This window comes from Variovorax sp. GW823-FHT04F07 (assembly GCF_058795995.1).
The window spans coordinates 113,652-168,215 of record NZ_JBXAIG010000005.1; the positions used below are offsets into that span (position 1 = coordinate 113,652).

A 54,564-nucleotide genomic window follows, 5' to 3' on the forward strand; every position below is an offset into this window, starting at 1 on the left:
GTCGAGGTCGACTCGACCGTCTCCAGGCACACCTTGACGAACATCTTCCACTGCAGCGTGCGGTACCAGAAGAAGCCCAGCACCATCGCCCACACGCAGGCGGCAATGGCGCCTTCGGTGGCGGTGAACAGGCCCGTCGCCATGCCGCCGATGAGCAGCACCGGCGTCATGATCGGCAGCACCGCCTCGAACTTGAAGACCTTGTCGGCCGCGAAGAGGATCACCAGCGCAATGGCCACCGCCGGTTGGGCCGGCGCGCCGAACTTGTCGACTGCGAACCACAGCAGCGTGGGCCACAGGCACACCACCAGCAGCTCGACCAGCGCCTTCATGAGGCGCGGCCACTGGAACTTCACGTCCGCGCCCCAGCCGTTCTTGTGCGCGTAGTAGGCCACCGTGAGCATCATGAGCAGCGTCATGATGAGCCCCGGCATCAGCCCCGCGATGAACAGCGCGCCCACCGACACGTTGGCCATCATCCCGTAGATCACGAAGGGCAGGCTCGGCGGAATGATCGGCCCCAGCGTGGCCGAGGCCGCGGTCACGCCGACCGCGAACTCGGTCGAGTAGCCGTGTTCCTTCATGGCCTTGATCTCGATCGTGCCCAGGCCCGCCGCGTCCGCGATGGCGGTGCCGCTCATGCCCGAGAAGATCACCGAGCCCAGGATGTTCACGTGCCCCAGGCCGCCCTTGAGCCAGCCCACCAGCGCGAGCGCGAAGTTGTAGATGCGGTTGGTGATGCCGGCGTTGTTCATCAGGTTGCCGGCGAGGATGAAGAAGGGAACGGCGAGCAGCGGAAAGCTGTCGACGCCGCTCACCATGCGGTGAATGACGACGAAGCCCGGCAGGTTGCCGCTCCAGAGGATGTAGACCAGCGAGGCACCGGCCATGGCCACGGCGACCGGGATGCCGGCGCTCATGAAGAGCAGGAAGGCGATCTTCAGCATGTTGTTGTCGTGATGGAGTGGGGTTGCGACCTCAGCGGTCGTCGATCGTGGATTCGGGCCGCTCCAGCACGCAGTAGCCGCGGCGCCAGTGCACCACGCTCACCTGCACCGAGCGCACGCACATGGCGACGAAGCCCAGGAGGCACACGCCGTAGACGATGTTCATCGGCAGGTCGACGATGGTCATGCTCGCGTTGTTGCCGATCTTGAGCATCATCTGCACCGTCATGACCACCGCTGCCGCGAAGAACGCCGTGCGCAGCACGTCGACCAGAAGGCCCAGCGCGCGGCCCATGGCCGGCGGCATGTGGCGGTAGAAGAAGTCGACCTGGATGTGGTTGTTGCGCGCCACGCCGATCGACGCGCCCACGAACACCGTGCCCACCAGCAGGTAGCGCGCGATCTCCTCGGTCCAGGAGGCCGAGTCGTTCAGCACGTAGCGCGTCACGAACTGGTAGAGCACCGTGAGGCCCAGCACCCAGAAGATGCCCAGGGCGGCCCAGGCCTCCACGGTGGTGCCGGACAGGTCGACGGCCTCGTCCTTGGCGTGGAACTCGCCGTCGTCGCCCAGCAGCTTGTCGTCGCTCATCGTGTGGCCTTACTTGATCGCGATGATGCGGTCGTAGTCCTGCTGGCGGTAGCCGTGGTCGGTGGGCTTGGTGTTCTTGAGCACGGCCTCGCGGAACGCGCCCTTGTCGACCGTGATCACGTTGTTGCCCTTCTTCTTGAACTCCTCCACCAGCCGGGTCTCGGAGGCGATGATCTCGCGGCCGGTCTTCTCGGCGGCTTCCTGCATCACGTCGTTGAACATCTTCTTCTCGTCGGCGCTGAGCTTGGCCCACAGCTGGCCCGAGACCACGGTGAGCAGCGAGTCGACGATGTGGCCGGTCAGCGAGATGTTCTTCTGCACTTCATAGAACTTCTTGGCCTCGATGGTGGGCAGCGGGTTCTCCTGCGCATCCACGGTGCCGCTTTGCAGCGCCAGGTAGACCTCGGCGAAGGCGATCGGCGTGGCATTGGCGCCCAGCGACTTGGGGAAGGCCAGGTAGGCGGGCGCGTCGGGCACGCGGATCTTCAGGCCCTTCATGTCTTCGGGCTTGCTCACCGGCTTGGCCGCGCTCGAGGTGACGTGGCGCGCGCCGTAGTAGTTGAGCGCCGTGATGTGGTTGCCGGTCTTGTCGTCGTAGCCCTTGGCGAGCTCCTTGAACACGTCGCTCCTGGCGTACTTCAGCTGGTGCTCCGCGTCGCGGAAGATGAACGGAAAGTAGGTGATCGCCAGCGGCTTGTAGCTGTTGCCCGCGAAGCTCGCGCCGGTCAGCACGATGTCGACCGTGCCCAGCGTCAGGCCCTGGTTGATGTCGGCTTCCTTGCCCAGGCTGGAGGCCGGGAACACCTGGATGTCGTACTTGCCGTTGCTGCGCTTCTTGATCTCCTCGGCCGCCCACACCGAGTACTTGTGGAAGGGCTCCGAGGTCTCGTAGACGTGCGCCCACTTGAGCTTGGTCTGCGCCGAGGCGGTGCCCGATACGCCCAGTGCGCCGGCCGCGAGGGCGCAGGCGGCCAGGGCCTTGAGGGCGGTGCGTTTGCTGTTCTTGCTGCTGCTGATCATGGGGTGTGTCTCCGTTGTAGTGAACTGGCAGGAAGGCTGGCGAGGAATCAGGCGGGCTTGGCGCGGCGCCAGCTCGCGCTGAAACGGTGGTGCGAGTTGTCCATGTGCGTGTGCATCGCGCTGCGCGCGGCGTCGGCGTCGCGCGCGGCAATGGCGTCGCGGATCGCCTCGTGCTCGGTGATGGCGGCGCGCCACGAGGTCACGGTCTCGAAGTAGCCGCCCAGCCGCGTGAAGATCGGGCCGCGGCGTGAATCCCAGAAGCCCTGCACCGTCTCGACCAGCACCACGTTGCCGCTGGCGCCGACGATGGCCAGGTGAAAGGCGCGGTCGCCGTCCAGCGGCATGACGTTGCGGTCGGCCATCTCGCGCATGGTGGCGATGGCGCGCGTCATCGCGTCCACGTCCTTGCGCTTGCCCGAGAGGGCGGCGATGGCGGCGGTCTCGCCCTCGATCACGCGGCGCGCGCGGATCAGCTCCAGCGGCCCCCACTCGGTGGGCGCCACCGGTGCGCTCGCGCGGTGCGAGCGGTCGAGCACGTACACGCCCGAGCCGGTGCGCACCTCGACCCAGCCCTCGACCTCCAGCGCGATGAGCGCCTCGCGCACCGAGGGCCGGCTCACGCCGAGCTGCTTGGCCAGGTCGCGCTCGGCGGGCAGGCGCGCGCCCACGTCGAATTCGCCCTTGGCGATCAGCCCCCGGAGCTGGTCGGCAATCTGGCGATAGAGGCGTTGGGGTTCGACGGTCTGGAGCGGCACGGGAGCAAGGTGTGGGTGCGGGCGAGGCGGTGGATCGGCTTAAGGGTTGTCCTGAATTGGACAAGTGGTAAGGCCAATTCAGAATACGGCGATTCACAGATGTCACCCATCGGGCCTAACCCGAACCCACCCCGCATCCGCAGAACACCCCAGGAGACACCGACCATGAGATTGAAGGGAAAGACCGTGCTCGTCACCGCCGCCGGCCAGGGCATCGGCCGCGCCAGCGTGCTGGCGCTCGCGGCCGAGGGCGCCCATGTGTGGGCCACCGACGTCAACGAGCAGCTGCTGTCGGCCTACGCCGGCGTGGCGAACGTCACGGCCCTGAAGCTCGACGTGCTCGACAAGGCCGCCATCGGCGCGGTCGTGGCGCAGCTGCCCACGCTCGACGTGCTGTTCAACTGCGCGGGCGTGGTGCACAACGGCACCATCGAGCAGGCCGGCGACGATGACCTCGACTTTGCCTTCCGCCTCAACGTGCGCGCCCAGATGTGGACCATCCAGGCCGTGCTGCCCGGCATGCTCGCGGCCGGGCGCGGCAGCATCATCAACATGGCCAGCGTGTGCTCCAGCATGAAGGGCCTGCCCAACCGCTTCGTCTACGGCACCACCAAGGCGGCCGTGCTCGGCCTCACCAAGAGCGTGGCGGCCGACTACGTGGCCCGCGGCATCCGCTGCAATGCCGTGTGCCCGGGCACGGTCGACACGCCCTCGCTGGGCGATCGCATCAACGCCAACGCCGACCCCGAGGCCGCGCGCAAGGCCTTCGTGGCGCGCCAGCCCATGGGCCGCCTCGCGCAGGCCGAGGAGATCGCGCCGGTGGTGGTGTTCCTGGCCAGCGACGAATCCATCTTCGCCACCGGCCAGTACTTCACGGTCGACGGCGGCATCACGATATGAACCGGCTCGATTTCGAAGGCCGCCACGCCGTGGTCACCGGCGGTGCCACGGGGCTGGGCTTGGGCATCGCGCAGCGGCTCGTCGCCTCGGGCGGCAGCGTCACGCTGTGGGACCGCGACGAGGCCGCCGCCGGGCGCGCGGCCGAAGCGCTGGGGGCCAAGGCCTTCGCGTTGAAGGTCGACGTGACGCAGCAGCCCTCGGTCGCGAAAGCCGTGGCGGCCACGCTCGCGCACGCGCCGCGCATCGATGCGCTGGTCAACAGCGCCGGCATCACCGGGCCCAACGTCAAGCTGTGGGACTACCCGGTGGACGACTGGCGCCAGGTGATGGAGGTCAACGTCAACGGCGTGTTCCTGTGTTGCCGCGAGGTGGTGGCGCAGATGCGCAGGCAGGGCACGAAGGGGGAGGGCCGCATCGTCAACATCGCCTCGGTGGCGGGCAAGGACGGCAACCCCAACGCCAGCGCGTACAGTGCGAGCAAGGCCGCCGTCATCGGGATCACCAAGTCGCTCGGCAAGGAGCTGGCCGACACCGGCATCCGCGTGAACTGCGTGACGCCCGCGGCGGTGAAGACCGCCATCTTCGACCAGATGAGCCCCGACCACATCGCCTTCATGCTCTCGAAGATTCCCATGGGCCGCTTCGGCACGGTGGAAGAAGTGGCGGCGATGGTCGGCTGGCTGTGCACCGACGATTGCTCCTTTTCCACCGGCGCCGTGTTCGACCTGTCGGGCGGCCGCTCCACCTACTGATTCACCATTCAATGTACTGAAAGGAACGCATGAAACTCGTCCGCTACGGCAACCCCGGCAAAGAAAAGCCCGGTCTCATCGACAACGAAGGCAAGCTGCGCGACCTGAGCGCCGTCATCAAGGACATCGGTCCCGACCAGCTCGGCGATGTCGCCCTGGCCAAGCTGCGCAAGACCAAGGTCGACAAGCTGCCGCTGGTCAAGGGCAAGCCACGCTTCGGCAGCCCGGTGGCCAACGTCGGCAAGTTCATCGCCATCGGCCTGAACTACGCCGACCACGCGGCCGAATCGGGCCTGCCGGTGCCCAAGGAACCCATCGTCTTCATGAAGGCCACCAGCTGCATCCAGGGCCCGAACGACCCGGTGATGCTGCCCAAGGGCTCGGTCAAGTCCGACTGGGAGGTCGAGCTCGGCGTGGTCATCGGCACGAAGGCGCGCTATGTGTCGCAAAAGAGCGCACTCGATTACGTGGCCGGCTACTGCACCATCAATGACGTGAGCGAGCGTGAATACCAGATCGAGCGCGGCGGCACCTGGGACAAGGGCAAGGGCTGCGACACCTTCGGCCCCATCGGCCCCTGGCTCGTCACGCGCGACGAGATCGAGAATCCGCAGAAGCTCGCGATGTGGCTCGACCTCAACGGCCAGCGCGTGCAGACCGGCAGCACCAAGACCATGATCTTCAGCGTGGCCAAGCTCGTGAGCTACGTGAGCCAATTCATGACGCTGATGCCCGGCGACGTGATCACCACCGGCACGCCGCCCGGCGTCGGCATGGGCATGAAGCCGCCGCTGTTCCTGAAGAAGGGCGACGTGATGACGCTGGGCATCGAAGGCCTGGGCGAACAGCGCCAGGAAGTGGTGCCCTTCAAGCTCTGAGCACGCGCACCAGCTCGTCGTACACCAGCCGCACGCGCGCCGGCACCGGCGCGCGCTGCGGGCGGTAGACGTGGATCGGCCAGGGCTCGGGCGCCTCGGCCGCCAGCACCTCCACCAGCGCACCCGACTGCAGCCACGGCTGCGCCAGCGGCCCGATGAGCTGGCCGAAGCCGATGCCCGCCAGCACCGCGGCGCATTCGGCGTCGATGTTGTCCGTCACGAACGCGGGCGACGACACGGTGAACACCCGCTTCTTGCTGAACGCCCACGGCCAGGGGCGGCCCGAGCTGTGGTCGATCAGCGCCGTCACCGGCAGCCCGGACAGCGCATCGACGGTGCGCGGCGCACCGACCCGCTCGATGAGTGCAGGTGATGCCACCACGCACAGCGACATCTTTCCCACACCCCGGGCCACGAAGCGCGCGTCGCGCATCGGGCCGACGCGCACGCCGAGGTCGATCTGCTGGTCGACCACGTCGGCATGCTGCTCCGACAGCCGCAGGTCGAGCACCAGCCCGGGGTGCTGCGCCAGCAGCGGCGCCAGCGCCTGCGGGATCAGCCGGGCGTACACATGCGGCGCCGTGACCCGCACCGTGCCCGTGTGCTGCGACAGCGCGCGCCGGTCGATGCGATGAAAGAGTTCGTCCACGCCGCCCACGGCCACGCGGGCGCGCTCGGCGAGCTGGCGCCCGAAATCGGTGAGCTGCACGCCGCGCGTGCTGCGGTGAAAGAGCGGCTCGCCCAGTTCTTCTTCGAGTTCGCGCACCGCGCGCGTCACCACCTGCGGCGACACCGACAGGCGCACGGCCGCCTCGCGGAAGTTGGCGGCATCGGCGGCGGTGAAGAACACGCGCAGGGCTTCGAGGCGGTTGGACATGGGGTGTTCCTTTTTGGGGAATTCTGAAGTCGCTAGAGTTTCATTTACTGGAACGCGTGGATTTTCCACACTGCATGCACTTCTTCAACACATCCCAAGGAAATTCCCATGACCTCCATTCAAGACAACATCCAGGGCAAGGTCGCCATCGTCACCGGTGCCAGCAGCGGCCTGGGCGAATCGACGGCGCGCCACCTGGCCGCGCGCGGCGCCAAGGTGGTGCTCGCGGCCCGCCGCACCGACCGGCTCGACCAGGTCGTCGCCGAGATCCGCCAGGCCGGCGGCGACGCCATCGCCGTGGCCACCGACGTGGCCCAGCGCGCCGACCTCGAAAAGCTCGCTGCCGCCACCGTCGAGGCCTTCGGCCGCATCGACGTGCTGGTCAACAACGCGGGCGTGATGCCGCTGTCGCCGCTGGACAAGCTCAAGGTCGACGAGTGGGACCGCACCATCGACGTCAACATCAAGGGCGTGCTCTACGGCATCGCCGCCGTGCTGCCGCGCATGCAGGCGCAGGGCCGCGGCCACATCGTCAACGTCGCGTCGATTGCCGGGCTGAAGGTGTTCACGCCCATCGGCACCGTCTACAGCGCCACCAAGCACGCGGTGCGGGCCATCTCCGAAGGCCTGCGCGTGGAGGTGGGCAACAGCGGCGTGCGCGTGACCATCGTGTCGCCCGGTGCCGTGGACTCGGAGCTGAAGTTCGGCAGCAGCGACGCCGAGAGCGCCGCCGGCGTGAAGGCCTTCTACGACGCCAACCAGATCCCCGCCGACTCGGTGGCGCGCGCCATCGTCTACGCGGTGGAACAGCCGGCCAACGTGGACATCAACGAGGTCGTGCTGCGGCCCGTGTCGCAGGAGTTCTGATCCCGCGGGGCAAGGGTGCGGCCCCCTGGCGGTCGCCCCTTGCTTTGGCTAACCTTCATTAACCTACCGCGGACCAAGGTCATTTGCGGTCAAAAGTGCAAAGCCCCTGCAAAATAGAACGACCGTTCGTTTTATTCGGAGCTTTCACGATGTCTGCCACCGCCGTTCCCGCCAAGCCGGCCCGCGCCGCCCCCAAAGGCCAGCAGACCAAGGCCATCATCGTCGACGCCGCGCTGGCGCTGGCCGCGCAGATCGGGCTCGAGGGCCTGTCGATCGGCGCCGTGGCCGAAATCACCAAGATGAGCAAGTCGGGCGTGTTCGCCCACTTCGGCTCGCGCGAGGAACTGCAGATTTCCGTGGTGCGCGAATACCACGCCCGCTTCGAGCAGGAGGTGTTCTTCCCCGCGCTCCAGGCGCCGCGCGGCCTGCCGCGCCTGCGCGCCATGTTCGCCAACTGGATGAAGCGCACCTCGACCGAAATCGACTCGGGCTGCATCTACATCAGCGGCGCTTCCGAGTTCGACGACCGTCCGGGCCCGGTGCGCGACGCGCTGGTCGAGTCGGTCAGCATCTGGCAGGCCGCCGTGCTGCGCGCCATCGTGCAGTCCAAGACCGAAGGCCACCTGCGCGCCGACGCCGACGAGCGCCAGGTCGGCTTCGAGATCCACGGCCTGATCCTCGCGCTGCACTACGAAGCCCGCTTCCTGCAGGTGCCCGGCTCCATCGGCCGCGCCAACGTCGGCTTCGACAACATCCTTGCGCGCGCCGCCACGCCGGACGCGCCGCCTGCCTCCAATGCCGCCGAGTCCGCGCCCGCTGCGCGCGGCACGCGCCGGCTCAAGACCGTGCGCTGAGCGCCACGGCTGCCCGTTTCGTTTTTCCGTTTTCGTTTTTTCCAATCTATCTAGCTTCGACCAGGAGAGTCCCGGATGCCTACCTACAACCCCCCCGTGCGTGACATGCAGTTCGTGCTGCACGAAGTGCTCAACGTCGCCGAGGAACTCAAGGCACTGCCGGCCCACGCCGAGACCGATGCCGACACCATCAACGCCGTGATCGAAGAGGCCGGCAAGTTCGCCGCCGAAGTCACCTTCCCGCTGAACATCAGCGGCGACGAAGAAGGCTGCGTGCTCGACAAGGCCACGCACGAAGTGAAGACGCCCACCGGCTTCAAGGACGCCTACGCCAAGTACGTCGAAGGCGGCTGGCCCGCGCTGTCGTGCGACCCGGCCTTCGGCGGCCAGGGCCTGCCGTTCGTGGTGAACCAGTGCCTGTTCGAAATGCTCAACAGCGCCAACCAGGCCTGGACCATGTACCCGGGCCTGTCGCACGGCGCCTACGAGGCACTGGCCGCGCACGGCACCGACGACCAGAAGAAGACCTACCTGCCCAAGCTCACCAGCGGCGAGTGGACCGGCACCATGTGCCTGACCGAACCCCATTGCGGCACCGACCTGGGCCTCTTGCGCACCAAGGCCGAGCCGCAGTCGGACGGCACCTACCGCATCACCGGCAGCAAGATCTTCATCTCGGCCGGCGAGCACGACATGACGAGCAACATCATTCACCTGGTGTTGGCCCGCCTGCCGGACGCGCCCAAGGGCAGCAAGGGCATCAGCCTGTTCGTGGTGCCCAAGTTCCACGTCAAGGCCGACGGTTCGCTGGGCGAGCGCAACCCGATCTTCTGCGCCGGCCTGGAGCACAAGATGGGCATCCACGGCAACGCCACCGCGCAGATCGTGATCGAAGGCGCCACCGGCACGCTGGTGGGCGAGCCCAACAAGGGCCTGGCCGCGATGTTCGTGATGATGAACGCCGCCCGCCTGGGCGTGGGCAACCAGTCGCTCGGCCTGACCGAAGTGGCTTATCAGAATGCACTGGCCTACGCCAAGGACCGCATCCAGATGCGCTCGCTGTCGGGCGTGAAGGCCAAGGACAAGGAAGCCGACCCCATCATCGTGCACCCCGACGTGCGCAAGATGCTGCTCACCGCCAAGGCGTATGCCGAAGGCGGCCGCGCGCTGCAGATCTTCTGCACGCTGCTGCTCGACAAGGAACACAACCACCCCGACGAGAAGGTGCGCAAGGACAGCGGCGAGCTGGTCGCGCTGCTCACGCCCATCGTCAAGGCTTTCATCACCGACAACGGCCACATCGCGACGAACTCGTGCATGCAGGTCTTCGGCGGCCACGGCTTCATCAAGGAATGGGGCATGGAACAGTTCGTGCGCGACAACCGCATCAACATGATCTATGAAGGCACCAACACCATCCAGTCGCTGGACCTGCTGGGCCGCAAGATCCTGGGCAACAACGGCGCCTCGCTGAAGAAGTTCGGCAAACTCGTCGCCAAGCTGGTGGAAGAAGAAGGCGTGAACGAGAAGATGGCCGAGTTCATCAACCCGATCGCGATGCTGGGCGACCAGCTCACCAAGTTCACGACCGAAATCGGCTTCAAGGGCTTCCAGAACCCCGACGAAGTGGGCGCTGCCGCCGTCGACTACCTGCGCGTGGCCGGCCACTTCGTGTTCGGCTACCTGTTCGCCCGCATGGCGCAAGTGGCCCTGCGCGAAATCGCCGCTGGCAACAACGATCCGTTCTACGTCGCCAAGCTGCAGACCGCACGCTTCTACTTCGCCAAGCTGTTCCCCGAGACCGTGATGCTGATGCGCACCGCGCGCACCGGCAGCAAGGTGTTGATGGACACCGACGCCGCACTCGCCTAAGCGACACACAGTCTTTCTTCATCGACCCACCGGGAGCCCGCTCATGAAAGCAACGCTTGCAGCCGTCTTGTTCACCGTCACCGCCGTCTCGGCCATGGCCCAGAGCACGCCGGTGGGCCTGTGGCGCAACGTCGACGACAAGACCGGCGAGGCCAAGGCCGAGATCCGCATCGCCGAAGCCAACGGCGCGCTGCTCGGGCGCATCGAGAAGTCGTTGAAGAAAGACACTAAGCCCGACGCCACCTGCGATGAATGCGCCGACGACCGCAAGGGCAAGCCCATCGCGGGCCTGGAGATCATCCGTGGCGGCAAGAAGGCCGAGGGCAAGGACGTCTGGGAAGGCGGGAAGATCCTCGACCCCGAGAACGGCAAGGAATACCGCGCGAGCTTCACGCCCATCGACGGCGGAAAAAAGCTCGAGGTTCGCGGCTACCTCGGCCCCTTCTGGCGCACCCAAACCTGGAACCGTGTGCAGTAACTCCGCGCACAACCTATCCAAGAAATACCAAGCAACATGTCCCGATTTCAAGTGAAGAAGGTCGCCGTGCTCGGCGCCGGCGTGATGGGCGCGCAGATTGCCGCCCACCTCGTCAACGTGCGCGTGCCTGTCGTGCTGTTCGACCTGGCCGCCAAGGAAGGCCCGAAGAACGGCATCGTCACGCGCGCCATCGACAACCTCAAGAAGCTCAAGCCCGCGCCGCTCGGTGACGTGGCCGATGCGGGCCTGATCGAGCAGGCCAACTACGAGGACGACCTCGCCAAGCTCGGCGAGTGCGACCTCATCATCGAGGCGATTGCCGAGCGCATGGACTGGAAGCTCGATCTGTACAAGAAGATCGCGCCGCACGTCGCCAAGCATTCGATCCTGGCCTCGAACACCTCGGGCCTGTCGATCACCAAGCTCAGCGAAGCATTGCCTGAAGCCCTGAAGCCGCGTTTCTGCGGCATTCACTTCTTCAACCCGCCGCGCTACATGTTCCTGGTGGAGCTGATCAACACGCCCACCACGCAGCCGCAGGTGCTCGACGACCTCGAGGCCTTCGTCACCAGCACGCTCGGCAAGGGCGTGGTGCGCGCGCACGACACGCCCAACTTCATCGCCAACCGCGTCGGCATCGCCGGCATGCTGGCCACGCTGAAGGAAGTCGAGAAGTTCGGCCTCACGCCCGACGTGGTGGACGACCTCACCGGCAAGAAGCTGGGCCGCGCGAGCTCGGGCACCTTCCGCACCGCCGACGTGGTGGGCCTGGACACCATGGCCCACGTCGTGAAGACGCTGCAGGACAACCTGAATGCCGAGACCGATCCGTTCTACGCCAACTTCGCGACGCCGCCGGTGCTCGCCAAGCTGCTGGAGCTGGGCAACCTGGGCCAGAAGACCAAGGCCGGCTTCTTCAAGAAGGCCGGCCGCGACATCCTGCGCTTCGACCTGAAGAGCGGCGACTACGTGCCCGCCGGCGCCAAGGCCGACGAGGTGTACGGCCGCATGCTCAAGAAGCCCGCGGGCGAGCGCCTGAAGCTGCTGCGCGAGAGCGAAGGACCGCAGGGCCAGTTCCTCTGGGCGATCCTGCGCGATGGTTTCCACTACGCCGCCGTGCACCTGGCCGACATCGCCGAGAGCGCGCGCGACATCGACTTCGCGATGCGCTGGGGCTTCGGCATGAAGCAGGGCCCGTTCGAGCTCTGGCAGGAAGCCGGCTGGGCGCAGGTCGCCAAGTGGGTGCAGGAAGACATCGACGCGGGCAAGGCACTGAGCACGGCGCCGCTGCCCAAGTGGGTCTTCGAAGGCCCGGTCGCGCAGGCCGGCGGCGTGCACACGCCCGAAGGCTCGTGGAGCGCGTCGCAGAACAAATTCGTGCCGCAGCGCAAGCTGCCCGTGCACGACCGCCAGCTGTTCCCCGAGAGCGTGCTCGGCGCGAACGCGGCCGATGCCAACACCGCCGGCACCACGATCAGCGACGAAGGTGATGTGCGCGTGTGGACGCTCGACGGTGAGGTGCTCATCGCGAGCATCCAGTCGAAGATGCACGCCATCAGCCCCGACGTGGCCGAGGCGCTGGGCGCCGCGGTCGACCTGGCCGAGGCCGAATACAAGGGCCTGGTGATCTGGTCGCCCGACGAGGTGTTCTCGGTCGGCGCCGACCTGCAGGCGATGCTGCCGGCCTTCGTGGTCGCGGGCATCGGCGCGGTCGAAGGCGCGGAAGAAGAGCTGCAGAACGTCATGCTCAAGATCCGCTACGCCAACGTGCCGGTGATCTCGGCCGTGCGAGGCATGGCACTGGGCGGCGGCTGCGAGCTGGCCATCCACTCGGCCAAGCGCGTCGTCGCAATGGAAAGCTACATCGGCCTGGTCGAAGTCGGCGTGGGCCTGATCCCCGGCGCGGGCGGCCTGACCTACATCGCTCGCCGCGCTGCGGAGAACGCATCGGCCTCGACGGGCACCGACCTGCTGCCGTTCCTCACCGAAGGCTTCACCGCCGCGGCGATGGCCAAGGTCGGCACCGGTGCGCTCGATTCGAAGAAGCTGGGCTACCTGCTCGACAGCGACGTGATCGTGCCGAACAAGGACGAGCTGCTGTACGTGGCGCTGCAGCAGGCCAAGGCCATGGCCGACGCCGGCTACCGCCCCCCGCTGCGCCGCACCTTCCGCGTGGCGGGCCGCAGCGGCGCCGCGACGATCAAGGGCCAGCTGGTGAACATGCGCGACGGCGGCTTCATCAGCGCGCACGACTTCCACATTGCCAGCCTGATCGCGAACGTGGTCACCGGCGGCGACGTGGACGCGGGCTCGCTCGTGACCGAGGAATACCTGATGACGCTGGAACGCAAGGCGTTCTGCTCGCTCATCGTGCACCCCAAGACGCAAGAGCGAATCATGGGCATGCTCAGCACCGGCAAGCCCGTGCGCAACTAAGGACAGATTTCATGAGCAAGCAAGTACAAGACGCCTACATCGTCTCCGCCACCCGCACGCCCATCGGCAAGTCGCACCGCGGCTACTTCCGCAACTACCGTCCCGACGACCTGCTCGCGACCACGCTGAAGGCTGCACTCGCGGCAGTTCCCGGCCTCGATCCGAAGGCCATCGAAGACATCATCTGCGGCTGTGCGATTCCCGAATCGCAGCAGGGCCTGAACGTCGCGCGCATCGGCGCGGTGCTGGCCGGCCTGCCGACCAGCATCGGTGGCATCACCGTGAACCGCTTCTGCGCCTCGGGCCTGTCGGCCGTGCAGATGGCGGCGGACCGCATCCGCGTCGGCGAGGCCGACGTGATGATCGCGGCCGGCGTCGAGAGCATGAGCATGGTGCCGATGATGGGCAACTCGCCCTCGCTGTCGCCCTCGATCTTCGAACGCGAAGGCGACGTGGGCATTGCCTACGGCATGGGCCTCACGGCCGAGAAGGTCGCGCAGCAGTGGAAGGTGAGCCGCGAGGCGCAGGACGCGTTCGCGCTGGCCTCGCACCAGAAGGCACTGGCCGCCCAGGCCGCCGGCAAGTTCGCCGACGAGATCACGCCGATCGAAGTGACCGACCGCACGCCGAACCTGGAAACCGGCGAGTCGATCGCCAAGACCCGCACCGTGAGCCTGGACGAAGGCGCGCGCCCCGACACCAGCATCGAGGGCCTGGCCAAGCTGCGCACCGTGTTCGCCGCGCGCGGCACGGTGACGGCCGGCAACAGCTCGCAGACCTCCGACGGCGCAGGCGCGCTGATCCTGGCGAGCGAAAAGGCCATCAAGCAGTACGGCCTCACGCCGCTCGCGCGCTTCGTGAGCTTCGCCAGCAAGGGCGTGCCGCCGCACATCATGGGCATCGGCCCGATCGAGGCGATTCCGGCTGCGCTGCGCTATGCGGGCCTGAAGCACGAAGACATCGACTGGTTCGAACTCAACGAAGCCTTCGCCGCGCAATCGCTCGCGGTGATGAACACGCTGGGGCTCGACCCGTCGAAGGTCAACCCGATGGGCGGCGCCATTGCACTGGGCCACCCGCTGGGCGCGACCGGCGCGATCCGCGCGGCCACCGTGGTGCACGCACTGCGTCGCGAGAAGCTGAAGTACGGCATGGTCACGATGTGCGTCGGGATGGGGCAGGGCGCAGCGGGCATTTTTGAACGCGTCTGATCCGTCCGACCCCGGGACGCCCTAGCAAGGGGCCGCAGAACGAAGGAGACCACGGAATGCAAGCCCTGCAACTGCCGGTCGACGCCGGCGCCCACGTGGCGGTGCGCCGCTACGACCCCGCCGGCGCACCGTGCGCCAGCATCGTCATCGGCGGTGCGATGGGCGTGCGCCAGTCGTTCTACGAGCCCTTCGCGCACTGGCTCGCGGGGCAGGGCCTGCGGGTCTGGACCTTCGACTACCGCGGCAGCGGCGACTCGCTCGGCGATGCGCCGCTGCGTGGTTTCCAGGCCGACCTGTTCGACTGGACGCGCGACTACGAAGCGGTGATCGACGCCGCCAAGGCCGCGCTGCCCGACGAACCGTTGTACCTGCTGGGCCACAGCCTCGGCGCGCAGCTGCCGGGCTTCCTGCAGCGGCCCGGGCAGGTCGACGGCCTCGTGAGCATCGCGGCCGGCAGTGGCTACTGGCGCGAGAACGCGCCGAAGCTGCGGCGCAGCATCCTGTATTTCTGGTTCGTGCTGGTGCCGCTGGCCACGCGCCTGTGGGGCTACTTTCCGGGCCGCAAGCTGAAGAAGGTCGGCGACCTGCCGCGCGGCGTGATCCTGCAATGGCGCCGCTGGTGCCTGAACCCGCGCTACAGCGTGGGCGCCGAGGGTGAGCCCGCGCTGCAAAGCTATGCGCGCGTGCGCTTCCCGGTGCTCGCGCTCTCGATGACCGACGACGAACTCATGACGCATGCCGGCACGCGCAGCCTCGTGAGTTTTTATGCAGGCGCGCCGAGCGCGGTGGAGCGCATCGCGCCGGCCGACGTGCAGGCGCGGCGCATCGGCCACTTCGGCTTCTTCCGCGAGCAGTTCAGCCAGAGCCTGTGGCCGAGCACGCTCGACAAGCTGCACCGACTCGCCGCGCTGACCGCGCCTGCGGCAGTGCAGCACGCCAACGTCCCGCACACGACTGCGTGAGGTCATCCTCCGAAGGCACACTGGCGATCACCATGAGCAGCACGACCCCACACCCCCTCGACAAAGCCCTGGCCCTGCACCACAGCGACATCCGCGTGGGGCACTTCACGGGCACCACGAGTCCCGACTACTGGAACATGGTCGGCCCGTTCGGCGGCACCACCGCGGCGCTGGCGCTGCAGGCGGTGCTCCAGCACCCCGACCTGCTCGGCACGCCCATCGCGCTGACCGTCAACTACGCGGCCGCGCTCGGCGAGGGCGCGTTCGACATCCAGGCCACCGCCGTGCGCACCAACCGCTCGACGCAGCACTGGACGGTGACGATCACGCAGCCCGGCGCCGACGGCACGGCGAACATGACGACCACCGCCACCGTGGTCACGGCCGCGCGCCGCGACACGTGGAGCCAGGCCGACCTCACCATGCCCGAGGCGCCGAAGCCCGAAGCGGTCGATCGCATCCGCATCGGCCCGTCGGGCGTGGCCTGGCTCGAGCAGTACGAGATGCGTCCCTTCAGCGGCGGCATTCCCGCCAAGTGGGATGGCAGCCTGCAGCACAGCGAAACGCGCCTGTGGGTGCGCGACGCGCAGGCGCGCCCGCTCGACTTCGCCTCGCTCGCCGCGTTGAGCGACGTGTTCTACCCGCGCGTGTGGCTGCGCCGCGCCACGCACGTGCCCGCGGGCACGGTGTCGATCACCACCTACTTCCATGTGGGCGCCGCCGAGCTGGCCGAGGTCGGCACGGGCTACCTGCTGGGCTGCGCGGCGGGGCAGCAGTTCTTCAACGGCTTCTTCGACCAGGAGGCGCAGCTGTGGAGCGAGAAGGGCGCGTTGCTCGCCACCTCGAACCAGATCGTCTACTACAAGGAATGACGCGATGACGCTCACCAAGGCCGCTCTCATCGTCGGCGCGGGCGACGCCACTGGCGGCGCCATCGCCCGCCGTTTCGCACGCGAAGGCTACGCCACCTGCGTCACGCGGCGCAGCCTCGACAAGCTGCAGCCGCTGGTGGCGCAGATCGAGGCCGACGGCGGCCGGGCCCACGCCTTCGCCTGCGATGCACGCAAGGAAGAAGAAGTGGTGGCGCTCATCGAGCAGATCGAATCGACCGTCGGGCCGATCGAGGTGATGGTGTTCAACATCGGCGCGAACGTGCCCGAGAGCATCCTCACCGAAACCGCGCGCAAGTACTTCAAGGTGTGGGAGATGGCCTGCTTCTCGGGCTTCCTCAACGGCCGCGAAGTGGCCAAGCGCATGGTGGCGCGCGAGATGCCCGCAGGCGGCCACCGCGGCACGATCATCTTCACGGGCGCGACGGCCTCGCTGCGAGGCGCCGCCAATTTCGGTGCCTTCTCGGGCGCCAAGATGGCCCTGCGCGCGTTGGCGCAGTCGATGGCGCGCGAGCTGGGGCCGCAGGGCATCCACGTCGCGCACGTCGTGGTCGACGGCGCCATCGACACCGAGTTCATCCGCAGCAACTTCCCCGAGCGCTATGCGCTCAAGGACAGCGACGGCATCCTGAACCCGGACCACATCGCCGACAGCTACTGGATGCTGCACGCGCAGCCGCGCGATGCGTGGACGCACGAGCTGGACCTGCGCCCCTGGTCCGAGAAGTTCTGACCGGCGCCGCGCTACGCATCGCATCGCGGCGCACAGCCCCAAGGAGACGACACCCATGACGAAATCCGTCGCGTTCTATTTCGACGTCGGCAGCCCCGCCGCCTACCTGGCCGCCACGCAGCTGCCGCACGTGTGCGCCGACACCGGCGCCGAGCTGGTCTGGAAGCCCATGCTGCTGGGCGGCGTGTTCCAGGCCACGGGCAACCATTCGCCCGCCGAGATCAAGGCCAAGGGCCCGTACCTCACGACCGACCTGCAGCGCTTCGCGAAGCGCTACGGCGTGCCCTTCGTGCACAACCCGCACTTCCCGATCAACACGCTGCTGCTGATGCGCGGCGCCACCGGCGTGCAGATGAAGATGCCCGAACGCTTCGGTGCCTACATCGACGCGGTGTTCCATGCGATGTGGGTCGAGCCGAAGAACCTGAACGATCCCGCGACCGTCGGCGCCGTCTTGCAAAATGCAGGCTTCGACGCCGCGGGCCTGCTCGCGCTGGCCGGCGCGCAGGAAGTGAAAGACCGCCTCAAGGCGGTCACGCAGGAGGCGGTGGAGCGCGGCGTGTTCGGCGCCCCCACCATGTTCGTCGGCGACCAGATGTTCTGGGGCCAGGACCGCCTCGATTTCGTCCGCGAAGCCATCGACGCTTGAGCGCGTCGCCCCCCGTTTTACCTACCCAAGGATCTTTCCATGAGCGACATCCTCGTCCACACCGAAGCCGGCGTGATGACCATCACCTTCAACCGCGTCGACAAGAAGAACTCGATCACCAGCAGCATGTACGCCGCGCTGGCCGACGCGCTCGCCACGGCCGAGAGCGAAGCGGCCGTGCGCTGCGTGCTGATCCAGGGCGACCCGACGATCTTCAGCGCCGGCAACGACATCGGCGACTTCCTCAACGCGCCGCCCGCCAACACCGAATCGCCGGTGTTCCGCTTCCTGCGCGGCATCGCCACCTTCCCCAAGCCCATCGTCGCCGCCGTGTGCGGCCCGGCCGTGGGCATCGGCACCACGATGCTGTTCCACTGCGACCTCGTCTACGCGGGCGACAACGCGGCCTTCTCGATGCCCTTCGTCAACCTGGGCCTGTGCCCCGAGGCCGCGTCGAGCCTGCTGGTGCCGCAGATGCTGGGCTACCACCGCGCCGCCGAAGCCCTGCTGCTGGGCGAGCCCTTCATGGCCGAGGCCGCGCTCGAAGTGGGCCTGGTCAACCGCGTGGTGCCGCCGACCGAAGCCAATGGCATCGCCCAGACGCAGGCGCGCAAGCTCGCGGCCAAGCCGCTGAGCGCGCTGATCGAGACCAAGCGCCTGCTGAAGAAGGCGCAGATGCCCGCCGTGCTCGAGCGCATGGGCGAAGAAGGTGCGAGCTTCGGTCGCATGCTGCGCGAGCCCGCTGCCAAGGAAGCCTTCGGTGCTTTCATGGAGAAGCGCAAGCCCGATTTCTCGAAGGTCTAAGCCTTCCGTGGACTTGCCTGCGGACGGTGCCTGCGTACACTGTTCCTCGTGCCTGCTCCAGACATCAACCTGCCCACAACGCCCGCCACGCGGGCGATGCGTGCTACTGAAAAAGTAGCATTCGGGCTGACGCGCCGGCATGCTTTGGGCTTACTCGCGGGCACGCTCGCGGCGCCCTCGCTGGTGCTGGCACGCGTGCGGCCGTTGCGCATCGGGGTCATCGGCTCATGGTCGGGGCCCTATGCGGGCGGCGGGCGCCAGTTCGACGCCGGCATGGCGGTCTGGCTGGCCGACCACAAGCAGCAGATCGCGGGCCGGCCGGTCGAGCTGCTGCGCCGCGACGTGCCCGGCAGCGCGCCCGAGCAGGCGCGGCGCCAGGCGCAGGACCTCATCGAGAGCGAGCGCGTCGACCTGCTCACGGGGCTGGACTTCAGCTCCAACGCCTACGCCGTCGGCACCGTCGCCACGCAGGCGCGCGTGCCGACCGTGATCATGAACGCTGCCTCCTCGGGCATCCCCGGGCGCTCGCCGTTCATGGTGCGGGTGTCGTTCACCATCGCGCAGGTCACGGCGCCGCTGGCGCGCTGGGCGCTGCAGCAGGGGCTGCGCGACGTGTGCACCGTGGTGGCCGACTACGCCTCGGGCGTGGACGCCGAGAGCGCCTTCGTCTCCGGCATCACCGCGGGCGGCGGGCGCGTGGGCGCGATGCTGCGCGTGCCGCTGAACACACTCGACTACTCGGCCTACATGCTGCGCCTGCGCGAGCTCAAGCCGCAGGCCGTGTTCTTCTTTTTGCCCTCGGGACAGATGCCGGCCATCTTCCTGAAGTTCTGGCGCGACCGCGGCATGGCCGACACCGGCATCCGCCTGCTCGCCACGGGCGACGCCACCGACGACCACTACCTGGACGGCATCGGCGAACTGGCCGAGGGGCTGGTCACCAGCCACCACTATTCCTTCGCCCACGAGTCGCCGGCCAACCGGCGCTTCGCGGGCGCCTTCGAGGCCGAGTACGGCAGCCATCTGCGCCCGGGCTACTTCGCCGTGGCGGCGCACGACGGGCTCGCGGCCATCGACGCCGCGCTGAGCGCGCCGGGCGCGCGCGGCGGCAAGGCGGGCGCCGAGCGGCTGGTGGATGCGTTCCGCGGCCTGCGGCTGGACAGCCCGCGCGGGCCGGTCGAGATCGACGCCCACACGCGCGACGTGGTGCAGTCGGTCTACATCCGCCGCGTGGAGCGGCGCGACGCGCGCTGGATCAACCGCGAGTTCGAGTGCTTCGAGCGCGTGCGCGACGCCGGCATGGGCGTCGCCTGAAGGCGGCTCAGGCCGCCGGCTGTTCGATGGGGCGGGGGCGGCCGTTGTCGTCGATGGCCACGTAGGTGAAGGTGGCCTGCGTCACCTTGATGTACTCGCCCTGCGCCCGGAAGCGCTCGGCGAACACCTCGACCGTCACCGTGATGGAGGTGCGGCCCACGCGCACCAGCTTCGAATAGAACGAGAGGATGTCGCCCAGCCGCACCGGCTGCTTGAAGATGAACTCGTTGACCGCCACGGTGGCCTGGCGGCCCTTGGCGTAGCGCGCCGGGATCACCGAGCCGGCCAGGTCGCACTGCGCCATGACCCAGCCGCCGAAGATGTCGCCGTTGGCGTTGCAGTCGGCCGGCATCGGGATGACCTTGAGCACCAGCTCCATGTCGGTGGGCAGGCTCTTGAGGGTGGCGGCGGCGGCCGCTGCGGCGGAAGCGGCACTGGAAGGGGAGGACATGGGCACAATCTGAAGCAACAACAACACCCACGATTGTCCCCCATGCGCCGAAGCGGCGAAGCCCTTTCCTCCTCTCCCCATGCGCCCGGCGGCCATCCGCCCGCGCGCTCCGACCGTTCCGACTGGGCGACCCTGCGCCGCCTGTTTCCCTATCTCTGGCAGTACAAATGGCGCGTGATGGCCGCGCTGGCTTTCATGGTGGGCGCCAAGGTGGCCAACGTGGGCGTGCCGGTGTTGCTGAAGAACCTCATCGACACGATGACGCCCAAGCCCGACATGGCGCAGGCGCTGCTCATCGTGCCGATCGGGCTGCTGCTGGCCTACGGGTTGCTGCGCTTTTCCACGGCGCTCTTCGGCGAGCTGCGCGAGCTGATCTTCGCCAAGGCCACCGAGGGCACGGCGCGGCAGATCGCGCTGGAGGTGTTCGGCCACCTGCACTCGCTGAGCCTGCGCTTTCACCTGGAGCGCCAGACCGGCGGCATGACGCGCGACATCGAGCGCGGCACGCGCGGCGTGCATTCGCTCATTTCGATGTCGCTGTACAGCATCGTGCCGACCATCATCGAGCTGGCGCTGGTGCTCACCATATTGGGCGTGAAGTTCGATGCGCTGTTCGTGTGGATCACCGGCGTGGCGCTGGTGCTGTACATCACCTTCACCGTGACGGTGACCGAGTGGCGCACGCAGTTCCGCAAGACCATGAACGAGCTCGACTCGATGGCGCAAAGCCGCGCGGTCGATTCGCTGCTGAACTACGAGACCGTCAAGTACTTCAACAACGAAGACTTCGAGGCCAAGCGCTACGACGCCAGCCTCGACCGCTACCGCAAGGCCGCCATCAAGAGCCAGCGCACGCTGAGCATGCTCAACACCGGCCAGCAGCTGCTGATCGCCGTGAGCCTGGTGCTGATGCTGTGGCGCGCCACCTCGGGCGTGGTCGAAGGGCGCATGACGCTGGGCGACCTGGTGATGGTCAACGCCTTCATGATCCAGCTCTACATTCCGCTCAACTTTTTGGGCGTGATCTACCGCGAGATCAAGCAGAGCCTGACCGACCTGGACAAGATGTTCGTGCTGATGGAGAAGGAGCGCGAGGTGCGCGATGCGCCCGGTGCGCAGCCGCTGGCGGGCGTCGACTCGACCATCCGCTTCGAGGACGTGAGCTTCGCCTACGAGCCCGATCGCCCGATCCTCAAGCACGTGAGCTTCGAGATTCCTTCCGGCAAGACGGTGGCCGTGGTCGGCCCCTCGGGCTCGGGCAAGTCGACGCTCGCGCGGCTCCTGTACCGCTTCTACGACGTGCAGCAGGGCCGCATCACCATCGGCGGCGAAGACATCCGCGCCGTGCAGCAGTCCAGCGTGCGCCGCGCCATCGGCATCGTGCCGCAGGACACGGTGCTGTTCAACGACACGGTCGAATACAACATCGCCTACGGCCGCCCCGGCGCCACGCGCGAAGAGGTCGAAGGGGCGGCGCGCGCTGCGCGCATCCACGACTTCATCTCGGCCACGCCCAAGGGCTACGAGACGACGGTGGGCGAGCGCGGCCTGAAACTCTCGGGCGGCGAGAAGCAGCGCGTGGCCATCGCGCGCACGCTGCTGAAGAACCCGCCGATCGTGATCTTCGACGAGGCGACCTCGGCGCTCGACTCGGCCAACGAACGCGCGATCCAGTCCGAGCTGCGCAGCGCCGCGCAGGGCAAGACCACGCTGGTCATCGCGCACCGCCTCTCGACCGTGGTCGAGGCGCACGAGATCCTGGTGCTCGAATCGGGCGTGATCGTCGAGCGCGGCACGCATGCCGATCTGCTGGCCCAGCAGGGACGCTACGCCCAGATGTGGGCTTTGCAGAAGAGCGAAGCAGTGCCGATGCTCTAGCCCGATCATTCACCCCTTCTTTCTTTTCACCGACCCCAGGAGTTCAGACGTGTCGACCAAGATTCCCCTGCTGGTGCTCAACAGCCTCTCGAGCGCCCACCAGGCCCAGATTGCCGAGGTCTACGACATGACCTACGCCTTCGGCGACGCGCAGCGCGCCGCCGCCGTCGCCGAGCACGGCCCCAAATTCCGCGCGGTGCTGACCATCGGCGTCATCGGCCTCACGCCCGCCGAGATCGACGCCATGCCGGCGCTCGAACTGGTCTGCTGCATGGGCGCGGGCTACGAGGGCGTGCCGCTCGAGGTCACGCGCGCACGCGGCATCGCCACCGCCAACGGCGCCGGCACCAACGACGACTGCGTGGCCGACCACGCCTTCGGCCTGCTGATCAGCATCGTGCGCGAGTTCCGCACGCTCGACCGGCTGTGCCGCGAAGGCGTGTGGCGCGAAGCCATTCCGCAGCCGCCGAACGTGTCGGGCAAGAAGCTCGGCATCCTGGGGCTGGGCACCATCGGCCAGAAGATCGCCAAGCGCGCCGCCGCCTTCGACATGGAAATCGGCTATCACAACCGCAAGCCGCGCGAAGGCGCCACGCACCGCTACTTCGACGACCTGAAGTCGCTCGCCACCTGGGCCGACTTCCTGGTGCTGGCCGCGCCGGGCGGGCCGGCGACCAAGCACCTGGTCAACGCCGAGGTGCTCGACGCGCTGGGGCCGCAGGGCTACCTCGTGAGCATCGGCCGCGGCAGCGTGGTCGACACCGAGGCGCTGGCGAAGGCGCTGCGCGAGCACCGCATCGCGGGCGCGGGCCTGGACGTGTACGAGAGCGAACCCAAGCGCCCCGAGCCGCTCATCGGCCTGGACAACGTGCTGCTCACGCCGCACATGGCGGGCTGGTCGCCCGAGGCCACGCAGAAGTCGGTGGACCACTTCCTTGCGAACGCCCAAGGGCACTTCGCGGGGCGCGGCGTGCTCACGCCGATCTGATCAGAACCGATCAGGAGAGGGCCGGCGGGCGCCGCGCCGCCCAGCCGCAGGCCTGGTCGTAGGCATGCCCCAGCCGCAGCACCTCGAGGTCGGCATGGATCGGCCCGGCCAGCTGCAGGCCCATCGGCAGCCCACCGTCGCCGAAGCCCGCGCGCACGTTCAGCGTGGGCAGGCCCGCCAGCGTGAAGGGCGTGACGATCTCCATCCAGCGGTGGTAGGTGTCGCTCTTCACGCCGTTCACCTCGGCCGGCCAGTGCAGTTCGGCGTCGAACGGGAACACCTGCGCCGTCGGCGCGACCACGAAGTCGAAGCGCTCGAAGAGCTTCAGGAACGCGCGGTACACGTTCGAGCGGTAGTGCGAGGCCTGGTACAGCGAGGCGGCGTCCAGGTGCCGGCTCTGCTCGATCTCCCATTGCGCCTCGGGCTTGAGCTGCGCGAACAGCTTCGGGTCGCTCAGGTAGGCGCCGAGCTTGCCGCCCACCAGCAGTTGGCGCAGGCGCAGCCAGGCGCTCCAGTTGTGCTCGCGCGGCACGTCGAGCGTGCAGGGCTCGACCTCGCAGCCGATGGTGCGGAAGGTGTCGAGCGCCTGCTCGCCGAGTTCGCGCACGCCCGGTGCCAGCGGCAGTTCGGGCCAGAGGCTGCCGAGCCAGCCGATGCGCAGGCCGCGGCCGTCGCCGTCCAGCTGCAGGTCGTCGGGCGAGGGCAGGGCGTGCGGCGACGACAGCGGCACGCGCGTGTCGAAACCCGCCTGCACGGCCAGCAGCCGGGCCGTGTCTTCCACCGTGCGGCCCATCGGGCCCTCGCAGCCCAGCTGCTGGAAGAAGAGCTCCTGCTCCGGGTCGCCGGGCACACGGCCGCGCGAAGGGCGCAGGCCGATCACGTTGTTGAAGGCGGCGGGGTTGCGCAGCGATCCCATCATGTCGCTGCCGTCGGCCACCGGCAGCATGCCCAGGGCCAGCGCCACGGCCGCGCCGCCGCTGCTGCCGCCCGCGCTGCGATCGGGCGCGTAGGCGTTGCGCGTGATGCCGAACACCGTGTTGTAGGTGTGCGAGCCGAGTCCGAACTCGGGCGTGTTGGTCTTGCCGATGACCACGGCGCCGGCCGCGCGCATGCGCGCCACATGCAGGCTGTCGGTGCGCGCGGGCGAGCGCGGCGACAGCGGCGAGCCCATCGAGGTCGGCAGGCCGGCGGCGTGGCTCAGGTCTTTCACGGCCAGCGGAAAGCCGTGCATCCAGCCGCGCCGTTCGCCGCGCGCCAGCTCGGCGTCGCGTTCGTCGGCCTCGGCCAGCAGCTGGGCGGGGTCGCGCAGGGAGACGATGGCGTTGAACCGCGGGTTGAGCGCGTCGATGCGGGCGAGCGACGCCTGCATCACCTCGCGGCAGGACACGTCGCGGGCCGCGATCTTGCGCGAAAGTTCGGTGGCGCTGAGGTCAGGCAGGTCGTCGAAAGGCATGGCGCATGCGGGAAAAGGAGGGGGCGCCCAGTATGGCGCGGCGCTCGCATAATCGCCGCGTATGGAAACAAAGTGGCTCGAAGACTTCATCAGCTTGGCGGAAACCCGCAGCTTCAGCCGCTCGGCCCAGTTGAGGCACGTGACGCAGCCGGCGTTCTCGCGGCGCATCCAGGCGCTCGAGGGATGGGCCGGCACCGACCTGGTCGACCGCAGCTCCTACCCCACGCGCCTCACGCCCGCGGGCCAGACGCTGTACAGCCAGGCCATCGAGATGCTGCAGTCGCTGCAGAGCACGCGCGCCATGCTGCGCGGCCACTCGGCCGCCGGCCAGGACGTGATCGAGATCGCCGTGCCGCACACGCTGGCCTTCACCTTCTTTCCCTCGTGGGTCACCAGCCTGCGCGAGCACTTCGGGCCGATCAAGAGCCGCCTCATCGCGCTCAACGTGCATGACGCGGTGCTGCGGCTGGTCGAGGGCAGCTGCGACCTGCTGATCGCCTACCACCACCCCTCGCAGCCGCTGCAGCTGGACGCCACCAAGTACGAGATGGTCAGCCTGGGCGAGGAAACCGTCGCCCCCTGGGTCAAGGCCGATGCCGAGGGCGCGCCGCGCTACCGGCTGCCGGGCCGCCCGGGCCAGCCGCTGCCCTACCTGGGCTATGCGCCGGGCGCCTACCTCGGGCGCGTGGTCGACCAGCTGCTCAAGGAGTCGGGCACGGCCATCCACCTGGACCGCGTCTACGAGACCGACATGGCCGAAGGCCTGAAGGTGATGGCGCTCGAAGGCCACGGCATCGCCTTCCTGCCGCAAAGCGCGGTGCGCAAGGAGATCAAGGCGCGCAAGCTGGTGAGTGCGCTGCCGCCCGAGATCGACAGCCTCGAGGCCAAGATGGAAATCCGCGCCTACCGCGAGCGCCCCAGCGCGCCGGTCCCGGTGAAGGGCGGCGCCGGCCGCTCGGCGGCCCGGGCCGGGCTGTCCGAAAGCCTGCAGCCCAAGCGCACGGCCGACGCCCTGTGGTCCTACCTGGTCGGGACCCAGCCGCCGCACTGAACGAGCGTGAACGGCGGGCAGATTTGTGCACTGCACAATCTATAAGCACCACGCATACGACCCCCCGCAATCAGCATTGGCGGCCCGGCCACGGCGCCACTACAGTCGCGGCAGTTTTTTTCGGCCGTTGCACGCCGGGGATCGCCGGTCGCTGCCTGCGCCACGCACAGCCGCCCGAATGCCGGGCACAAAGGCTGCTTAGTGAAAGTCGGACAATGCGAAATGTCTGGATTGCACCAGGCTGGCGCCCCGATGGGCGCAGCCGGTGCGAGGCGGGCGGCGATGCCCGTGGAATGCACCGGGTTGGTCCGGGTATCCCGCAAAATGCGAGTGTCTAGAATTTCGTTCTATTTGTTTCAGTCACCCTCAGGAGCTTTTCGTATGAAAAAACAAGTATTGGCATTGGCTGTCGCAGCGCTCGCCACCAGCGGCGCCTTTGCACAGGCCAATGACACCCTGGCCAAGATCAAGGCCTCGGGCACCATCACCGAAGGCGTGCGTGAGTCCTCCGGCCTTTCGTACACGCTCGGCAATGGCCAGTACACCGGCTTCCATTACGACGTCTGCGCCAACATCATCAAGGACCTGGAGAAGGCCGCTGGCAAGAAGCTCGAAGTCAAGTACCAGCCCGTGACTTCGCAGAACCGCATCCCCCTCGTGCAGAACGGCACCGTGGACATCGAGTGCGGCTCCACCACCAACAACGCCACCCGCCAGAAGGACGTGGCTTTCGGCGTGACCACTTACGTCGAAGAAACCAAGATCGTCGTCAAGGCCAACTCGGGCATCAACTCGCTGGCCGACCTGAAGGACAAGACGGTCGCCACCACCACCGGCACCACGCCGCTGCAGACCGTGCGCAAGCAAAAGCGCGCCGAGAACCTGACCTTCAAGGAGGTCTACGGCAAGGACCACTCCGACAGCTTCCTGCTGCTGGAAACCGGCCGTGCCGACGCCTTCGTGATGGACGGCTCGATCCTGGCCGCCCTGGCTGCCAAGTCGAAGTCGCCCAAGGACTACAAGATCCTGAACGACGTGCTGGCCGTGGAACCCATCGCCATCATGATCCGCAAGGACGACCCCGCCTTCAAGAAGGCCGTGGACGACAGCATCAAGGCCCAGGCCAAGTCGGGCGAACTCGCCAAGCTGTATGACAAGTGGTTCCTCAAGCCGATTCCCCCGGCCAACGTGACCATCAACCTGCCGCTCGGCGAAGCCACCAAGAACGCGTGGGCCAACCCGAACGACAAGCCGGCCGAAGAGTACGTCACCAAGGAATAAGCGCGCGTCGCTGCGTGAATGGACGCCCACCTTTCGCGGTGGGCGTTTCTTTTCAAGGGACGGTTTTTCGAAAAGAAGCTGAAGGAGTAAACACACATGGGAAACTGGGATTGGCAGGTCTTCCTGCAAGACCCCGGGGGGGAATATCCGAGCTACCTGCAATGGATGCTCTCGGCCTGGGGCTGGACGGTGTCGGTCGCGCTGCTGGCGCTGATCGTCGCGCTGGTGCTCGGCTCGCTGATCGGCATCATCCGCACGCTGCCCGACAGTCCGTGGCTCGTGCGCTTCGGCAATGCATGGGTGGAGCTCTTTCGCAACATCCCGCTGCTGGTGCAGATCTTCCTCTGGTACCACGTGATTCCGGCGCTGGTTCCCGTGATGAAGGGCGTGCCGAGCTTCATCCTCGTGGTGCTGGCACTGGGCTTCTTCACCTCGGCGCGTATCGCCGAGCAGGTGCGCTCCGGCATCCAGGCGCTGCCCAAGGGCCAGCGCTATGCGGGCATGGCGGTGGGCTTCACCACCGCGCAGTACTACCGCTACGTGATCCTGCCGATGGCGTATCGCATCATCATCCCGCCGCTCACGAGCGAGACGATGAACATCTTCAAGAACTCGTCCGTCGCGTTCGCCGTGTCGGTCACCGAACTCACCATGTTCGCCATGCAGGCGCAGGAAGAAACCTCGCGCGGCATCGAGGTCTACCTGGCGGTGACGGCGTGCTACGTGGTGTCGGCCCTGGCCATCAACCGGCTCATGGCGTACATCGAGAAGAAGACCCGCGTGCCGGGCTTCATCGTCTCGGCCAGCGCTGGTGGCGGAGGACACTGACATGATGAATCTCGACCTGTCCTTCTACAACTGGGACGTCATCAGCAACTTCGTCATCAAGGGCTTCTACTTCAGCATCATGCTGACGGTGGTGGCCACCATTGGTGGCGTGATCTTCGGCACGATCCTGGCGCTCATGCGCTTGTCGGGCAAGAAGTGGCTCGATGCGCCCGCGGCGCTGTACGTCAACGGCATGCGAAGCATCCCGCTGGTGATGGTGATCCTGTGGTTCTTCCTGCTGGTGCCGGCGTCGTTCTATTCGCTGTTCGGTTCGCTCGGCTCGAACTACCGCTCCGAGATTTCGGCGGTGATCACCTTCGTGGCGTTCGAGGCGGCCTACTTCAGCGAGATCATGCGCGCGGGCATCCAGTCGATCCCGCGCGGCCAGGTGAACGCGGGCCAGGCGGTGGGCATGACCTACGGCCAGAACATGCGCCTCGTGGTGCTGCCGCAGGCCTTCCGCAACATGCTGCCGGTGCTGCTCACGCAGACCATCATCCTGTTCCAGGACACCTCGCTGGTGTATGCCATCGGTGCCTACGACATGCTCAAGGGCTTTGAAACGGCGGGCAAGAACTTCGGCCGTCCGATCGAGGCCTACCTGCTGGCGGCGGTCGTGTACTTCGCCATGTGCTACGCCCTTTCCTGGCTGGTGAAGCGCCTGCACAAGAAAATCGCCATCATTCGCTGATTGAGTGGCTGAACTGAACCGGAGAGAAACAAATGTCCGAAAAAATGATTGAAATCAAGAACGTCTCCAAGTGGTACGGCCCGGTGCAGGTGCTCAACGACTGCTCGGTGAACATCTCCAAGGGCGACGTGGTGGTGGTGTGCGGCCCGTCGGGTTCCGGCAAGTCCACGCTCATCAAGACCGTGAACGCGCTCGAGCCCTTCCAGAAGGGCGAGATCACCGTCAACGGCATCCCGCTGCACGACCCCAAGACCAACCTGCCCAAGCTGCGCTCCAAGGTCGGCATGGTGTTCCAGCACTTCGAGCTGTTCCCACACCTGTCGGTGACCGAGAACCTCACGATCGCGCAGATCAAGGTGCTGGGCCGCACGCCCGACGAAGCCAAGACCCGCGGCCTGAAGATGCTCGACCGCGTGGGCCTGATGGCGCACAAGGACAAGTTCCCCGGTCAGCTGTCGGGCGGCCAGCAGCAGCGCGTGGCGATTGCCCGTGCGCTGTCGATGGACCCGATCGTGATGCTGTTCGACGAACCCACCTCGGCGCTCGACCCCGAGATGGTCGGCGAAGTGCTCGACGTGATGGTGAGCCTGGCCAAGGAAGGCATGACCATGATGGTCGTCACGCACGAAATGGCCTTCGCCCGCAAGGTCGCGAGCCGCGTGATCTTCATTGACGTGGGCGGCAAGATCCTCGAAGACTGCCCGAAGGACGAGTTCTTCAACCACCCGGAAAACCGTCAGCCGCGCACCAAGGACTTCCTCAACAAGATCCTGCAGCACTGATTCGCTGCCGCACCCAAAAAAAGCCACGCTGTCCGCAGCGTGGCTTTTTTCATGGGGCTTGGTTCAAGGCTCAGGGCAGCTGCGCGATGTGCTCCGTCAGCAGGTCGAAGAAGCCCTGCGCATCGCCGTCGATGACCCACTGCACGTTGGCCGGCCGCTTCAGGCTGCCGTGCCAGTCGGCCACGGTCTGGCCGAAGCCCATGCCTTCGCGGCTGTCGATCTCGACGTGGATGCGCCGGCCCTGGAACAGGTCGGGGCGCAGCAGGTAGGCCGTCACGGTGGCGTCGTGCACCGGGCCGCCGGGCATGCCGTAGTGGGCCATCTCCTGCGGCGCGTAGGCGCCGAGGATGTCGGCGACGATCGCGCCGGCGCGGTTGCCCAGCTGGCGCAGCCGCGCGATGCGCGCGTCGCTCGTGAGGATCTTGTGCGTCACGTCCAGCGGCAGCATGGTGATCGGCACGCCGCTTTTGAGCACCGCCGCGGCCGCATGCGGGTCGGCGAACACGTTGAACTCCGCCACCGGCGTGATGTTGCCGCCGTTGAAATGCGCGCCGGCCATGAGCACCAGCTCGCGCAGGCCGCGCACGATGTCGGGCGCCTGTGCGAGCGCCAGCGCGAGGTTGGTCTGCGGGCCGAGCATGGCGAGCGTCACGCTGTGCTCGGGCGCGGCGCGCAGCGTGCGCACGAGGTAGTCGACGGCGCTGCCCTCGGCCAGCGGCACGGCGGGGTCGTGCACCGCCACGCCCGTGAGGCCTTCGCGGCCGTGGATGTTGGCGGCGTAGATGGGTGTGCGCTGCAGGGGCCGCTCGGCGCCCGCGTAGACCGGAAGCTCCGGCCGTCCGGCCCATTCGCAGGCCAGGCGTGCGTTGCGCGAGGTCTTGGCCAGGGGAACATTGCCCGCCACCGTGGTCAGCGCCTGAATCGCCAGCGATTCGGGCGCCGCCAGGGCGAACAGCAGCGCGATCACGTCGTCCGCGCCGGGGTCCGTGTCGATGATCAGGGTGTGCATGGCGACATTGTCATGCCGCCCCCGATCCACGGCGATGCGCGGCTTACTTCGCGCGCGCCGCGATGGCCTTCTCGGCCTTGGCCACCAGGTCGACGCCGACGGTCGACTTCCACTTGTCGTACACCGGGCGCGTGGCCTTCACGAAGGCGTCGCGCTCGGCCGGCGTGAGGTTGGTCACCGTCACGCCCATGGCCGCGATGTCCTTCAGCACGGGCTTGTCGGCTTCGACCAGGCCCTTGCGCGCGATGGCGATCTCCTGCTTGCCGGCGTCGAGCGCGGCCTGGCGCACGATGGCCTGGTCGGCCGGCGTCCACGAGGCCCAGATTTCCTTGTTCACGACGAACACCAGCGGATCGGCCACGTAGCCCCAGGTAGTGACGAACTTCTGGCCCACCGTGTGCATCTTGAGCACCGTGAACAGGAACAGCGGGTTCTCCTGGCCGTCGACCGCGCCGCTGGCGAGCGCGGGCTGCGCGTCGGCCCAGCTCATCTGCGTGGGGTTGGCGCCCAGCGCGGTGAGCATGTCGGAGTAGATGGGTGAGCCCACCACGCGGATCTTCATGCCCTTGATGTCGGCCGGCGACTTGATCGGCTTCTTCGAGTTGGTGATCTCGCGGAAGCCGTTCTCGCCCCAGGCGAGCGGCACCACGCCGGCCTTGTCGAGCGTCTTGAACATGTCCTTGCCCACCTCGCCCTGCGTGAGCGCGTCGATGGCCGCGTAGTCGGGCATCAGGAAGGGCATGGAGAACAGGTTGAGCTGCTTCACTTGCGGCGACCAGTTGATGGTCGAGCCCACGGCCATGTCGATCACGCCCTGGCGCAGCGCGCTGAACTCGCGCGTCTGGTCGCCTTGAATGAGCGACACGCCCGGGTACAGCTTGATGTTGATGCGGCCCTGGGTGCGTTCCTTCACGAGGTCGGCCCAGATCTTCCCGGCCTGGCCCCACGGCGTGGGCGGGCCCAGCACCAGCGACATCTTGTACTCGGGCTTGTAGGTGGCCTGCGCCATCGCGCCGGTCGAGAACAGGCCGAGCGTGGCGGCGACGGCGGCAAGGCCCAGCAGGGTGCGGCGGAATTTCATGAGTGAGGTCTCCTCTTTGTCTGTCGATGGATCGAAAAAATCAGTAGCCCAGCTTGCGCGGCAGCCAGAGCGCGAGTTCGGGGAAGGCGATCACCAGCACCATCACCACGAACATCGAGAACAGCATCCAGCCCACCCACTGCACGGTTTCTTCCATGCGCACCTTGGCGATGCGGCACGAGACCATGAGGTTGACCGCCAGCGGCGGCGTGAACTGGCCCAGCGCCACCTTCAGCGTGAGGATCACGCCGAACCACACCGGGTCCCACTTGTAGTGCTGCACGATGGGCAGCAACAGCGGCACGAAGATCAGGAAGATCGACACGCCGTCCAGGAACATGCCCACGGTGATCAGCAGCAGGATCAGCAGTGCCAGGATGCCGTACTCGCCCAGCCCCGAATTCACGATGGCGCGCGTGACCGGATCGATGACGCCCAGCGTCGAGAGCGAGTACGCGAAGATGCCCGCCAGCGACACCACCAGCAGGATCACCGCCGACAGCTCGCCCGACTCGCGCAAGATCACGAACAGGTCGCGCACCTTGATCGTCCGGTGGATGCACATGCCCACGAACAGGCCGTAGAACACGGCGACCACGGCCGCCTCGGTGGGCGTGAACCAGCCCGCTCGCATGCCGCCCAGGATGAGCACTGGCGCCGCCAGGCCCCAGATCGCTTCGCGAAAGCTCTTCCAGAACGGCGGGCGCGGCAGCGTCGATTCGAGCGCGCCCATCTTGTGCTTGCGCGCCAGCCACACGGCCGGAATCATCAGCGCCAGGCCGGCCATCACGCCGGGGATCATGCCGGCCGCGAACAGCGCCGGCACCGAGGCGCCGGGCACCAGCACCGAGTACACGATGAACGCGACCGAGGGCGGAATCAGGATGTCGGTGGCCGCCGCGGCGCCCACCACGCTGGCCGAGTAGGCGGCCGGATAGCCGGCGCGGCTCATGGCCGCGATCATCACCGCGCCCACGGCGGCGGCGTTGGCCGGGCCCGAGCCCGAGATGCCGCCCAGGAACATCGCCACCGCAATCGCCACCAACGGCAGCATGCCGGGGCCGCGGCCCACGATGGCAATGGCGAAGTTGACCAGGCGCAGCGCCACGCCCGAGCGGTCGAAGATGGAGCCGACCAGCACGAACATCGGAATCGCCAGCAGCGGGTACTTGCCCAGGCCGGCGTAGAAGTTCTGAGGCACGGCCAGCAGGCCGAACCACTGGGCGTCGGCGTTGGCCAGCGCGATGCAGGCCGCGCCCGCCAGGCCGAGCGCGGCGCCGATGGGCACGCCCACCAGCATCATGAGCACGAAGGCGACGAAGAGCAGGGTGGCGATCACTTGGCGTCGCCCTTCTTGCTGTTGTTGTCGTCAGACTTGTAGTTCGTCTTGCGGCCACGGCGCACCATGAGGCCGATGGCGCGTCCCGCGATCGCGAACGACACGATGGGCAGCCAGATCGAATACCACCAGGCGGGCAGGCCGATGCCGGGCGTGGTTTCCTCGAAGCGGTAGTCGTCCCAGACCATGCGGATGCTGAGCGCGCCGATCAGCGCGAACAGGATGGCGATCATCAGCGCGCCGAACTGGGCCAGGCGCTTGCGCCGCGCCATGGAGCCGCTCTCCGAGAAATACTCGATGCGGATGTGCCGGTCGCGCGCCACCGCGGCCGAGCCGGCCACCAGCGCCAGCATGATCATGAGGAACACCGAGAACTCTTCCGTCCACGCGAAGGACGAGTCGGTGAAGTAGCGCACGATGACGTTGGCGAAGGTGATAAGCGCCAGCGCGCCCATGATGAGGACCGTGAGCCAGTCTTCGATGGCGAGGGGAACCTTGGTGGGTTCGTCGGCGGCTTCGATGTCGGGGGGGAGGGGACTGGCGGCGTCCAGCGTGGGGCCGGACTCGGGAGGAGTTGTCATCGCAGGAAAGGGCAGCTGAGGCAGGCGCCAGGTCACCGGGCGGACGCCGGGACGCGATCCGTACACCTTGACAGGCGAGCAGCGCTCGATGCTAGGGGGTCAATGACCATTCATATATCGGGGGTTTCCTTAGCTGTGGCGGCTGGTTGACTGCCTCTTCGCGGCCTTTGTTCGGGGCGCTGTTGTCGGGGGCGCGTGCAGAGGACACCGGGTACTCCCCTCCGCGAATGTCCCCCGCCCTTCGGGCTCCTCCTTGATTTCGCTGCGGGGAGCACCCGATGCCCTGCGCACGATGAGTGCGGCTGTGACGTTGGCGGGCTGACCGCTGTGGTGGATTGCAGATGGATGTGCGGGGGCGTACCACTGAGCTTTCGTGAGCGACAGGCACTGGCGAAGCAGAAGCCCGAAGGGCTGGTGCCGGATGCGGTCGACATGGACATGGCTGCGTTCAATGTTCGCTTCAGACTGGTTGTTGTCGTTCGATCGGGCGGACCGGAGGGGTGCTATCGGCCACAACCGGACCTTCACAAGCAGGTTAGATTGGCGTCCATGACACGCTCACGAACACCACTTGAGGCCGCTGCAGGCAAACTCATTGCGGCAATTCAGAAGGAGTGGGGCATCGAAGCTGGGGGGCCGGAGGCGGCCGCGAGCGAGGAGGCAATGCATGCGGCCCACGGTCTGTTGCAGGCCGCTTCGAAATCCGGGGCAATCGAGAGCGTCATCGGCTCGAGCTCCGTAGCGACGTACTTGGGCGAGCAGTGGGTTCAGGCTCATCCACAGGTGCTGCCATACATCGAGGCCCTTGAAGGCGCTCAATGAGCAACCGACGTCAAGCGGCCAAAAGCGGAAGTAGAAGAGCACTCATGACCAGCGAAGAACATATCGAGGGCTTAGAAGGCTGGTTCCAGCCTTGGAACGAGCACGATCTGGCGGCTCGACCGCTCTTAAAGATCGGTGGGACATACACCATCTACACGGGACGTCTGACCGAAGGTGAGGTCGCAACTCTGGGCAGGCTGCTTCTTGGATTGCCAGGGGCACGGCCAGGCTCGATGGGCTTCTTCAGTGATTCTTCTGGCGATCCATGCTTAGAAGCGTCGTTTGAGCCATCCGGCATAACCATTGAGGGGCAGGCGTCGTCGGAGCAGTGGACTGCATGGGACATAGCGTTCAGAACCGCCGTCGAGAAAGCCAAGCTGCCGCGCTTCCCAGCGTAGAGGTATAGGTCAACTTGGGGCCGTGTGGTGCCGACCGCCAGTGGGCTACATTCGGCCAATAACGGCCCTTTGTCGTCGCGTCTCCGCTCCTTGTCGGCCGCTCCATCAACTTCTTGTGACGCTCCCCAGCAACCCTTGAACTATGCGCACTCTCATAGCCGCAGCGGCTTCGATAAATCTTCTCGCGGCCTGTGGCAGTGCACCATTGGCGCCGTATCAACCCCCAGTCGCCGGCAGCAAGGCACGAATCAAGTTCTACGACGATGCAAATGGTGTGAGTGCGACTATCGCCGCGAGTGCCCGCTGCTCGGACATTCGTGCGGCACCGACATGGCGGTGGCTGGATGTTCCTGCCGGCAGTCGTGTATACGTCCGGCATTCCAACAGTACAGGGTACCCTGGGAGCACATGCGGCATCAGCTTCTCCTTCGTCCCCGAAGAAGGCGCCTCGTACATCTCAGACCTCAAGGAAAAGATCATCTATTGCACGTTTGAGCAGTGGCGCCAGACCGAAGAGAACGGCGAGAAGCTTCAAATTCCCACGCTACACAAGGAATCTGGCTGCAAACCTGATGAATGACCTCTCCGGGAGGGCTGGCACAGGATATGACGCCGCAGGCAGAACGAGGTAGCACTTGAACGGCTGCTTCGGCGCAATGCGAGTGCCCGCAACGAGCCCATAGCTGAAGTTAACCCGCAGCCAACAAAAGCGTCGAAGGCTTCTGGAGCCCTTCATAATCAAAATCTGCCCCCCGCTTGTTTGAGATACCGATCTTTCGTCATGGATAAATTCTTGCTGCAACAGCAGGTGCTGGAACGGCTCGCCGAAGACTTGCTGCAAGCCGAACAGGCAGTGCGGGCAGCCCATGAAACGGCGACTCATGAAGAGAACATCGCCGAAAACAAATACGACACATTGGGACTCGAAGCCGCCTACCTGGCCACCGGCCAAGCTCGGCGCGCCGAAGCCATACGCCAGGCGATGGCCAATTGGCGCCAATTCCGCCCGCGTCCCTACGACGCCAGCATAGGAATACGGCTCGGCGCGCTGGTCTGCCTGGTCGATTCCGACGACAAGCAGCAACAGCTCTTTCTCGGCCCGGATGGGGGCAGTATGACGTTGGTCAGCGGCACACAGCTTGTTCAGGTCATCAGCAGCGAAGCCCCTTTGGGTAGGGCAATGCTGGGCAAATGCGAGGGTGATGAGGTGTCGATGCAGGTCGCGCCAATCCGACAGCAGTTTGAGGTGCTGCGGGTTCTTTAAGCCGCGACTGGACAGAAGCGGCACGCGTGACATTGAGAGTCAGTCGAAGGCGGCGGACCTCGACCTGCATGGACGCAAACTAGGGTCTCGACGAACGTTCCTCGAGGATTGGCCCCGAATTTCCAGTTGTAGATTTCAGCTGCGCGTTGGCGAGATCTCCAAGACTCCTGATGGCCCCTTCCAAGCGCGGGTCGCCGAGATACCCGTAGTTGATGCGCAGGTGCCGGGTGTATCGGCGGTCGGCTGAAAACAGATGGCCCGGCGCTACGCCTATGCCGAGCCGAAGAGCGTCCTGGTGCAGTGCGAGCGAGTCGACACCTTCTGGCAGCGCGAGCCACAGGAAATAGCCACCCTCGGGGCGCGTGACCCGCGTTCCAGTTGGAAAGTATCGATCGATAAATCGCAAGCATGCAGCCTGCTGGCGGCTGAGCGAATGCCGCAGGGCGCGCAGGTGACGATCGAAACTCTTGTGTTGCAGGTACTCCTGCAACGCCAGTTGCGAGGGGAGTGCCGTCGCCAGCGAGCTCATCAACTTGTTGCGACCCAAAGTGGCTGCAAAGCGACCGCCCGCTACCCAACCGATGCGATATCCGGGTGCCAGGGATTTCGAGAAAGAACTGCAGTGCAGCACCCAGCCAGACCGGTCCCAGGCCTTGGCTGGTGGCGGTCTCCGAGCCCCATGCGCGAGCTCGCCGTACACGTCGTCTTCGATCAGCGGTATGGCGCGGGCGGCGAGCATGCTGACCAGTTGCTCTTTGGCTGCGTCGCTCATGGTGCAGCCCATTGGATTCTGGAAGGTCGGCATGAACCAGCAGGCCTTCACCGGATGCTGGTCGATCACGCGAGCAAGAGAGTCGAGATCTACGCCTGTTCGCGGGTGGGTCTCAACCTCGACCGCGCGAAGACCGCGCCGCTCCAGTGCCTGCAACGCACCATAAAAGGTTGGCGTTTCGATCGCCACGAGGTCGCCTGGCTGCGTCACCGATTCGAGCGCAAGATTGAGTGCTTCCATCGCCCCGCTGGTGATGACCAGTTCAGACGCAGGAACATCCATTCCGACGCTGCCGTAACGCAGGGAGATCTGATGGCGCAATTGGACGTTTCCTGGTGACAAATCCTCGACGGTCTGCCAAGGATCCATCCGCTTGAGCGCTCGCGTCAGGCCGGCGGCAAGTTGTTCGAAGGGAAACAGCTCTGGCGACGGAAAGGCCGAGCCGAGCGGGACCATATCGCGCTCGCGAGCCTGCGCAAGGACCTGAAAGACAAGCGACGAGACGTCGACCGACATGGACCGCAGGACAGGCTCGCTGGCGGCGAGTTCGTGGGTCGGCATTTCCGCGCCCGCTCGAACGAAGTATCCCGACCGCTGCCGCGCTTCGACAAGCCCTTGCGCCTCCAGCAGGTAGTAAGCAGAGAACACGGTGGACGCACTGATGCCCATTTGCGACTTCAGTTCGCGCACGGAGGGAAGGCGATCGTTCGCCTTCAGGCTACCCGCGCGAATACGCTGAGCGATGTTGTCGGCAAGCTTCTCGTAGCGGTTCATGGGCATCTCTTTCTGATACGGTCGTTCTGGACCGCTCCCGAGATTGTCATATCAGACGTCGACCCGCCCCGGCGCGACTACCGGCCTCCTTGCATCTGATACGAGAATTTTCAGCTGATCTGGTTCTGTACGTATCAGCCTGGAAGATGAACACTCGACAGCACGATGAGAGTGCTTCTGTGGTGCAGGCAGACTGCTCCGCCTTTCGACCCATGTCTTGCGTGCCTTTCGACGCGCCTTGCGGACGCCCATTTAGCTCACCGCAACCGTTTCGTTAGGTTGATTGATTGATTGAATTTCCATTTCTTCATCGGTCTATTGAGCTACTCGCCGCACTCGGGCACTTCGCCGTCTGTCACCATTGATATCCCTTCAATCATGAATTCAATCCCTATCTCTTTTGTTATTTTCAAGGTTCTCGTGCTCAGCGTTGGCATGTATTTAGCCGTCAAGTGGCATTACGAACGGGGACAGAAGGACAAGAATCAGAAGACAGCTGCAGTGGTACTGACATCCATCAAGGTGGGCGGGGCGTTCGTCGCTTCTGCGTTCCTCGTGCTCTTCCTCACCTTTGAATTTTGCAATTGGATGGGTCTGGACCTGGCCATGCAGTGATTGGAAGTTTTCGGTCGATAGTCCGGATACGGTGCGACTGACGGCACGACCCTTTCAGAGACGGACATCGACACGATGGCGCGGTATTTGGCTGGCATGCCGACGTGCGAGGCGAGCTCGCCGATGGCAAAGTTCTCGCCCAGAATTCATGTCAAGTGATCGCCTAGCTGCATCGTCTCTGCTCCTGCGCCAACCTGCGTTGGTGCCGGGCATCAGGCCAGTTACCTTCTTGCCAGCAGCCTTGAGGCGGCGCCGGAAATCGATCTGGCCATCTTCGATTTTCATATTCGATGAGCCCGCCGAGTGGCTGCTTGTGGCCGACTGTAGCCGCCGCAGTTAGTGGAATGTAGGGTGCAAAGCGGTTGTTGCGTCCTCAGGAAAGCAGACGTTCAAAGGGACTGACGAGCTTTCTTTCTAGAAGACCGGACATGTTCATAGCAAGCGCAAACGCGTTGGACGCGGCGAACGTGTAGCTCAGGTCATTGGAATCGGTTTCGTGGTGAGAACCACCCACAACGCAGATTTTTGTGTGCTGAAGCTCATAGCCGGCAAGCGGTGCCCGACTGCCAAACCAACTTTGGATTCCATCAAGAGTGGCCTGCCGGTACATCAATGGAATTTCCGTCTCGGCAACGTCCCATATGAACGTCAATCCGGGCGCATCACATGACTCAAAAGCCAGCACTACATGTCCGTACCGCTCTCGGCTGCCTTGCTGTTGAACGTACCGGCCTTCCGCAGTGACGGGGCACTGAAAGCGAAGTTCACGCATTTTTGATCAATTTGGCAGTCGCATTCGATGTCTGGAATTGGCCGATAGTACCCATTCGCGCGAGGCCGAGGGATGTCGGCAACCGCTGCATAGCCGTCCTTCGTGTGCGCCCGCTTCAGACTGTTGCGAGACAGGCCTGCACGCCTGGCTATCTCGCGAATGCACAACCATTCATTTCATTTGCATCTTTTACTCAGAGCAAATCAGCCGGCGCATCATGCCTTGTGCATGTCGTATGGATGCACTTTGGGTCTCGGCTCGACCCACCCGGCCGCTCCGGTATCCAACTACTTCAATTGGAGACCCAAATGAAAAAATTCACTCCCAGCGCCATCGCCAGCCTCCTGATCGCGGGGGCAATCTTGCCGGCCGCCGCCAAGGAGAAAATCGTCGCCCGGAGCATCACGGAAGCGGAAGTCCTGGGGGCCCAGCAGGCCTGGTGCAAGGCGCTGGTCGACATCAGCGCTGCGAATTCCAGCGGAGGGCAGCCGGCCGCCAGGGCGCTGGCCGAAAAGGTCATCGACAGCGCCTACGCCTACCAGCTGGGCGCAGTGCTGTTCAAGCCGACGCTCACGACATCGCCGCAGACCTTTCGCACCGCTCGCGACGGCGCGCTGGCGTACTTCGTGGGCGGCAACCCTGCCTTTCCCAACGACACCGGCTTCGCCCTGAAGGGCTGGACCAAATGCGAGATTGCCAACAGTGCCGTGCTCATCCACGGCGACGTGGCCAGCACGCTGGGTAACGTGCTGTTCACCGACCCGGACGGCAAGGTCACCACGGTCGACAAGACCTGGACTTTCGTGAAGGACGGTGCCGGCAAGCTGCGCATCGTCGTGCATCACTCGTCGCTGCCGTACGCCGGCCGTTGACCAACGCGTTCGAGTGCCGGCAGGCCCAGGCTCTGGTGCGGCGCCTTCAAGGGCCTTCATCTGGTGATGAAGGCCCCTCGGAGGACTGTCATTGGTGGCTCAAAGGCGCGAATCGGTGGCAGAACGGCGTCGTAGCGCTCGACCTGCACCGCAGTGCGTTGCCCCGCGCAACCCTGCGCCAGCGATGAGGTGCCGATGTCGCGCGTCAACAGATTGGGGTTGCCGTGCACGCTTGCACTTCGAGCGGCAGTGGCCAGAGTGGCTGAACGCCTGTCTGTCTTGGGTCAGTAGGCACCCATGTAGTCGCGCTTGCCGATCTCCATACCGTTGTGGCGCAAGATGGCATAGGTGGTGGTCACGTGGAAGAAAAACTGCGGCAGTCCATAGTGCAGAAGGTATGCGCCTGCGGTCAGCTTCTTTTCCTTGGGGGTGCCGGGGCGCAACACGATCTCGCGGCTCTCGCTTGAATCGAATTGCTCAGGCTTGAAGGAGCCGATATGGGCCAAAGCTTTGGCGATCAACGCTTGCAGGTCGGCGAAGCTGACCTCAGTGTCGGGCCAGGACGGCACCTCGGCACCCGCCAGGCGGGAGGCAATGCCCTTGGAGAAGTCTGCGGCGATCTGTACCTGACGTACCAGCGGAAACATGTCAGGGAACAGCCGCGCCTGCAGCAGCGCATTGGGATCGATATTTCTTTGCGTCGCCTGGTCTTCGGCCTTCTTGAGCACGTCGGACAGGGCGCGCAGCATCTGCTGCATGACGGGAACGGAGGCGTTGTACAGCGGGCTGGTCATGGTGAGTTCACTTCTAAAATTTTGGGCACGATGGCCGGAGTTGGCGTGGCAGAGGCCCTGCCGACCATGCAAGGCTAACAGCACAGGGCGAACTCAATCGCCCTGGCTTTTGTGGCCAGCTTTTCTTCCCGCTGGCAGTCGGAGCAGCCGCGTTGAAGGGCAGTTCACTGGCAAGAAGCGGAGCGCGCCGCGAACCCTGCAGCCCGCAGACCAGCCGCTAACCGCCGGTCTCAAGCGCTGCGCGTCGCGCCTTCTCGCTCAGTTGAAACAGCTCTCCCGCCTTGCGAGCGAGTTCAGCCGCAAGCCAAAGCACGTTGTCCAGCTGTCGAGGCCCGTCACCGCTGCACCAGTCGATCTCTTCCCCATGGCATACCCACAGAAGAGCTTCGAGCTGAGAGAGGGTGTTTTCGAGAAGATCCGCCGGGTCTTGGGCGTTGTCTTCGGAAGCTACCGGCGCGCGAGGCCGGGCTATAGTCTTGGTAGCCATTTTTGTGCGTTCCTTCCAAGGCGATTGCACGAACTTGGTTAGACGGCTGGGGTGCTAGTAACACCTCGGCCGTCGCCTTTTGATACCTCGCATTTGCATCGCTGCTTTCGCACCGACGACCTGCCGCGAGGCAAGCAGCCTTCAAACATCTCGGTCGTGGTGGGGGTGTGGCGCCTTTCTTCTTCCCTTGGTGGGGTGTCGAGTGACAGGGGCATTCACTCTAGAGAAGAACCCGGCGAAGTGGCCGGTTCATGCGGCACGAAGTCTCGGCGAGCGCCAACAAATGCAGCTTCTGCGATGCGCCGCGCACGGACCTCGTGGGCCCGCTGCTGCGCCAGTCCGAAGCGGCTCTGAACGCTCACGTCGATGGGGTGCCTTGCGCAGCGAAATCAAGGAGGAGCCCGAAGGGGGGACATTCGCGGAGCAAGGCTCCCCGTCGGCGGGAGCGCGGCAGAGCTTCAGTTCATCCAGCTGCGGGCGCGGTCCAGATGCTCACGGCACTCGCGCACCATGCGTTCCAGCAGCTCGGCGCAGGTCGGGATGTCGTCGATCAGCCCGATGCACTGGCCGGCCGAGACCACGCCGTTGTGCACCTCGCCCGACTCCAGCGCCGCGCGGCCGCGTGCACCGGCCACCAAGGGGCGGATGTCCTCGAACTCGCAGCCGCCCGGACGGCGTTCGGTGGCCACCACTTCTTCGGAGATCGCGTTGCGGAACACGCGCGCCGTGTTGTGCAGCGTGCGGAACATCAGCTTGGTGTCGCGCTCGGTCGCGGCCACCAGTGCCTGCTTGATGTTGTCGTGGATCGGCGCTTCCTGGGTCACGCAGAAGCGCGTGCCCATGTTGATGCCCTCGGCGCCCAGCGCGAGCGCGGCGGCCATGCCGCGGCCGTCGGCGATGCCGCCCGACGCGATGATCGGAATGCGCAGCTTGCGCGCCGCCACCGGCAGGAGCACGAGGCCGGGCACGTCGTCCTCGCCCGGGTGGCCCGCGCATTCGAAGCCGTCCACCGACACCGCGTCGACGCCGTTGCGCTCGGCCGAGAGCGCGTGGCGCACCGAGGTGCACTTGTGGACGATCTTCACGTCGTGGCGCTTCAGGGCCTCGATGAAGTCCTTCGGGCTGTTGCCCGCGGTCTCCACGATCTTCACGCCGCTGTCGATGATGGCCTGCACGTACTCGGCGTACGGCGGCGGCTTCACCGCCGGCAGGATGGTGAGGTTCACGCCGAAGGGCTTGTCGGTCATCGTGCGCGTGCGCGCGATCTCATTGCGCAGGTCGTCGGGCGTGGGCTGCGTGAGCGCCGTGAGGATGCCCAGGCCGCCGGCGTTCGACACGGCGGCGGCCAGCTCGGCGCGGCCCACCCATTGCATGCCGCCCTGGATGATGGGGTAGCGGATGCCGAGCAGTTCGGTGATGCGGGTCTTCATCGTCGCAGCCGCTTACAGCGTGGTCACGAGTTCCGGCACGGCCGTGAACAGGTCGGCCACGAGACCGTAGTCGGCCACCGAGAAGATCGGCGCTTCTTCGTCCTTGTTGATCGCGACGATGACCTTCGAGTCCTTCATGCCGGCCAAGTGCTGGATGGCGCCCGAGATGCCCGCGGCGATGTACAGCTGCGGCGCGACGATCTTGCCCGTCTGGCCCACTTGCCAGTCGTTCGGGGCGTAGCCCGCGTCGACAGCTGCGCGGCTGGCACCGAGGCCGGCGTTGAGCTTGTCGGCCAGCGGCGTCATCACTTCGTTGAACTTCTCGGCGCTGCCCAGCGCGCGGCCACCGGAGACGATGATCTTGGCGGCGGTGAGTTCGGGGCGGTCGCTCTTGGTGACTTCACGGCCGACGAAGCTGCTCTTGCCGCTGTCGGCCACGCCTTCAGCGGTTTCAACGGTGGCGCTGCCACCGGTGGCGGCTGCGGCGTCGAAGCCGGTCGTGCGCACGGTGATCACCTTGGTGGCGTCGGTGCTCTGCACGGTGGCGATGGCGTTGCCGGCGTAGATCGGGCGCTCGAAGGTGTCCGGGCTGTCGACCTTCGTGATGTCGGAGATCTGCGCCACGTCCAGCTTGGCAGCCACGCGCGGTGCGACGTTCTTGCCGTTGGCGGTCGAGGGGAACAGGATGTGGCTGTAGTTCGCTGCGATCGCGAGCACTTGAGCAGCGACGTTCTCGGCGAGGTTTTCAGCGAGGCTGGCGCTGTCGGCAGCGATCACCTTGGACACGCCGGCGATCTGCGCGGCGGCCTTGGCAGCTTCGGCGGCGTTGGCACCGGCCACGAGGATGTGGACGTCGCCACCGCAAGCCAGGGCGGCGGTCACGGTGTTGAGGGTGGCCGGCTTGATGCTGGCGTGGTCGTGTTCGGCAATAACAAGTGCGGTCATGTTCAGATCACCTTCGCTTCGTTCTTCAGTTTGTCCACCAGCGTTGCAACGTCGGGCACCTTGATTCCGGCGCCACGCTTCGGGGGCTCGCTGACCTTGAGGGTCTTCAGGCGGGGCTTGACGTCCACGCCCAGGTCTTCGGGCTTGAAGGTGTCCAGCTGCTTCTTCTTGGCCTTCATGATGTTCGGCAGCGTCACGTAGCGCGGCTCGTTCAGGCGCAGGTCGGTCGTGATGACTGCGGGCAGCGTGAGCGTCAGCGTTTCCATGCCGCCGTCGACTTCGCGTGCGACGGTGACCTTGTCAGCTGCGAGCTCGACCTTCGAGGCGAAGGTGGCTTGCGGCAGGTCGGCGAGTGCAGCCAGCATCTGGCCCGTTTGATTGGCGTCGTCATCGATGGCTTGCTTGCCCAGGATGATCAGCTGGGGCTGTTCCTTGTCGACCAGCGCCTTGAGCAGCTTGGCAACCGCGAGAGGCTGCAGCTCTTCGCTCGTCTCGACCAGGATGCCGCGGTCGGCGCCGATGGCCATCGCGGTGCGCAGGGTTTCCTGGCACTTGGCATCACCGCACGACACAGCGATCACTTCCGTGACCAGGCCCTTTTCCTTCAGCCGAACCGCTTCTTCGACAGCGATCTCGTCGAAGGGGTTCATGCTCATCTTGACGTTGGCAATGTCCACCCCGGTGCCGTCGCTCTTGACGCGCACCTTCACGTTGTAATCGACGACCCGTTTGACAGGCACCAGAACTTTCATGGCTGTTCCTCTTGAATGACAAAAATGGGAAAAGGGGTTACTCGAGCTTGGCGCCCGACTGCTTGATCAGGCGCTCCCACACGGGGCGCTCCTGCTTCCAGGCCGCGGCAAAGAGCTCGGGCGAGCTGTCCTTGATCTCGAAGCCCATGGCCGCGACGCGCTCGCGCACGTCGGGCTGCTGCGTGGCCTTGCGCACTTCGTCGGCGATGCGGTCGACGATGGCCTTGGGCGTCTTGGCGGGCGCGGCAATGGCGAGCCAGCCGGTCACGCGGTATGCCTCGTCCTTCAGGCCTTGCTCGGCCAGCGTGGGCACGTTGGGCAGCGTGCTCATGCGGCGCTCGCCGGTCACGCCGACGGCCTTGAGCTTGCCCGCGTCGATGTGCGGCTTGGCCGCGAGCGCGCTGGCGTAGGCCATCTGGATCTGGCCGCCGATGAGGTCTTGCACCATCGGCGCCTCGCCCTTGTAGGCGACGTGGTTCATGTCGGCCTGCTGCGTGAGGCTCATGTGCGCGCCGGCCAGGTGCGGGTAGGCGCCCACGCCGTACGAGCCGTAGGCGACCTTGCCCTTGTTCGCGGCCACGTACTTCAGCAGCTCGGGGCCGGTCTTGGCGGGCACGCTGGGGTGCACCACCAGCACCAGCGGCGCCATCGCGATCTGGTAGACCAGCGTGAGGTCGCGCTGCGTGTCGTAGGGCAGCTTCTCGTACAAGAACTCGTTGGTCATGAGCGAGTTGCTCAGCGACAGCACGATGGTGTAGCCGTCGGGCGCGGCCTTGGCGACCGTGTCGGTGCCGATGATGCCGGCCGCGCCGGGCTTGTTGTCCACCACGAGGGGCTGGCCCATGCTGGCCGACATCTTCTGGCCCAGCACGCGCGCCAGCACGTCGGTCGCGCCGCCGGCCTGGAAGGGCACGACGAGGCGGATCGGCTTGTTCGGGTAGGGCGCCTGCGCATGCGCGGGGGCCAGCGCGAACAGCACGGCGGTCGATGCTGCCGCGCACAGCAGGGCGCGGCGGGTCGAAGGTTGATGGGTCATGGTTTGTCTCCCGTTCGGTTTCAAAAAATCGTGTCGAAGAAGAAGCAGATCAAGATCACTTCAGCGCGATGCGCGTCTTGAAGGGCAGCGGTTCCAGGGCCTTCTGCAGCCGTTCCTGCAGTGCCGCGGCTTGTGCGCCCGTTGCGGCGGCGTCGATCTGCACATGCACGAGGCTTTCGCCTTCGGTGCTCACTGCGGGGCGGCCCGCATCGCCCACGCCGAGTGCGGCGCAGACCTCGGCGACCGTGGCCGCCACCACCTGCCGCGCGGCCATGGCGCGCAGCTCGGGCTTGTAGATCTTGCCGACGTTGGTCATTGGCATCGTCGCGATCACCGACACCCACTTGGGGCGGGCGGGCGCTTCGTCCACGCGCGCGGAGGTGAAGGCCAGCAGCTCGTCCTCGGTGGCCGAGGCGCCGGGCACCAGCGTCGCGAAGATCACGGGCAGTTCGCCCGCGTAGGCATCGGGCGCACCGACGGCGGCGCACAGCTGCACGGCGGGGTGCGCGCCCAGTGCGTCTTCGATGGTCTTGGGGTCGATGTTGTGGCCGCTGCGGATGATCAGGTCCTTCGAGCGGCCCGTGAGGTGCAGCCGCTCTTCGGCGTCCATCCAGCCCAGGTCGCCGGTGGCGAGCCAGCCGTCGGCGGTGAAGGCCTTGGCGTTGTCGGCCGGATCGACGAAGCCCGAGAAGACGTTGGGCGACTTGAACAGCACCATGCCGGTCTCGCCCTGCGCCACCTCGCGGTCGCTGGCGTTGCCGTTCTCGTCCAGCGCCACGATGCGCACTTGCGCATACGGCAGGCGAAAGCCGACGCAGCCCGCGGGGCCGTTCACGCCGGGCGGCGTGATGGTCGAGATGCCGGCCATCTCGGTCATGCCCAGGCTCTCGTGCACGTGCAGGCCGAACAGGCGCTCGAAGCGCGCGGCCAGCTCGGGCGAGAGCACGGCGGCGCCGGTGCGGCAGTAGGTGATGGACGAGATGTCGGCGCCGTCCAGCGGCACGTTGGCCAGCGCGGCGAGCACCGTGGGCACGGCGGACAGCGAGGTCGGGCGGTACTTCTCGACCAGCTTCCAGTAGTTGGCCAGCACCTCCTTGTTGCGCAGCAGCGAGGGCGTCGGAATGATCACCTCCACGCCCGCCGACAGCGACGACAGCGAGGCCGGCAGCACGCCCGCCACATGGAACAGCGGGTAGCCGTTGATCGAGATGCCTTGTTCGTTCATGCCCGCGAGCTGCACGCTGGCCCACGCGGTAAACACCTGCGCGCCGTGGCTGTGGCGCGCGAGCTTGGGCGCGCCCGTGGTGCCGCCGGTGTGGAAGTAGGCGGCGATGTCGGTGGGCGCGATGTCGCGGCCGCTCACGAGGCGGTCCGAAGGTTGCGCGGCGCGCAGCACGTCGAACTCGGCCACGCCTTCGGGCAACGAACCTGCTGCACCCGGCGCTTCGTCGTGCGGCGCCACGCGCAGCACGGTGGTGAGCGTGGGCACCTGGCCGCGCAGGCGCATCGCCTTCGACCACATGCCCGATTCGGCGTCGGAGCCGTAGGCGATGAGCACCTTGGCGCGGCCCGCGGTCATCAGCGCGACCAGCTTCTCGTCGGTGAGCAGCGGGTTCAGCGGCTGCACGATGCCGGCGGCCTCGCCGCCCCAGAGCGCGAGGTGGTACTCGAGGCAGCCGGGCAGCAGCACCGCCACCGCATCGTCCGGCCCCACGCCCAGCGTGTGCAGCAGGTTGGCGGTCTGGTGGATGCCCGCGAGCAACTGCGCATACGACCAGCGGATGGGTTCATCCGCCGGGTTGCCGCTGCGCAGGAAGGTGAGCGCGGTCTTGTCGCCGAAAGCCGCGCCGGAGTTGCGAAAGAGCTCGTAGGTGCTGCGCACCGTGAGCGCTGCTTCGAGCGGCGTCTCCTCCAGCCGCCGGATGTCGGCGAGACCGCGCACCGGAAACAGGGGGCGGAACGGCGCGCTGGCCGTTCCCGTGGGGTTGTTCTTGTCGTTGCCTGTTGTCATGTTGTCTCCTTGAGGGGGTCTTGCCGGCTGCGGACGGAGGCCGTGTCTTACTGGTTCGTGATCTTGTTGTCGCGAATGACCTTGCCCCAGCGCTCGAAGTCCTGGCGCATGCGCGTGGCGGTCTGTTCCGGCGTGCCGTAGGCCGCGAAGGAGCCCACGCTCTGCAGCTTCTCGCCGACTTCCTTGTCGGCCAGCGCCTTCTTCAGCTCGGCGCTCATGCGGTCGACCACGGCCTGCGGTGTGCCGGCCGGGGCCAGCAGCCCGCCCCACGAGGTGGCGTCGAAGCCGGGGAAGCCCTGCTCGGCCACGGTCTTCACGTCGGGCAGCAGGCTCACGCGCTTGCCGGAGCCCACGGCGATGGGGCGCAGCGTGCCGGCGCGGATGTGCGGGATCACGGCCACGAGGTCGGAGAACATCGCCGGCACCTGGCCGCCGATGAGGTCGGTCACGGCCGGGGCGCTGCCGCGGTAGGGCACGTGCTGCATCTCGAACTTGCCGATGTTCTTCAGCTGCTCGGTCGTCAGGTGGCCGAAGCTGCCGGCGCCGGCGGTCGTGTAGTTGAGCTTGCCGCCGTCGGCCTTGGCCTTGGCGATCAGGTCCTGCAGGCCGTTCACGCCGGGCAGGGCCTTCGGGTTCACCACCATCACGATCGGCAGGTCGTACACCGTGCCCACGGGCGTGAAGTTCTTGAAGATGTCGTAGGGCACGGTGCCGTACAGGTGCGAGGCCAGCAGCGTCGGGGTGGCCAGCATCACGAAGGTGTAGCCGTCGGGTGCGGCCTTGGCCGCGAAGGCCGCGCCGATGGTGCCCGAGGCGCCGCTGCGGTTGTCGACCAGGATGTTCTGCTTGAGCGACAGGGACATCTTCTGCGCCACGATGCGCGAGGCCACGTCGGTCGGGCCGCCGGGCGGGAAGGGCACGACCAGCGTGATCGGCTTGGTCGGCCAGGCCTGGGCGAAGGCGCTGCCGGCCAGCAAGGGAAGGGCCAGCGCGAGCAGGGCGCGGCGCACGGGGTTGCGGGGGGTACGGAGGAACGGGAAGGCCATGGATTTCTCTTCAGGGATGCGGGCGTTGTCTTCGCGTGGTGCGATCAGACGACGCCATTCGTTTTCAGCGCTGCCAGCTTTTCATCCGACAGGCCGAGCAGGGACTTCAGCACGTCGTGCGTGCCTTCGCCCAAAGTGGGCGGCGCGCTGCGCACGGGCAGGCGCTCGCCATCGAAACGGTAGGGCGGCGCCAGCACGTTGACCTCGCCGGCCACCGGGTGCGGCTGCTTGGTCACCAGGCCGGCGTCGGTGGCGCGCGGGGAGTTCAGTGCTTCCAGCAGGCCGAGCACTTCGCCGCAGGGGATGCCCGAGGCGTTGAGCTTTTCGAGCAGCGCGGCGCGCGGGCGCTTCGCGAGTTCGGCGGTCAGCTCGGGCAGCAGCGCTGCGCGGTTGGCCGAACGCAGGATGTTGGTCTTGAAGCGCTCGTCGGCCGCGAGGTCGGGGCGCTCGATCACCTCGGTGCAGAAGCGCATGAACTGGGCGTTGTTGCCCACGGTGATCACCAGCGGGCCGTCGGCCGCGTCGAACACGCCGTAGGGCACGATCGACGGGTGCGAGTTGCCGTAACGCGGCGGGTCTTCGCCCATCAGCAGTGCTTCGAGGCCGTAGTAGGCGGTGATCATCAGGCCGCAGTCGAACAGCGCCATCTCGATGTGGCGACCCGTGCCGGTCTTCTCGCGCTGGTAGAGCGCGGCCAACACGGCCTGCGCCGAGTACATGCCGGTGAACAGGTCGACGGCGGCCACGCCGAACTTCAGCGGCGGCTGGTTGGCTTCGCCGTTCAGCGCCATCAGGCCGGCCTCGCCCTGCACCACGAGGTCGTAGCCGGGGCGCGCGGCCTCGGGGCCGGTGCGGTCGTAGCCAGAGATCGAGCAGTAGATCAGGCCCGGGTTCTCCTTGCGCAGCTGTTCGTAGCCCAGGCCCAGCTTGTCGATGCCGCCGAACTTGAAGTTCTGCAGCACCACGTCGCACTGCTTGGCGAGGTCGCGCGCGATCTGCTGGCCTTCGGGCGTCTGCAGGTCGAGCGTGACCGAGCGCTTGTTGCGGTTCACGCTGTTGAAGTAGGCGGTCTCGGTCTTGCCCACGCGCAGGCCCCAGTCGCGCGTGTCGTCGCCGCGGCCCGGGTGCTCGACCTTGATCACCTCGGCGCCCATGTCGGCCAGCACCATGCCGCACCAGGGGCCGGCAAGGATGCGGGACAGATCGAGGACGCGCACGCCGGCGAGCGGCAGCGAGGAATTCAGCGAGGGCATGGGAACAACTCCAGGAAAACGAAAGACCCCGCATCCGCACGCGGGGAAGGGCTCAGCGCGTCAGGACGCGTCGGGCTGGGGTGCGTGGCGCAACGCGACAAAGTCGGCCTTGCGCTTGCCGAGGAAGGCGCCGATGCCTTCGGCGGCTTCGGCATCGGCCTGCGACGCCACCATGTAGACCGCTTCGGCCTCGAGTTGTTCCTCGAGCGTTGCACGATGGGCCTGGCGGCACAGCGTCTTGATGCGTGCGCTGGCGCGCTGCGGGCCGTTGGCCACCTTGGCGGCGAGTGCGATGGCCTCGGCCAGCGCGCCGCCCTTGTCGGTCAGGCGGTTCACCGCGCCCATCGCGTGCAGGCGCTCGGCCGTGAGGCGGTCGCCGGTGAGGCACAGCTCGGTGAGCAGCTGGCGCGAGACGAACTCCGCAAGGAAGGCCGTGGCGCCGCCGTCGGGCGTGAGGCCGACCTTGACGTAGGCCACCGTGTAGAACGCATCGCGCGCGGACACCAGCATGTCGCAGGCCAGCGCCATCGACAGGCCCGCGCCGGCCGCGCCGCCCTCGACCGCCGCGATCACGGGCTTGCCGCAGTCGCGGATCGCGCGGATCAGGTCGTGCAGGCCTTCGAGCTTCTCGCGGCGTTCGGCCTCGGGCAGTTCGCGGCGCTTGGCCAGCAGGTTCAGGTCGCCGCCCGAGCAGAAGAAGTCGCCCGCGCCGGTGAAGACGATGGCGCCCACCTCGGGGTCGTTCTGCGCGTCCGTGAGCGCGACCGACAGCTCGGCGTACAGCGTCGGCGTGATCGCGTTGCGCGCGGCCGGGTTGCTGTTGGTCAGGATGCGGACGGCGCCTTCCTGCGAGATGAGGACGGTCTTGTCCGTCATGCTGCGACCTCTTTGCCCAGAGCGATGTAGCGCTGCAGGTGGTGGTCTTCGTCGCCGAGCTGGTGGTCGATCATCACGAGGCGCTTGGCGTAGTGGGGCAGCGGCAGCTCCCAGGTCATGCCGATGCCGCCGTGCATCTGGATGCTTTCCTCGGCCACCAGCGCGCCGATGCGGCCGATGCTGAACTTGGCGGCCGACAGCGCGCGTTCGCGCGCCACGCGGTCGCTGCCGTCGATGGCTGCGGCGGCGTTGATCACGGCCGAGCGGGCCTGTTCGATCTCGAGCAGCAGGTCGGCCATGCGATGTTGCAGGGCCTGGAAGCTGCCGATGAGGATGCCGAACTGCTTGCGCGTGCGCAGGTACTCGAGCGTGGCGGTCTTGGCGGCTTCCATCGCGCCCAGTGCTTCGGCGCACAGCGCGAGCACGCCGCGGCCGATGGCGCGTTCCAGCGTGGCGGCGCCCTGGCCTTCGGCGCCCAGCAGCGCGTCGGCGCCGAGCGTCACGCCGTCGAGCGTGAGTTCGGCCACGCGGCCCCCGTCGATGGCGGGGCAGCCGCGCACGGTGAGGCCGGCGGTCTTGGCGGGCACGAGGAACAGCGAGATGCCGGCTTCGTCGTCCACATTGCCCGAGGTGCGGGCCGACACGAGGAACAGGTCAGCCTGCTCGCCTTGCGGCACCACGGCCTTGGCGCCCTGCAGCACCCAGCCGTCGCCACGGCGCTCGGCCTTCGTGGCCACGCGCGTGCGTTCGTAATGCGTGTCGGCTTCGTCGTGCGCAAAGGCCGCCACGGTCACGCCGTTGACGATGTCGCCGATCTTTTCTTTCTGCGCGTCGCTGCCGGCGGCGCTGATCGCCTCGCCGACCATCACGGCGCCCAGCAGCGGCTCGACCACGAGGCCGCGGCCCAGCGCTTCGAAGACCACGGCGATGTCGAAGCCGCTGCCGCCGAAGCCGCCGTCGGCCTCGCTGAACAGCGCGCCGATCACGCCGAGCTCGGCGAAGTTCTGGAAGATCTCCTTGCTGAAACCGTGCGCCGACTTCGCGATGCGGTCACGCGCATCGAAGGCGTACTGCTCGGCGATGAAGCGGTTCAGGCTGTCGGCGAGCATGCGCCGGTCTTCGGTGTGTTCGAAGTTCATTGCGTCTCTCCTTACAGGCCCAGGATCATCTTGCTGATGATGTTCTTCTGGATTTCGTTCGAGCCGCCGAAGATCGACAGCTTGCGGTTGTTGAAGTAGCGCGACGCGGCAGCCTTGGCATAGGCCGGGCCGAAGGTCTCGCCGGTGAAGCCGTCTTGCAGCGCTTCGGCGACGAAGGGGCGGCCGTACACGCCCATGGCACGGCGCGCGAGCGACGAGATTTCCTGGCGGATTTCGGTGCCGCGAATCTTCAGCATCGAGCTTTCCGCACCGGGCACGCCGCCGCCGGCCACCGCCGCGATCACGCGCAGGTTGGTGGTCTTCATGTTCTCCAGGTCGATCTCGACACGCGCCAGGCGCGCGGCAAAGGCCGGGTCTTCGGCGAGCGGCTTGCCGTTCTTGGTCTGCGAGGCGGCGATGCCCTTGAGCTGTTCGAGCGCGGCCACCGAGAAGCCCACGCCCGCGATGTTGGTGCGCTCGTAGGTCAGCAGGTACTTGGCGCAGGTCCAGCCCTTGTTCTCTTCGCCCACGAGGTTCTCGGCGGGCACGCGCACGTCGGAGAAGAACACCTCGTTGACTTCGTGCTCGCCGTCCAGCGTGATGATCGGGCGCACTTCCACGCCGGGCGAGGTCATGTCGACCAGCAGGAAGCTGATGCCTTCCTGCTTCTTCGCCTCGCGGTTGGTGCGCACCAGGCAGAAGATCATGTTGGCGTGCTGGCCCAGCGTGGTCCAGGTCTTCTGGCCGTTGACGATGTAGTGGTCGCCCTGCGCGTCGATGCCGCGCACGGCCGTGGTCTTCACCGCGGCCAGGTCGGAGCCGGCGCCGGGTTCGGAGTAGCCCTGGCACCACCAGTCGGCACCGCTCAGGATGCGCGGCAGCCAGTAGCTCTTTTGCGCTTCGTTGCCGTACTTGATGAGCACCGGGCCCAGCATGTTGACGCCGAAGGGCACGATGCGCGGCGCGAAGGCCAGCGCGCATTCGTTCTCGAAGATGAACTTCTCGACCGCCGTCCAGCCGGGGCCGCCGTACTGCTCGGGCCAGTGGTTGGCGAGCCAGCCGCGTTCATTCAGGATGGCGTGCCATTCCTGCATGTCGGCCTTTTCCAGGATCTTGCCGCTGCGCACCTTGTCGGACAGCCGCGCGGGCAGCTTGTTCGCCAGGAAGGTGCGCACTTCGCTGCGGAAGGCTTCTTCTTCGGTCGTGAAGTTCAGGTCCATCGCGGACTCCTCAATGAATCAGTAAATTTCGAACAGGCCCGCGGCGCCCATGCCGCCGGCGATGCACATCGTGACCACGGCGTACTTGGCGCCGCGGCGCTTGCCTTCGAGCAGCACGTGGCCCGTGAGGCGCGCGCCGGTCATGCCGAAGGGGTGGCCGATGGAGATCGCGCCGCCGTTCACGTTCAGGCGTTCCGACGGAATGCCCAGCTTCTCCTGGCAGTAGATCGACTGCGAGGCGAAGGCTTCGTTGAGTTCCCACAGGTCGATGTCCTGCACCTTCAGGCCGTGGCGCGCCAGCAGCTTGGGCACGGCGAAGACCGGGCCGATGCCCATCTCGTCGGGCTCGCAGCCGGCCAGCGCCAGGCCGCGGAACGCGCCCAGCGGCTTCAGGTTGGCGCGTTCGGCGTCCTTGGCTTCCATCATCACGCAGGCCGAAGCGCCGTCGGACAGCTGCGAGGCGTTGCCGGCGGTGATGAACTTGTCGTCGCCCATCACGGGCTTGAGCTTGGCCAGCGCCTCGTAGGTGGTGCCGCGGCGGTTGCAGTTGTCTTCCGTGGCGGTGACTTCGCGGTGGGTGACTTCCTTGGTCTCCTTGTCGGTCACGGCCATCGTGGTGGTGCAGGCCACGATCTCGTCCTTGTAGCGGCCGGCCAGTTGTGCTTCTTCGGTCTTGCGCTGGCTCTCGGCGGAGAAGCGGTCTTGTGCTTCGCGGCTGATGTTGTAGCGCTTGGCGACGATGTCGGCGGTGTCGATCATCGCCATGTACAGCTCGGGCTTGTGCTCGACGATCCACGGGTCCAGGCTGAGGTCGCCGCCGTCGCCGGGGCTGCGGCCACGGATCTGCGAGATGCTTTCCACGCCGCCCGCGATCATGGCCGGCGCGCCGTCCACCACGATGCGCCCGGCAGCCATGGCGATGGCCTGCAGGCCCGAGGCGCAGAAGCGGTTCACGGTGGTGCCGGCGATGCTGATCGGCAGGCCCGAGCGGATGATCGACTGGCGCGCGATGTTGCGGCCGGTGGTGCCTTCGGGGTAGCCGCAGCCGAGGATCGCGTCCTCGATCAGGGCCGGGTCCAGGCCCGAGCGCTCGACCGCGGCCTTCACCGCGAACGAGGCCAGCGTGGCGCCGGAGGTGATGTTGAATTCGCCGCGGTGCGCCTTGGTGAGCGGGGTGCGGGCGGTAGAAACGATGACGGCTTCACGCATGGGGTTGTCTCCTGGACGGTGGGCTCTAACGGTTACTCGGATTGATTCAGGCTGGCGAAATCGGCGCCGCGTTCCACCAGCTCCACGAGCAGCGGCGACGGCTTCCAGAAGATCGGGTCTTCCTTGGCGAACTCGCGGATGTCGGCGAGCACCTTGGGCAGGCCCACGGTGTCGGCGTACTTCATGGGGCCGCCGCGGTGGCGCGGGAAGCCGTAGCCATAGAGGAAGGTCACGTCCACGTCGAGCGGACGCAGCGCGATGCGCTGGAGCACGACATTGGCGCCTTCGTTGACCATCGCGGCCATGTAGCGGCGCATGATTTCTTCTTCGGTGAATTTGCGCGGCGTGATGCCGGCGCGCACGCGCTCGGCGTCGATGATGGCCAGCACCTCGGGGTCGGGCACGCCGGTGCGCGCGCCTTCGGGGTACAGGTAGTAGCCGCGCTGCGTCTTCTGGCCGAACCAGCCGCGCTCGCAGATGCGGTCGGCCACCTGCACGTAGCGCGCCTGCGGGTCGCGCGTGGCGGCCTTGCGCTTGCGCGTGGCCCAGCCGATGTCGCCGCCGGCCAGGTCGGACACCTGGAACGGGCCCATCGGGTAGCCGAAGTTGCGCACGGCCGCGTCGATGTCGTAGGGCGAGGCGCCGTCTTCCATCATGTGGTCGGCGGCCTGGCGGTACACGGCCAGGATGCGGTTGCCGATGAAGCCGTCGCACACGCCGGCGCGCACGGGTACCTTCTTGAGCTTCTTGGCCAGTTCGAAACCGGTGGCGACCACGTCGGCGCTCACCTTGGCGGGCACCACGATCTCCAGCAGCTTCATGATGTTGGCGGGCGAGAAGAAGTGCAGGCCCACCACGTCCTGCGGGCGCGAGATG

General features: G+C 66.6%; 54 protein-coding genes (2 of these 54 running past the window's edge). 27 read left to right on the forward strand and 27 right to left on the reverse strand.

The annotated features are described in order from the left end of the window. The 4 genes in view from AC1RAA_RS22345 to AC1RAA_RS22360 are tightly spaced (at most 47 nt apart) and all read right to left on the reverse strand, a layout consistent with a single transcriptional unit that may run on beyond the window. On the reverse strand, positions 1-947 hold the 5' portion of the coding sequence (locus AC1RAA_RS22345; RefSeq protein WP_095743531.1) for a TRAP transporter large permease. It extends 448 nt beyond the left edge of the window; only the first 947 of its 1,395 coding nucleotides appear in the window; the start codon lies at positions 945-947; its stop codon lies off the left edge, out of view. 31 nt (positions 948-978) lie between these two features. Further along, positions 979-1,536: a TRAP transporter small permease gene (locus tag AC1RAA_RS22350; protein ID WP_070060225.1), complete on the reverse strand. Its 558-nt coding sequence runs from the start codon at positions 1,534-1,536 to the stop codon at positions 979-981. Between the two features lie 9 nt (positions 1,537-1,545). Beyond that, positions 1,546-2,556 carry a sialic acid TRAP transporter substrate-binding protein SiaP gene (locus AC1RAA_RS22355; RefSeq protein ID WP_492731695.1) on the reverse strand — a complete coding sequence of 337 codons (1,011 nt, stop codon included), beginning with the start codon at positions 2,554-2,556 and terminating at the stop codon, positions 1,546-1,548. Positions 2,557-2,603: 47 nt separating this feature from the next. Continuing rightward, positions 2,604-3,311, reverse strand: a complete 708-nt coding sequence (locus tag AC1RAA_RS22360) for a FadR/GntR family transcriptional regulator (protein ID WP_062471117.1) — start codon at positions 3,309-3,311, stop codon at positions 2,604-2,606. Positions 3,312-3,476: 165 nt separating this feature from the next. Here AC1RAA_RS22360 and AC1RAA_RS22365 point away from each other — a divergent pair, with 165 nt between their 5' ends. Genes AC1RAA_RS22365 through AC1RAA_RS22375 form a run of 3 tightly spaced genes read left to right on the forward strand, consistent with a single transcriptional unit; the run spans position 3,477 to position 5,841 of the window. Then, positions 3,477-4,211 (forward strand): SDR family oxidoreductase, encoded by a 735-nt coding sequence (locus AC1RAA_RS22365; RefSeq protein WP_062471114.1) that lies wholly within the window; start codon positions 3,477-3,479, stop codon positions 4,209-4,211. After that, positions 4,208-4,963 (forward strand): SDR family NAD(P)-dependent oxidoreductase, encoded by a 756-nt coding sequence (locus AC1RAA_RS22370; protein ID WP_492731697.1) that lies wholly within the window; start codon positions 4,208-4,210, stop codon positions 4,961-4,963. The genes AC1RAA_RS22365 and AC1RAA_RS22370 overlap by 4 nt, the downstream gene beginning before the upstream one ends. Before the next feature lie 29 nt (positions 4,964-4,992). Beyond that, positions 4,993-5,841: a fumarylacetoacetate hydrolase family protein gene (locus AC1RAA_RS22375; RefSeq protein ID WP_492731699.1), complete on the forward strand. Its 849-nt coding sequence runs from the start codon at positions 4,993-4,995 to the stop codon at positions 5,839-5,841. On the opposite strand, the gene AC1RAA_RS22380 is transcribed toward AC1RAA_RS22375, so the two are convergent. After that, complete coding sequence (locus AC1RAA_RS22380; protein WP_159278638.1) at positions 5,831-6,718, reverse strand: LysR family transcriptional regulator; 888 nt, start codon at positions 6,716-6,718, stop codon at positions 5,831-5,833. The two genes, AC1RAA_RS22375 and AC1RAA_RS22380, sit on opposite strands and share 11 nt — an antisense overlap. 108 nt (positions 6,719-6,826) lie before the next feature. Here AC1RAA_RS22380 and AC1RAA_RS22385 point away from each other — a divergent pair, with 108 nt between their 5' ends. The 12 genes from AC1RAA_RS22385 to AC1RAA_RS22440 all read left to right on the forward strand — a co-directional run bounded on the left by AC1RAA_RS22385 (position 6,827) and on the right by AC1RAA_RS22440 (position 19,788). After that, positions 6,827-7,585, forward strand: coding sequence for an SDR family oxidoreductase (locus AC1RAA_RS22385; RefSeq protein WP_492731701.1), 759 nt, complete (start codon positions 6,827-6,829; stop codon positions 7,583-7,585). A gap of 149 nt (positions 7,586-7,734) precedes the next feature. Beyond that, the gene (locus AC1RAA_RS22390) at positions 7,735-8,439 is read left to right on the forward strand and encodes a TetR/AcrR family transcriptional regulator (RefSeq protein ID WP_070060219.1); all 705 of its coding nucleotides are present in this window, start codon (positions 7,735-7,737) and stop codon (positions 8,437-8,439) included. Between the two features lie 75 nt (positions 8,440-8,514). Continuing rightward, complete coding sequence (locus tag AC1RAA_RS22395; RefSeq protein WP_492731703.1) at positions 8,515-10,311, forward strand: acyl-CoA dehydrogenase C-terminal domain-containing protein; 1,797 nt, start codon at positions 8,515-8,517, stop codon at positions 10,309-10,311. A gap of 43 nt (positions 10,312-10,354) precedes the next feature. Continuing rightward, complete coding sequence (locus tag AC1RAA_RS22400; protein WP_492731705.1) at positions 10,355-10,789, forward strand: DUF2147 domain-containing protein; 435 nt, start codon at positions 10,355-10,357, stop codon at positions 10,787-10,789. A 36-nt stretch (positions 10,790-10,825) separates the two neighbouring features. Further along, positions 10,826-13,225: a 3-hydroxyacyl-CoA dehydrogenase/enoyl-CoA hydratase family protein gene (locus AC1RAA_RS22405; RefSeq protein ID WP_492731707.1), complete on the forward strand. Its 2,400-nt coding sequence runs from the start codon at positions 10,826-10,828 to the stop codon at positions 13,223-13,225. Positions 13,226-13,236: 11 nt separating this feature from the next. Next, positions 13,237-14,436, forward strand: a complete 1,200-nt coding sequence (locus AC1RAA_RS22410) for an acetyl-CoA C-acyltransferase (RefSeq protein WP_062471086.1) — start codon at positions 13,237-13,239, stop codon at positions 14,434-14,436. A gap of 56 nt (positions 14,437-14,492) precedes the next feature. Beyond that, the gene (locus AC1RAA_RS22415) at positions 14,493-15,398 is read left to right on the forward strand and encodes an alpha/beta hydrolase family protein (RefSeq protein WP_492731709.1); all 906 of its coding nucleotides are present in this window, start codon (positions 14,493-14,495) and stop codon (positions 15,396-15,398) included. A 32-nt stretch (positions 15,399-15,430) separates the two neighbouring features. Then, on the forward strand, positions 15,431-16,270 hold the full coding sequence (locus tag AC1RAA_RS22420) for an acyl-CoA thioesterase (protein ID WP_492731711.1): 840 nt from the start codon (positions 15,431-15,433) through the stop codon (positions 16,268-16,270). A gap of 4 nt (positions 16,271-16,274) precedes the next feature. After that, a complete protein-coding gene (locus AC1RAA_RS22425; RefSeq protein WP_354346766.1) occupies positions 16,275-17,021 on the forward strand; it encodes an SDR family oxidoreductase in 747 nt (248 codons plus the stop codon). A gap of 55 nt (positions 17,022-17,076) precedes the next feature. Beyond that, positions 17,077-17,670, forward strand: a complete 594-nt coding sequence (locus tag AC1RAA_RS22430) for a 2-hydroxychromene-2-carboxylate isomerase (protein WP_070060211.1) — start codon at positions 17,077-17,079, stop codon at positions 17,668-17,670. 39 nt (positions 17,671-17,709) lie between these two features. Further along, entirely contained in the window at positions 17,710-18,474 is a 765-nt protein-coding gene (locus tag AC1RAA_RS22435; RefSeq protein ID WP_307582871.1) for an enoyl-CoA hydratase, read from the forward strand. Positions 18,475-18,669: 195 nt separating this feature from the next. Next, positions 18,670-19,788: an ABC transporter substrate-binding protein gene (locus tag AC1RAA_RS22440; RefSeq protein WP_492731880.1), complete on the forward strand. Its 1,119-nt coding sequence runs from the start codon at positions 18,670-18,672 to the stop codon at positions 19,786-19,788. Between the two features lie 7 nt (positions 19,789-19,795). Here the strand turns inward: AC1RAA_RS22440 and AC1RAA_RS22445 are convergent, their stop codons facing one another. Then, positions 19,796-20,239, reverse strand: a complete 444-nt coding sequence (locus AC1RAA_RS22445; protein WP_070060209.1) for an acyl-CoA thioesterase — start codon at positions 20,237-20,239, stop codon at positions 19,796-19,798. A 42-nt stretch (positions 20,240-20,281) separates the two neighbouring features. On the opposite strand from AC1RAA_RS22445, the gene AC1RAA_RS22450 reads away from it, so the two are divergent. Continuing rightward, entirely contained in the window at positions 20,282-22,117 is a 1,836-nt protein-coding gene (locus AC1RAA_RS22450; RefSeq protein ID WP_492679098.1) for an ABCB family ABC transporter ATP-binding protein/permease, read from the forward strand. Positions 22,118-22,166: 49 nt separating this feature from the next. Next, the gene (locus AC1RAA_RS22455; RefSeq protein ID WP_492731713.1) at positions 22,167-23,105 is read left to right on the forward strand and encodes a 2-hydroxyacid dehydrogenase; all 939 of its coding nucleotides are present in this window, start codon (positions 22,167-22,169) and stop codon (positions 23,103-23,105) included. Between the two features lie 10 nt (positions 23,106-23,115). Here the strand turns inward: AC1RAA_RS22455 and AC1RAA_RS22460 are convergent, their stop codons facing one another. Beyond that, the gene (locus AC1RAA_RS22460; RefSeq protein WP_492731715.1) at positions 23,116-24,558 is read right to left on the reverse strand and encodes an amidase; all 1,443 of its coding nucleotides are present in this window, start codon (positions 24,556-24,558) and stop codon (positions 23,116-23,118) included. A gap of 61 nt (positions 24,559-24,619) precedes the next feature. On the opposite strand from AC1RAA_RS22460, the gene AC1RAA_RS22465 reads away from it, so the two are divergent. The 5 genes from AC1RAA_RS22465 to AC1RAA_RS22485 all read left to right on the forward strand — a co-directional run bounded on the left by AC1RAA_RS22465 (position 24,620) and on the right by AC1RAA_RS22485 (position 29,191). After that, positions 24,620-25,609 carry a LysR substrate-binding domain-containing protein gene (locus AC1RAA_RS22465; RefSeq protein ID WP_492731717.1) on the forward strand — a complete coding sequence of 330 codons (990 nt, stop codon included), beginning with the start codon at positions 24,620-24,622 and terminating at the stop codon, positions 25,607-25,609. Positions 25,610-25,990: 381 nt separating this feature from the next. Continuing rightward, complete coding sequence (locus AC1RAA_RS22470) at positions 25,991-26,890, forward strand: amino acid ABC transporter substrate-binding protein (protein WP_062471058.1); 900 nt, start codon at positions 25,991-25,993, stop codon at positions 26,888-26,890. A 96-nt stretch (positions 26,891-26,986) separates the two neighbouring features. After that, a complete protein-coding gene (locus AC1RAA_RS22475; protein ID WP_307582881.1) occupies positions 26,987-27,718 on the forward strand; it encodes an amino acid ABC transporter permease in 732 nt (243 codons plus the stop codon). 1 nt (position 27,719) lies between these two features. Beyond that, positions 27,720-28,409, forward strand: coding sequence for an amino acid ABC transporter permease (locus tag AC1RAA_RS22480; protein ID WP_070060204.1), 690 nt, complete (start codon positions 27,720-27,722; stop codon positions 28,407-28,409). A 44-nt stretch (positions 28,410-28,453) separates the two neighbouring features. Next, positions 28,454-29,191, forward strand: a complete 738-nt coding sequence (locus tag AC1RAA_RS22485) for an amino acid ABC transporter ATP-binding protein (RefSeq protein WP_056576214.1) — start codon at positions 28,454-28,456, stop codon at positions 29,189-29,191. Positions 29,192-29,261: 70 nt separating this feature from the next. Here AC1RAA_RS22485 and AC1RAA_RS22490 read toward each other — a convergent pair whose 3' ends face one another. Genes AC1RAA_RS22490 through AC1RAA_RS22505 form a run of 4 tightly spaced genes read right to left on the reverse strand, consistent with a single transcriptional unit; the run spans position 29,262 to position 33,201 of the window. After that, positions 29,262-30,200 (reverse strand): nucleoside hydrolase, encoded by a 939-nt coding sequence (locus AC1RAA_RS22490; protein WP_492731719.1) that lies wholly within the window; start codon positions 30,198-30,200, stop codon positions 29,262-29,264. 43 nt (positions 30,201-30,243) lie between these two features. Beyond that, complete coding sequence (locus AC1RAA_RS22495) at positions 30,244-31,281, reverse strand: DctP family TRAP transporter solute-binding subunit (RefSeq protein WP_062471046.1); 1,038 nt, start codon at positions 31,279-31,281, stop codon at positions 30,244-30,246. Positions 31,282-31,321: 40 nt separating this feature from the next. Further along, positions 31,322-32,620: a TRAP transporter large permease gene (locus tag AC1RAA_RS22500; RefSeq protein WP_307635951.1), complete on the reverse strand. Its 1,299-nt coding sequence runs from the start codon at positions 32,618-32,620 to the stop codon at positions 31,322-31,324. Beyond that, positions 32,617-33,201 carry a TRAP transporter small permease gene (locus tag AC1RAA_RS22505; protein ID WP_070060201.1) on the reverse strand — a complete coding sequence of 195 codons (585 nt, stop codon included), beginning with the start codon at positions 33,199-33,201 and terminating at the stop codon, positions 32,617-32,619. The genes AC1RAA_RS22500 and AC1RAA_RS22505 overlap by 4 nt, the downstream gene beginning before the upstream one ends. A 549-nt stretch (positions 33,202-33,750) precedes the next feature. On the opposite strand from AC1RAA_RS22505, the gene AC1RAA_RS22510 reads away from it, so the two are divergent. From AC1RAA_RS22510 to AC1RAA_RS22520, 3 genes are all read left to right on the forward strand, one after another. Next, on the forward strand, positions 33,751-34,023 hold the full coding sequence (locus AC1RAA_RS22510) for a hypothetical protein (RefSeq protein ID WP_139701447.1): 273 nt from the start codon (positions 33,751-33,753) through the stop codon (positions 34,021-34,023). Positions 34,024-34,067: 44 nt separating this feature from the next. Next, complete coding sequence (locus AC1RAA_RS22515) at positions 34,068-34,421, forward strand: hypothetical protein (RefSeq protein WP_139701446.1); 354 nt, start codon at positions 34,068-34,070, stop codon at positions 34,419-34,421. A 781-nt stretch (positions 34,422-35,202) separates the two neighbouring features. After that, entirely contained in the window at positions 35,203-35,685 is a 483-nt protein-coding gene (locus AC1RAA_RS22520) for a GreA/GreB family elongation factor (protein ID WP_492731722.1), read from the forward strand. Between the two features lie 79 nt (positions 35,686-35,764). Here AC1RAA_RS22520 and AC1RAA_RS22525 read toward each other — a convergent pair whose 3' ends face one another. Then, positions 35,765-37,231, reverse strand: coding sequence for an aminotransferase-like domain-containing protein (locus AC1RAA_RS22525; protein ID WP_492731724.1), 1,467 nt, complete (start codon positions 37,229-37,231; stop codon positions 35,765-35,767). A 378-nt stretch (positions 37,232-37,609) separates the two neighbouring features. Between AC1RAA_RS22525 and AC1RAA_RS22530 the strand changes: the two genes are divergently transcribed. After that, on the forward strand, positions 37,610-37,846 hold the full coding sequence (locus AC1RAA_RS22530) for a hypothetical protein (RefSeq protein WP_062471033.1): 237 nt from the start codon (positions 37,610-37,612) through the stop codon (positions 37,844-37,846). A 373-nt stretch (positions 37,847-38,219) separates the two neighbouring features. Here the strand turns inward: AC1RAA_RS22530 and AC1RAA_RS22535 are convergent, their stop codons facing one another. Then, positions 38,220-38,618, reverse strand: a complete 399-nt coding sequence (locus AC1RAA_RS22535; RefSeq protein WP_492731726.1) for a hypothetical protein — start codon at positions 38,616-38,618, stop codon at positions 38,220-38,222. A 308-nt stretch (positions 38,619-38,926) separates the two neighbouring features. On the opposite strand from AC1RAA_RS22535, the gene AC1RAA_RS22540 reads away from it, so the two are divergent. Further along, positions 38,927-39,490 (forward strand): metal-independent carbonic anhydrase family protein, encoded by a 564-nt coding sequence (locus tag AC1RAA_RS22540; RefSeq protein ID WP_492731727.1) that lies wholly within the window; start codon positions 38,927-38,929, stop codon positions 39,488-39,490. A gap of 284 nt (positions 39,491-39,774) precedes the next feature. Here the strand turns inward: AC1RAA_RS22540 and AC1RAA_RS22545 are convergent, their stop codons facing one another. From AC1RAA_RS22545 to AC1RAA_RS22610, 14 genes are all read right to left on the reverse strand, one after another. Beyond that, positions 39,775-40,284, reverse strand: a complete 510-nt coding sequence (locus AC1RAA_RS22545; RefSeq protein ID WP_492731729.1) for a DUF1993 domain-containing protein — start codon at positions 40,282-40,284, stop codon at positions 39,775-39,777. A gap of 217 nt (positions 40,285-40,501) precedes the next feature. Continuing rightward, positions 40,502-40,771, reverse strand: a complete 270-nt coding sequence (locus AC1RAA_RS22550) for a hypothetical protein (protein ID WP_492731731.1) — start codon at positions 40,769-40,771, stop codon at positions 40,502-40,504. A 458-nt stretch (positions 40,772-41,229) separates the two neighbouring features. Then, on the reverse strand, positions 41,230-42,201 hold the full coding sequence (locus tag AC1RAA_RS22555) for an NAD(P)H-dependent flavin oxidoreductase (protein ID WP_070060187.1): 972 nt from the start codon (positions 42,199-42,201) through the stop codon (positions 41,230-41,232). A gap of 12 nt (positions 42,202-42,213) precedes the next feature. Further along, positions 42,214-43,146, reverse strand: coding sequence for an electron transfer flavoprotein subunit alpha/FixB family protein (locus AC1RAA_RS22560; protein ID WP_492731733.1), 933 nt, complete (start codon positions 43,144-43,146; stop codon positions 42,214-42,216). A 2-nt stretch (positions 43,147-43,148) separates the two neighbouring features. Continuing rightward, complete coding sequence (locus AC1RAA_RS22565) at positions 43,149-43,898, reverse strand: electron transfer flavoprotein subunit beta/FixA family protein (RefSeq protein WP_492731735.1); 750 nt, start codon at positions 43,896-43,898, stop codon at positions 43,149-43,151. A 37-nt stretch (positions 43,899-43,935) separates the two neighbouring features. Further along, on the reverse strand, positions 43,936-44,934 hold the full coding sequence (locus tag AC1RAA_RS22570; RefSeq protein ID WP_492731737.1) for a Bug family tripartite tricarboxylate transporter substrate binding protein: 999 nt from the start codon (positions 44,932-44,934) through the stop codon (positions 43,936-43,938). Between the two features lie 55 nt (positions 44,935-44,989). Next, complete coding sequence (locus AC1RAA_RS22575) at positions 44,990-46,945, reverse strand: acyl-CoA synthetase (RefSeq protein WP_492731738.1); 1,956 nt, start codon at positions 46,943-46,945, stop codon at positions 44,990-44,992. Between the two features lie 47 nt (positions 46,946-46,992). Further along, positions 46,993-47,991, reverse strand: a complete 999-nt coding sequence (locus tag AC1RAA_RS22580) for a Bug family tripartite tricarboxylate transporter substrate binding protein (RefSeq protein ID WP_307635933.1) — start codon at positions 47,989-47,991, stop codon at positions 46,993-46,995. Positions 47,992-48,035: 44 nt separating this feature from the next. Next, positions 48,036-49,244, reverse strand: a complete 1,209-nt coding sequence (locus AC1RAA_RS22585) for a CaiB/BaiF CoA transferase family protein (RefSeq protein WP_062478545.1) — start codon at positions 49,242-49,244, stop codon at positions 48,036-48,038. A 60-nt stretch (positions 49,245-49,304) separates the two neighbouring features. Next, entirely contained in the window at positions 49,305-50,120 is an 816-nt protein-coding gene (locus tag AC1RAA_RS22590) for an oxepin-CoA hydrolase, alternative type (RefSeq protein WP_492731740.1), read from the reverse strand. Next, entirely contained in the window at positions 50,117-51,259 is a 1,143-nt protein-coding gene (locus AC1RAA_RS22595; protein WP_492731742.1) for an acyl-CoA dehydrogenase family protein, read from the reverse strand. Before AC1RAA_RS22595 ends, AC1RAA_RS22590 begins: the two co-directional genes overlap by 4 nt. Before the next feature lie 11 nt (positions 51,260-51,270). Continuing rightward, positions 51,271-52,479, reverse strand: coding sequence for an acyl-CoA dehydrogenase family protein (locus AC1RAA_RS22600; protein ID WP_492731744.1), 1,209 nt, complete (start codon positions 52,477-52,479; stop codon positions 51,271-51,273). Positions 52,480-52,497: 18 nt separating this feature from the next. Next, positions 52,498-53,688: an acetyl-CoA C-acyltransferase gene (locus AC1RAA_RS22605; protein WP_062478557.1), complete on the reverse strand. Its 1,191-nt coding sequence runs from the start codon at positions 53,686-53,688 to the stop codon at positions 52,498-52,500. Positions 53,689-53,720: 32 nt separating this feature from the next. Further along, on the reverse strand, positions 53,721-54,564 hold the final stretch of the coding sequence (locus tag AC1RAA_RS22610; RefSeq protein ID WP_492731746.1) for a 3-hydroxyacyl-CoA dehydrogenase NAD-binding domain-containing protein. 1,292 nt of this gene lie beyond the right edge of the window; 844 of the gene's 2,136 nt are visible here — the last part of the coding sequence; its start codon lies off the right edge, out of view; the stop codon is at positions 53,721-53,723.

What these genes read in the sequence shown, in the direction of transcription:
- AC1RAA_RS22350 (WP_070060225.1), bottom strand. Translation starts at nt 1,536, where the DNA reads ATGAGCGACGACAAGCTGCTGGGCGACGACGGCGAGTTCCACGCCAAG.
- AC1RAA_RS22355 (WP_492731695.1), bottom strand. Translation starts at nt 2,556, where the DNA reads ATGATCAGCAGCAGCAAGAACAGCAAACGCACCGCCCTCAAGGCCCTG.
- AC1RAA_RS22365 (WP_062471114.1), top strand. Translation starts at nt 3,477, where the DNA reads ATGAGATTGAAGGGAAAGACCGTGCTCGTCACCGCCGCCGGCCAGGGC.
- AC1RAA_RS22370 (WP_492731697.1), top strand. Translation starts at nt 4,208, where the DNA reads ATGAACCGGCTCGATTTCGAAGGCCGCCACGCCGTGGTCACCGGCGGT.
- AC1RAA_RS22375 (WP_492731699.1), top strand. Translation starts at nt 4,993, where the DNA reads ATGAAACTCGTCCGCTACGGCAACCCCGGCAAAGAAAAGCCCGGTCTC.
- AC1RAA_RS22380 (WP_159278638.1), bottom strand. Translation starts at nt 6,718, where the DNA reads ATGTCCAACCGCCTCGAAGCCCTGCGCGTGTTCTTCACCGCCGCCGAT.
- AC1RAA_RS22385 (WP_492731701.1), top strand. Translation starts at nt 6,827, where the DNA reads ATGACCTCCATTCAAGACAACATCCAGGGCAAGGTCGCCATCGTCACC.
- AC1RAA_RS22390 (WP_070060219.1), top strand. Translation starts at nt 7,735, where the DNA reads ATGTCTGCCACCGCCGTTCCCGCCAAGCCGGCCCGCGCCGCCCCCAAA.
- AC1RAA_RS22395 (WP_492731703.1), top strand. Translation starts at nt 8,515, where the DNA reads ATGCCTACCTACAACCCCCCCGTGCGTGACATGCAGTTCGTGCTGCAC.
- AC1RAA_RS22400 (WP_492731705.1), top strand. Translation starts at nt 10,355, where the DNA reads ATGAAAGCAACGCTTGCAGCCGTCTTGTTCACCGTCACCGCCGTCTCG.
- AC1RAA_RS22405 (WP_492731707.1), top strand. Translation starts at nt 10,826, where the DNA reads ATGTCCCGATTTCAAGTGAAGAAGGTCGCCGTGCTCGGCGCCGGCGTG.
- AC1RAA_RS22410 (WP_062471086.1), top strand. Translation starts at nt 13,237, where the DNA reads ATGAGCAAGCAAGTACAAGACGCCTACATCGTCTCCGCCACCCGCACG.
- AC1RAA_RS22415 (WP_492731709.1), top strand. Translation starts at nt 14,493, where the DNA reads ATGCAAGCCCTGCAACTGCCGGTCGACGCCGGCGCCCACGTGGCGGTG.
- AC1RAA_RS22420 (WP_492731711.1), top strand. Translation starts at nt 15,431, where the DNA reads ATGAGCAGCACGACCCCACACCCCCTCGACAAAGCCCTGGCCCTGCAC.
- AC1RAA_RS22425 (WP_354346766.1), top strand. Translation starts at nt 16,275, where the DNA reads ATGACGCTCACCAAGGCCGCTCTCATCGTCGGCGCGGGCGACGCCACT.
- AC1RAA_RS22430 (WP_070060211.1), top strand. Translation starts at nt 17,077, where the DNA reads ATGACGAAATCCGTCGCGTTCTATTTCGACGTCGGCAGCCCCGCCGCC.
- AC1RAA_RS22435 (WP_307582871.1), top strand. Translation starts at nt 17,710, where the DNA reads ATGAGCGACATCCTCGTCCACACCGAAGCCGGCGTGATGACCATCACC.
- AC1RAA_RS22445 (WP_070060209.1), bottom strand. Translation starts at nt 20,239, where the DNA reads ATGTCCTCCCCTTCCAGTGCCGCTTCCGCCGCAGCGGCCGCCGCCGCC.
- AC1RAA_RS22450 (WP_492679098.1), top strand. Translation starts at nt 20,282, where the DNA reads ATGCGCCGAAGCGGCGAAGCCCTTTCCTCCTCTCCCCATGCGCCCGGC.
- AC1RAA_RS22460 (WP_492731715.1), bottom strand. Translation starts at nt 24,558, where the DNA reads ATGCCTTTCGACGACCTGCCTGACCTCAGCGCCACCGAACTTTCGCGC.
- AC1RAA_RS22465 (WP_492731717.1), top strand. Translation starts at nt 24,620, where the DNA reads ATGGAAACAAAGTGGCTCGAAGACTTCATCAGCTTGGCGGAAACCCGC.
- AC1RAA_RS22470 (WP_062471058.1), top strand. Translation starts at nt 25,991, where the DNA reads ATGAAAAAACAAGTATTGGCATTGGCTGTCGCAGCGCTCGCCACCAGC.
- AC1RAA_RS22475 (WP_307582881.1), top strand. Translation starts at nt 26,987, where the DNA reads ATGGGAAACTGGGATTGGCAGGTCTTCCTGCAAGACCCCGGGGGGGAA.
- AC1RAA_RS22480 (WP_070060204.1), top strand. Translation starts at nt 27,720, where the DNA reads ATGATGAATCTCGACCTGTCCTTCTACAACTGGGACGTCATCAGCAAC.
- AC1RAA_RS22485 (WP_056576214.1), top strand. Translation starts at nt 28,454, where the DNA reads ATGATTGAAATCAAGAACGTCTCCAAGTGGTACGGCCCGGTGCAGGTG.
- AC1RAA_RS22490 (WP_492731719.1), bottom strand. Translation starts at nt 30,200, where the DNA reads ATGCACACCCTGATCATCGACACGGACCCCGGCGCGGACGACGTGATC.
- AC1RAA_RS22495 (WP_062471046.1), bottom strand. Translation starts at nt 31,281, where the DNA reads ATGAAATTCCGCCGCACCCTGCTGGGCCTTGCCGCCGTCGCCGCCACG.
- AC1RAA_RS22505 (WP_070060201.1), bottom strand. Translation starts at nt 33,201, where the DNA reads ATGACAACTCCTCCCGAGTCCGGCCCCACGCTGGACGCCGCCAGTCCC.
- AC1RAA_RS22510 (WP_139701447.1), top strand. Translation starts at nt 33,751, where the DNA reads ATGACACGCTCACGAACACCACTTGAGGCCGCTGCAGGCAAACTCATT.
- AC1RAA_RS22515 (WP_139701446.1), top strand. Translation starts at nt 34,068, where the DNA reads ATGACCAGCGAAGAACATATCGAGGGCTTAGAAGGCTGGTTCCAGCCT.
- AC1RAA_RS22520 (WP_492731722.1), top strand. Translation starts at nt 35,203, where the DNA reads ATGGATAAATTCTTGCTGCAACAGCAGGTGCTGGAACGGCTCGCCGAA.
- AC1RAA_RS22525 (WP_492731724.1), bottom strand. Translation starts at nt 37,231, where the DNA reads ATGAACCGCTACGAGAAGCTTGCCGACAACATCGCTCAGCGTATTCGC.
- AC1RAA_RS22530 (WP_062471033.1), top strand. Translation starts at nt 37,610, where the DNA reads ATGAATTCAATCCCTATCTCTTTTGTTATTTTCAAGGTTCTCGTGCTC.
- AC1RAA_RS22535 (WP_492731726.1), bottom strand. Translation starts at nt 38,618, where the DNA reads ATGCGTGAACTTCGCTTTCAGTGCCCCGTCACTGCGGAAGGCCGGTAC.
- AC1RAA_RS22540 (WP_492731727.1), top strand. Translation starts at nt 38,927, where the DNA reads ATGAAAAAATTCACTCCCAGCGCCATCGCCAGCCTCCTGATCGCGGGG.
- AC1RAA_RS22545 (WP_492731729.1), bottom strand. Translation starts at nt 40,284, where the DNA reads ATGACCAGCCCGCTGTACAACGCCTCCGTTCCCGTCATGCAGCAGATG.
- AC1RAA_RS22550 (WP_492731731.1), bottom strand. Translation starts at nt 40,771, where the DNA reads ATGGCTACCAAGACTATAGCCCGGCCTCGCGCGCCGGTAGCTTCCGAA.
- AC1RAA_RS22555 (WP_070060187.1), bottom strand. Translation starts at nt 42,201, where the DNA reads ATGAAGACCCGCATCACCGAACTGCTCGGCATCCGCTACCCCATCATC.
- AC1RAA_RS22560 (WP_492731733.1), bottom strand. Translation starts at nt 43,146, where the DNA reads ATGACCGCACTTGTTATTGCCGAACACGACCACGCCAGCATCAAGCCG.
- AC1RAA_RS22565 (WP_492731735.1), bottom strand. Translation starts at nt 43,898, where the DNA reads ATGAAAGTTCTGGTGCCTGTCAAACGGGTCGTCGATTACAACGTGAAG.
- AC1RAA_RS22570 (WP_492731737.1), bottom strand. Translation starts at nt 44,934, where the DNA reads ATGACCCATCAACCTTCGACCCGCCGCGCCCTGCTGTGCGCGGCAGCA.
- AC1RAA_RS22575 (WP_492731738.1), bottom strand. Translation starts at nt 46,945, where the DNA reads ATGACAACAGGCAACGACAAGAACAACCCCACGGGAACGGCCAGCGCG.
- AC1RAA_RS22580 (WP_307635933.1), bottom strand. Translation starts at nt 47,991, where the DNA reads ATGGCCTTCCCGTTCCTCCGTACCCCCCGCAACCCCGTGCGCCGCGCC.
- AC1RAA_RS22585 (WP_062478545.1), bottom strand. Translation starts at nt 49,244, where the DNA reads ATGCCCTCGCTGAATTCCTCGCTGCCGCTCGCCGGCGTGCGCGTCCTC.
- AC1RAA_RS22590 (WP_492731740.1), bottom strand. Translation starts at nt 50,120, where the DNA reads ATGACGGACAAGACCGTCCTCATCTCGCAGGAAGGCGCCGTCCGCATC.
- AC1RAA_RS22595 (WP_492731742.1), bottom strand. Translation starts at nt 51,259, where the DNA reads ATGAACTTCGAACACACCGAAGACCGGCGCATGCTCGCCGACAGCCTG.
- AC1RAA_RS22600 (WP_492731744.1), bottom strand. Translation starts at nt 52,479, where the DNA reads ATGGACCTGAACTTCACGACCGAAGAAGAAGCCTTCCGCAGCGAAGTG.
- AC1RAA_RS22605 (WP_062478557.1), bottom strand. Translation starts at nt 53,688, where the DNA reads ATGCGTGAAGCCGTCATCGTTTCTACCGCCCGCACCCCGCTCACCAAG.